We start from the raw sequence: 57179 nt of genomic DNA, 5'->3' as shown, positions 1-57179 counted from the left end.
CGGGCTGGGTGTGCTGGGCGGGCTGAGCGGGCCGTGCGGGCTGAGCAGGCGGGGTGCCGAGCGGGCTGGGTGTGTTGAGCAGGCGGGGTGCTGAGCAGGCTGGGTGTGCTGAGCAGGCCGGGCGGGCTGAGCAGGCCGGGGGTGCCGAGCGGGCTGGGCGTGCTGGGCGGGCTAAGCAGGCTGAGCAGGTCGGGGTGCCGAACGGGCCGGGGGTGCTGAGCGGGCCGGGATGTAGCGGGTGAGGGAATCGGGGAATGTGCCCTATGGCCCGGTGCAAGCTGTCGGAGGTGCGTCGGGTGCCTTCTCCGCGACCGGCCGTATGACCGGGCCTAGCGCCGGTCGAAGCCGGGACCAGGGGACTTCCACGCAGGGGTAGCCGTAGACGTAGAGGCCGGTGTCGATGTAGATCTGTATGCCGGTGCGGGTGGGAACCCAGTTGGCGAAGTTCTTTTCCGTTGGCAGTAGCGCGGCGGTGATGGTGGGACTGTCGGCTATCTGAGGATGGACCTGCTTGGTCGCTTCGGTTGCGGCCGCGGACAATTCGGCGATCCCGGCTTGCCGATCGGTGAACAGATCACCGATCAGGACGGGGGCGGCGGCGTGGCTGTCGGTGGTGATGGTGGCGAGGATCTTGAACGGATGGGCCTCGCCCTGGTAGCTGATCAGGCCGGAGATGACCTCGCTGATCGTGCTGTCGGTGACGGAGATCTTGCCGGTGGAGTGGACCGAATGCGGGCGGGGGTCGTCGCTGTGGCCGACCGCGTCCAGTTGCTCCTGGATATACGTCCGCACACCGCGATTGAAGACCTCGGCCACCCGCGGATCGCCGCCGGACAACTCCAGCGACGCCGCGACGTCGGAAGTGCCGACACCGTTGGGCACCTCCACCTTTCGGACCGTGTAGGTCGACCCCGCGGACTGCACCGTGGTCGGGTCCACGGGTTCAGCGCTGGTGGCCGGTGCCGTCGAAGCACCGCCGGTCGTTGCCGTCACAGCCCTCGAGCGCTGCTGCGCGGCGCTACTCGGGTCCGCTCCGTTCGAACTGTCGGCCCCGCACCCGCTGAGCGCCACGGCCAACGACAGCCCCAGCACCGCGCACGACACCGTCATCGATCGCTTGGTCACCAACCGCACCGGACCTCCTCCATGGCCTCGAACCGCCCACATCATCTCTGCCCACCTGGTCCCGTGGGAAGTAGGCGCGCGAGGTTCAGCGCGGTGTAGAGCCACAGGGGATCGGGTTGCGGGGCGAGGGGAGTCGAGCCGTGGAATGCTGGCTAGGTGACCTTGTTCGAGGTGTGGGCGCCGCGGGTGGAGCAGGTGCGAGTGGATGTGGATGGTGTCGTCCATCCGATGGGGCGGTCCGGGGGTGGTTGGTGGCAGGCCGAGGTGGCCGCTGCCGACGGGGCGCGCTACGGGTTTCTGCTCGACGACGATCCGCGGGTGCTGCCGGATCCGCAGTCGGCTCGGCAGCCGGACGGGGTGCACGAGCGGTCCGCGGTGCATCGCCTCGATCGCTCGGCGTGGACGGACTCCGGATGGACCGGGCGGCCGTTGGCCGGCGCGGTGTTCTACGAGTTGCACGTCGGCACCTTCACCCCGGACGGAACATTCGACTCGGCAATCGAGCGGCTCGACTATCTGGTCGACCTCGGCATCACCGTCGTAGAACTGATGCCGGTGAACGCCTTCGACGGCACACACAACTGGGGTTACGACGGGGTGCTCTGGTACGCGGTGCACGAACCTTACGGCGGGCCGGACGGATTGCAGCGGTTCGTCGACGCCTGTCACGCGCGCGGGTTGGCGGTCGCACTGGACGTCGTCTACAACCACCTCGGCCCCTCCGGGAACTATCTTCCGCGCTTCGCGCCCTATCTCACCGAGGGGCGCAACACCTGGGGACAGAGCCTGAACCTGGACGGTCCCGACTCCGACGAGGTGCGCCGGCACATCATCGGCAACGCCTTGCGCTGGCTGCGCGACTTCCACATCGACGCACTCCGGATCGACGCCGTGCACGCGCTGGTCGACCGCACCGCGAACCACCTGCTCGCCGAACTCGCCACCGAGACCACGCGTCTCGCCGCACACCTGCGCAGGCCGCTCACCCTCATCGCGGAGAGCGACCTCAACGACCCGAAGCTGATCACCCCGCGCGCCGCGGGCGGCTACGGATTGACCGGCCAATGGAACGACGACCTGCACCACGCGATCCACACCGCGGTCTCGGGTGAACGCCAGGGCTACTACGCCGATTTCGGCTCGCTGCGCTGCCTGGCCCACACCCTGACGCACGGATTCTTCCACGCCGCAACGTTTTCCAGCTTCCGCGGCCGCACCCACGGCCGCCCGATCGACACCGCGGTGATCCCGGCCAGCGCCCTGCTCGCCTACACCTGCAACCACGATCAGATCGGCAACCGCGCCATCGGCGACCGCCCCAGCGCCAATCTCACCGACGGCCAACTGGCGATCAAGGCCGCGCTGGTGCTGTGCTCGCCGTACACGCCGATGTTGTTCATGGGGGAGGAGTGGGGCGCGAACACGCCGTTCCTGTTCTTCACCTCGCACACCGACCCGGTGATCGCCGCCGCCACCGCGGACGGCCGCAAGGCCGAATTCGCCGAACACGGCTGGAGCACCGACCAGGTACCGAACCCACAGGACCCCCGGACGTTCCTGCGCTCGAAGCTGAACTGGTCCGAACTCGAAAAATCTCGCCACATCCGGCTACATTCCTGCTATCGAAAACTGCTCGCCCTGCGCCGCGACCGACCCGAACTCACCGACCCGTGGCTGACCCACATCTCGGTCGACTACGACGAGAACGCGCGCTGGATCGTCGTGCACCGCGGCGCGCTGAAGCTGGTGTGCAACCTGTCCGAAGACCAGGTCACCGTGCCGGTCACCGGCATTTCGCTGCTGTCCTGGGAGCCGCCGACCCTGGGTCCGTCGGCCACAACGCTTCCCGCGCATTCGTTCGCGATCCTCGCCGACTACTGAGGAAACCCCGGTTGCGAGGAAGTCACGAAAGAAAACTGTCCGAGACAGACTCATTGCCCGGTGTGACCGCCGCCATTACCGTAGAAAGATGAGCAACGACGCTTCCGGGGATCTAGCGCCGATCCCGACCGGGATGGGTGGCCGCGCCACCGCCGAATTCGCCCCGCTGGTGCGCGCTTTCGCCAGGACCTTCGGGCACCGCCGCGGCGCGGGCGGCGCACTCGCGGTGCATCTGCACGGTGAGCCACTGCTCGACATCTGGACCGGATCCGGCGGCAGCACGCCGTGGACGCAGGACACCGGGTCGATCATCTTCTCCGCGACGAAGGGCATCACCGCCACCGTCATCCACCGCCTCGCCGACCGTGGGCTGATCGATTACACCGCACCGGTCGCGGAGTACTGGCCGGAGTTCGCCGCCAACGGCAAGGCGAAAATCACCGTGCGCCAAGCGATGACGCACAGCGCCGGCCTGTCCGCCCTCGCGCCGCTGGCCACCGGGCTCGGCGACGTGCTCGACCACGAGCTGATGGAACAGCGCCTGGCCGCCGCGAAACCCGATCGCCTGCTGGGGGTTCCGGCCTATCACGCGCTCACCTTCGGCTGGCTGATGGCCGGCTTGGCCCGCGCGATCACCGGCCGCGGCATGGGCGAGTTGTTCCGGTCCGAGGTCGCCGACCCGCTCGGCATCGACGGCATCCACCTCGGCACCCCGCCGCCGGACGCACCGACCACCTACGCGCCACTGGCCGGCTCCCAGCTGAGCCTGATCGGAAAGCCGGTCAGCGCAATGATATTGGGCCGCAGCCACCGGATCCCCGGCGCGCTGGGCGCGGCCACCCGCTGCCTGTTCCTGCCCGGCCTGGAATCCATCCTGGCCGGTGAGCAGCCACCGATCCTGAACACCGAGCTCGGCGCGGGCAACGGTGTCTGCACCGCGCCCGCGCTCGCCACCATGTACGGCGCACTCGCCAACAACGGTATGGCCGACGGCCGTCAGTACCTGAGCCCGCGAACCATCAAGGCGATCAGGCGGATTCAGACCTACCGCCTCGACCATGCCCTGTTCTACACGCCCATGCTCTGGCGGCTCGGCTATCACTCGCTGCCGATGCCGGGCGCGCACGCCGGATTCGGCCACATCGGTCTCGGCGGTTCGTTCGGCTGGGCCGAACCGCGCCTCGGCCTTTCGGTCGGCTTCGTGCACAACCGGCTCTCGGCGGGCCAGATGTCCTACGACATGTCCGCGGCGTTCTGGATGCTGCCGATGCTGCTGAACTGCCTGCGCGCCACCCGGCGCATCCCGGTGGAGGAGACGCGCGAGGCGGCGGCATAGGTCAGGTCAGATAGCGGTAGGCCGGTGAGCCAGGTTCCAGTCGCTCGCACTGGATCGGTGAGGCGGCCATCCGTTCCAGCAACGCGCCCAAACCCTCCGGGGCGCCGAGCTCGATACCGACCAGCGCCGAACCGGTTTCGCGGTTGTTGCGCTTGACGTACTCGAACGTGGTGATGTCGTCGTCCGGCCCGAGCACCTCGTCCAGGAAGCGCCGCAGCGCGCCCGGCTCCTGCGGAAAGTCCACCAGGAAATAGTGTTTCAGGCCCCGGTGCACCAGCGAGCGTTCGATGATCTCGCCGTAGCGCGACACATCGTTGTTGCCGCCGGAGACCAGGCAGACCACCGTCGACCCCGGCTCCACCGCGAGCTCGCCGAGCGCCGTCACCGCCAGCGCGCCCGCGGGTTCGGCGATGATGCCCTCGTTCTGGTACAGGTCGAGCATGGTCGTGCAGATGGCGCCCTCGTCGACCTGCATCATCCGGAAAGAGCTTGTCCCGGTGGGGGATTCGGTGGTGGTCAGTAACGGCAGCGAGGCGTGCGAGACCACCCGGCCGCCGAATCCGGCGATCGCCGCGAACGGCACCACACCGATCCGGCGCACCGCCGCACCGTCGACGAACGGGTCGATCTCCGGCAGCGTCACCGGTCCACCGGCCACCAGCGCCGCGGTCATCGAGGCCGCACCGGCCGGCTCCACGCCGAGGATCGAGGTGTGCGGCGACCGGTCGCGCAGGTAGGTGCCGACCCCGGCCAGGCAACCGCCGCCACCCACCGGCACCACCACCAGATCGGGGGAGGTGCCGAGCTGCTCCAGGATTTCCGGCGCGATGGTGCCCTGCCCGGCCGCGGTGCGCACGTCGTCGAACGGCGGCACCATGGTCGCGCCGGTGCGTTCGACATCGTCGCTGGCGGCCGCGGCGGCGGCATCGTAGGTTTCGCCGACCGCGATCAGCTGCACGAATTCACCGCCGTGCACCCGGATCCGGTCGCGCTTCTGCTTGGGTGTGGTGGTCGGCACGTAGATGCGGCACTTGATGCCCATCGCGTGGCAGGCGAACGCGACGCCCTGCGCGTGGTTGCCCGCGCTGGCCGCGACCACGCCGGCGGCGCGTTCGCTCGCGGTCAGCTGCATCACCAGGTTGTAGGCGCCGCGCAGCTTGTAGGAGCGGACCGCGGACAGGTCCTCCCGCTTCAAGTAGACGTTCGCTCCGGTGAGCCGCGAGAGCCGCTCGCTGCGTTGCAGCGGAGTCGGCTCGATAATCTCGGCAATTCGCTTGGCGGCAGCGTCGATCTCGTCCGCGCTCAGCGCGGGACGAGAAGCGGACAGTGCGTCGATGACATCAAGCGGATTGGACACCCGAAATATGCTGCCACCCGCCGCGTCGGGCTGCTGCGGCGGGTGGCGGTGCTGCACAGAATCTGCTGTCGGTGCGTCGGATGATCCGGCGCGTGGGCTCAGTTCTGCGGAGTCAAGACGAAAACGGGAATCACCCGGTCCGTCTTCTTCGTGTATTCGTTGTAGTCCGGCCAGACCGCGGCGGCCCGGTCCCACCACAGCTGCCGCTCCTCGCCGGTGACCTCGCGGGCGGTGTAGTCCTTGTTCACCTCGCCGTCGCGGAGCTCGACGTGCGGCTCGGCTTTGATGTTGTAGTACCAGACCGGGTTCTTCGGTGCGCCGCCCAGCGAGGCGACCACCGCGTATTCGCCATCGTGCTCGACCCGCATCAGCGGTGTCTTGCGCAGTTTGCCGGACTTGGCGCCCTTGGTGGTGAGCAGGATGACCGGCTTCCCCTGCATCTCGGTGCCCTCGGTACCGCCGGAGTTCTCGTACTTCTCGGCCTGCTCGCGCGCCCAGTCGGATGTGCTCGGTTCGTACTCTCCTGTCAGTGGCATAACTGCGGAAACGTCACGGCGCGCGACTGTGTTCCCGGCGACACCAAAGTTCGGTAGACCGAACTTCGGTGTCCGTATATCCTTACTGGATGGCTGTTGTTCACCCGTCGGCCCGCTCCGCGACCATCGAGATCGCCGGGAGCGCGTGGCCGCTGTACAAGCTCGAGGCGCTGGCCGCCGCGCTGGTGACCTGCCTGATTCTCGCGCTGATCACCGGATCGCCGCAGGTGGCGGTGCTGATCGCCGCTGCTGTCGGCGCGGCTCGCTGGCTGGTCGGGGCGGCCGTCGCGCGTCGCTCGGCCGATCGCGGCGCCTAGTCCGGGTCGAGCGGGAGGTCCGCGAGTTCACCTCGCGACAGCACGCCCAGCTTCGGATAGGCCTTGTACAGATGGTGACCGACCGTGCGCGGACTGAGGAACAACTGCGCGGCGATGTCCCGATTGGACATGCCCTGCGCGGCCAATCGGACGATCTGTAGCTCCTGCGGAGTCAACGTCGCCAGCACGCCCTGAGCGGCGCGGGCGGCGGCGCCGACGCCGAGTGCCGCGAGTTCGGTGCGGGTTCGGTGTGCCCACGGCCCGGCGTCGAGCCGTTCGAAGGTTTCCAGTGCGGGTTGCAGCTGAGTTCGCGCGTCGGCCTTGCGGCGCGCGCGGCGCAGCCATTCGCCGTACAGCAGTTGGGTTCTCGCCCGTTCGAACGGCCGGCCGCCGAGCCGCAGCGCCGCGCGGTAGTGCTGGTCGGCGTTCGCGTCATCGATCAGGGCTCGGCCGCGCCAGGCCAGTGCCTCGACCCATTCCTGCTGCGCCACCTCGGCCCACTCGATCAGCCGGTCCAGCGCGTCGCCCGCGCGGGCCGGATCACCGAGACGGACCGCCGCCTCGATCAGTTCGGGCAGCGCCCGCCGCCCGGCTACGTGATGGCGTGCGGGTTCGGCGGTCAGCAGGGCCAACCGGGTCAACGCGCCGTCCACCTTGCCGAGTCCAAGCTCCAGCAGGCCGAGTGCGAGATGCGTCCACGGCGCGCCGGCCGCGGCCGCACCGCCGAACTCCTCGGCGAGCGCACGGCCGACCAGCTCCCGGCAGTCTTCCGCCCGGCCTTCCAGCGCAGCCAGATACGCGAGGTAGGCCGACAGCTGGCTGATCCACTGCCCGTGCCCGAGGTCGGTCGCGATCCGCAACCCCTCGGTCGCGGCGACTCGGCCTTCCCCCGGCCTGCCGAGGAACGCCTCGGCCTCGGCCCGGAAGAACAGCAGCGTCGGCAGCAGCGCGATCCGGCCCTGCTCCCGGCATTCGGCGATGAGCTCGCCGGCCAGCTCGGCGACCTGGTCGTCCTGCCCGACGACCAGCCCCATCCCGCACATCTGCACCAGGTCTCGCGGACTGTCCGCACCCGCGTCCCGGGCCGCGGTCGCCGCCGCGCGCAGGTCGACGGTGAACCGCCCGTCGGCCGCCGCGACCAGGTAGCGGGCGATGGGCGCGAGCGGTTCGCCGTCCGGCAGCGCGAGTGCCGCCAGCGAATCGACCACCTCCGCCAGTTCCGGGGCGCCGAGATACCAGGCCGTGTGCAGCGCCTGGGCGAGGATGCGCGCCGCCCGCGGCGGCTCGGACCCGCGCACCGCCGCGGCGGCGCCGAGCAGTCGGCGGTGCGCCGAAAGTGGCTTGCCCGCACCGAATTCCGCGACACCGCGGACGAGGTCCAGACGCGCCAGCACCAGCTGATCGGTCGTCTGGGTGGCGGCGCGTTCGGCGAGCTGTCCGGCTAGATCGGGCAACCCCGTCTCGCCCGCGGTCTCGGCCGCGAGCACCAGCCTGCGCACCCGGCCCGCGGCATCGGTGCTCAGTCCGGCCGCGCGCTCATAGGCCGCGACGGCACCGTGATAACCGCTGCGCCGGCGCGCCCGATCGGCGGTGTGCTCGAGCGCGGCGGCGGTGGTTTCCTCCGGACCCGTTGCCGCCGAGGCCAAGTGCCAGGCCCGCAGGTCGGCGTCCTCGTCCGCGGTCAGCGCCTCGGCGAGCGCGCGGTGGACGGTCAGGCGCTGAGTCAGCGGCGCACCCTGGTAGACCGCCGAGCGCAACAGCGGATGACGGAAGGTCAGCGTCCGGCCGTCGCTGTGCACGAGTCCGGCGTCCTCGGCCGGCGCCAGGTCGGGCAGCTGCGCGCCGAGCGCGGCGCCCGCCCGCAGCACCGTGGCGAGCTCGGCATTGCTCGCGGCCGCCGCGATCAGCAACAGCAGCCGGGTCGGCGCGGGCAGCCTGCTCACCTGACCGTGGAACGCGACCTGGAGCCGCTGCGTCAACGGCAACGGATTCGCCCCCGCGCCAGGCGATTCCGCCGCGAGCACCGCGGGCAGCTCGCGTAACGCCAGCGGATTTCCGCCCGCTTCACTGAGCAGTCGATAGCGCAGCACCGGCGATAGATCGGGGTCACGACTGTCCACCAGTGCGGCGGCCGCCTCCGGTGGCAGCCCGGTCACGATCAGCTCGGGCAGGCCCGGCGCGGGGAAGACGTCAGCGCCCTGGCGGGTCGCGAAGATCATCACCACCCCCTCCGCGTCCAGCCGGCGCGCCGCGAACAGCAGCGCCTCCGCGGTCGCGCGATCGAGCCAGTGCGCGTCATCGATGAGGCAGAGCAGCGGCCCGTCGGTCGCCTCCTCGGCCAGCAAGGACAACACCGCCAGACCGATCAGCAGCCGATCGCCCGGATCCGGTTGGGCCAGGCCGAAAGCGCCGCGCAGCGCGTCGCGCTGGCGATCGGGCAGGTTGTCCAGCAGCGCGATGCCGGGGCGCACCAGCAGATGCAGTCCGGCGAACGGCAATTCGGCCTCGGATTCGATGCCCGCGCTGCGCACCGTCGGAATGCCTTGAGCGGCTGCGTAATCCAGCAGCGCCGTCTTGCCTATCCCGGGTTCGCCGCGCAGTACCAGCGCGCTGCTGCGTCCGTCGCGTGCCGCAGCGAGAAGCCGATCGATGTGCGCTTGTTCGGCTTGTCGTCCCTGGAGCATGTGCCCACCGTATCGGGCAGCTGGACGGCCGATCAGCGGTCGGTGAGCGCGTGGCGGTTATGCCGTGTCGTACGCGGATGATATAGCGATCGGCTACTAAGGTCTGGGCTATGGGGTCGAATGTGAAAAGGGCTGTCCAGGCATTGGCGGGTGTCGCCGTGACCTGCGCGTCCGTTGCTGCCCTCGCGCCGACGGCGACCGCCGAGGTGATCAGCATGCCCCCGCACGAGAAGTCCTTCGTCCCGCCGGGGGAGGGTGGGAAGAAGTTCACCATCGGCAGCCGGGAGGAGTACATCTACCGGATCCCGCCGTTGAACATCATGGGGACCACCCGGGAGGCGCTGGTCAGTTCCATCGGCTACGGCCAGGTCGAGGGGGCCTCGGCGGGCAAGCTCCGGATCGGATACCACGTCGGCTGTGCGGTCACGATCGGCGCGGGCACCCTCGGCGCGACGCCCGACCTGGTTATCGGTCAGCAGCCCAGCGTCAACCCGAACCCGGTCGCCACCCTGAATCTTGCGCCGGGCGAGGTCGGCGAAGTGGCAATCGCGGAAAAGGACATGATCCCCGGCAAGCTGATCCAGCTCAGCTTCCGCGATTTCCATATCAAGGTGAATTCGTGCACCGGCCCGGTTACGCTCCGGCAATACGCGTACGTCGATTACAAATCCCCCGAGGTCGACGATTCCGGGGCCGTCTTCGGCGAGCCCACCTGGCTCTGAGCGGCCGAGATCCGCCGGGCTGAAACGCCCTACCTGATTGAAACAGGCGTAGTTCATTAACGCCGTTCACCGCGCGCTCGATGATTCGAGTAGTCGAGTACGCGGGTTTCATCAGGAATCCGGCGGGAGGATTTGGTCCATGAAACGCCTGGTCGTATGTTGTGACGGCACGTGGAAAGCGGAGTCGAGCACCACGGTCTCCAATATCATCAAAATCGCGCAGACCATCCGCTACGACGCGGCCGGTCCGCTGGGCGAGACGATCCCGCAGTGGGTCACCTACGTATCGGGCCCCGGCGCCCGCGGCTTCCTGTCCGATCGGCTGATGGGCGGCGCGTTCGGGCTCGGCCTGGAGGCGAACCTGTCCTCCGCGTACTGGCACCTGGCGCTGAATTGGCAGCCGGGCGACGAGATCTACATCTTCGGGTTCAGCCGCGGCGCGTTCACCGCGCGCAGCCTGGCCGGCCTGATCGACCGTATCGGGATCCTGACGCCCGAGGCCATGATCAACGGCAAGTACCCGGAGGCGCTGAAGATCCACCAGCAGGTGGCGCCCAAGAACGGGACGACTCCGCAGGAGTGGGTGGACTTCCGCAAGAACAACTGCCACCGGAACGCGCCGATCATCAACTTCCTCGGTGTGTTCGACACCGTCGGCGCGCTCGGCGTGCCGGGACTGACCTCGCTGCGCTACAAGTTCCACGACGTCAAGCTCGCTCCGAGCGTGCACTGCGCGCGGCAGGCGCTGGCCATCGACGAGCGGCGGCGCAACTTCGAGCCGTGCCTCTGGGAGGTGCCGGTCGAGCCGAATGTGAAGTACCGCAGGGGATTCCAGCGGGTCAAGCAGGTGTGGTTCGAGGGTGTGCACAGCGACATCGGCGGCGGCTACGCCGAATGCGGGCTCTCCGACATCACGCTGCGCTGGATGGTGCGCGAGGCGGAATCGGTCGGGCTCGCCTTCGACCGGGAGCGGCTCGAGGAGCTGTCCAAGACCTGCCGGGCCGTGGACCAGGATCGGCACATGCGGCCGCATCCGTCGCTCGGCCTCGGCTACCGGATCCTGAATGTGGTACGCACCCTGCGGCATCCGCGCAGTCCGCGGTTCTACCTCGACTCCTGGCGGCGCCTGGCCAACGGGCACGAGCAGGGCATCCGGCTGGCCTCGGTGGTCAACGAGAACGGCGAGTACTGCCCGCCGAACCTGCGCCGCTGGCGCGCCCGGTTCGGCGGGATGTTCCCGGAGGAGCTGCTGGAGAAGGTCAGCCCGGTCTCAACGCACCAGCAGTGCGACGGGCAGCCGGCCGAAGAGCTTCTCCAGCCGAGCCCGGCCCTGGAAGGTGTGGCCGGTTAACCGGTCCGTCCAGGTCCCCTGAGGCAGGTCGAGAGTCGTATCGCCCCAGCCTGTTTCGGCGAGGTCGACGCTGTGCCTGGTGGCCGCGACGATCACCTCGGGGGCCGCGCCCACGCGGCCCCTGGCATAGGACACCAGCCTGCTCGCCTGCTCGCCGATGGCGAACAGCGGCAGGTAGGTGCCGCCGACGAAGCAGTCGGGGCGTTCCCGGCGTAACCACAGCGCGTACGCGACGATCCACATCTTCGCCGCCCCGGTGGTGTCCAGTGCCGGTGTGCCGGTGAGGGATTGCAGCATGCCGGTGCGGACCGCGAAGTCCACCGGACGCCGGTTGTCCGGGTCGACGAGCGAGTCCTCCCACAGCTCGCAGCCCTGATAGATGTCCGGGATGCCGGGGCCGCAGAGCTGGAGCAGCTTCTGCGACAACGCATCCGACCACGCGTGCGGCGCCAGCTCGTGCACCAGGTCGCCGAGTTCGGAGCCGACCGGGCCGTCGATCACCGCGTCGATCCAGGTGTGCACCGCGGTCTCGAACTCGGCGTCGGGCTCCTCCCACGAGGATTTGGTGCCCGCCTCGCGCATCGACTTCTCCGCGAACTGGTGCAGCCGCTCGCGCAGGCCGGGCACCGAGGCGGCCGGACGGCCGTCGGCGGGCCAGACGCCGAACATGTTCTGCAACAAGAACAGTGTGGTCGCGCCGTCCGGACCCGGGGTCGACTCCTCCCACGACTCGACGCTCTGCGCCCAGGTGTCGGCGGCCTGGGAGAGCACGCCGATGCGGGCGCGCACGTCCTCGCCGCGCTTGGTGTCGTGCGTGGACAGCGTGGTCATGGTGGCCGGCCAGCGCTGCGCGCGTTCGCTGTTGGACAGGTGGAACTCGTTGAGCGAGTGGGCGAACCGGGCCGGATTCCCGCCGACCTCTTGCAGCGAGACCAGCCGGGCGGCCTGGTAGAACATGGTGTCCTCCACCGCCTTCGCGGTGACCGCGCCGCAGACCTGGCTGAACCGCACCGCCGCCTCGCCGTCCGTGGCGAGGGCGGCGACCAGCACCGCCAGCGGCGCGGTGAGTTCGCTGTTGCGCTTCTCCACCTCGGCGATGACCGCGGCGACCATGCCGGCCAGCGGCGCGTAGTCGGCCCGGTACACCGGCATGAACGCGAGCACCTCGATGGTGGCGTTGGTCATCGCCATGGTGTCGAAACTCTCGGCCCCGGCGTCCCGCTTGATCGCCGCGACGAGACGCCGGACCTCCGGCGCCAGAATGCTTTCCGCGACGGCACGCTTGATCCGGTGTTCGGTCTCGCCGATCCAGGACCGGTCGCTGCCGTGCCCGGCGATCTGCTTGGACAGCTCGGTCAGCGCCTGTTCGCCGTCCGGGTCGATGAGCACGCCGCCGAGATCGGCGAGGGCGTCGTAGCCGGTGGTGCCGTCGACCGGCAGGGTCGAGTCCAGGGGCTCCCGGTTGGCCAGGATCTTCTCCACCAGCAGCAGCCGGTTCGGGCCGATCAGCCTGCGCACCCGCGCGAGATAGGCGGCGGGATAGGACAATCCGTCCGGATGGTCGATGCGGACGCCGTCGATCAGGTCGTGCTCGCACCAGGCGGCGAGCTCGCGATGGGTAGCCTCGAAGACCTCTTTGTCCTCCTGGCGGACCGCGGCGAGGCTGCTCACGGCGAAGAACCGGCGGTAGGTGCACACACCCGCCTTCCAGCTCACCAGGCGGTAGTGCTGCTTGTCGTGGATGCGCAGCGCGTTGTCGCCGTCGGTGCCCTGGGCGATGGGGAAGCGCAGATCGTGCAGGGCCAGCATCGGTTCGGAGCCGGACCGGTCGACCGTCAGTGCGGCCGGGTCGTTCTCGCTCTGCAACACCGGCAGGGCCAGGCGACCGCCCGCGCCGTTGGCCGAGCTCCAGTCGATGTCGAAGTAGTGCGCGTACGCGGACTCCCGGCCGTTGCGCAGCACATCCCACCACCACTTGTTCTGCCGCGGATCGGCCACGCCGACATGGTTGGGCACCAGGTCGACGATCAAACCCATGCCGCGGCTGCGCACTTCGTCGGACAGCGCCTTCAGCCCGGCCGGTCCGCCGAGCGCGGCCGACACCGTGGTGGGGTCGGTGACGTCGTATCCGTGCGTCGAACCGTGTGCCGCGGTGAGGATCGGCGACAGGTAGAGGTGCGAAATGCCCAGCTGCTGTAGGTATTCCGCGATGGTTCGCGCATCGCTGAAGGTGAGTGTGTCCGGTCGCAGCTGGAGCCGGTAGGTGCTGCGGACCGTGGTCGGCCGGGCCGGGATGCGGCGCATCGAGAGCGGATCGGTCACGTAGGTCTCGGTGGGTTCCGGTGTGGGCATGGGCGTTCCGGTCATCCGGCGTGCCGCAGGACCAGCAGGCAACGGGATTCGATCGGCAGGGTGGCCGCTGCGGGGTAGCACGCCTCGGCCAGCCCGGTCGGTGTCGAGCAGTCCAGCGCGACCTCCCACTGCGTTCCGTAGTCGGAGTCGGGCAGGGTGAAGTCCATGGCCTCGTCGTGCGCGTTGAAGCACAGCAGGAACGAGTCGTCGGTGATCCGCTGACCGCGCGGGTCCGGTTCGTGGATGCCCTTGCCGTTCAGGAAGACCGTGAGCGACTTGCCGAACCCGCTGTCCCAGTCCGCGGTGGTCATCTCCGCGCCCTCCGGGGTGAGCCAGGCGATGTCGCGTGCGCGGTCCTTCGAGCGCACCGGCCTGCCGTCGAGGAAGCGGCGGCGCCGGAAGACGGGGTGTTCGGTGCGCAACGCGATCACGTTGCGGGTGAATTCGAGCAGGTCCGAATTCTTCTGCATCAGTGACCAATCCATCCAGGCCAGCGGGGAATCCTGGCAGTAGACGTTGTTGTTGCCGTGCTGGGTGCGGCCCATCTCGTCGCCGTGTGCGAGCATCGGCACGCCCTGGCTGAGCACCAGCGTGGCCAGCAGGTTGCGGCTCTGCCTGGCCCGCAGCGCGAGGATGTGCGGATCGTCGGTGTCGCCCTCGACCCCGCAGTTCCAGGACCGGTTCCAGCTCTCGCCGTCGCGGTTGTCCTCGCCGTTGGCCTCGTTGTGTTTCTCGTTGTAGGACACCAGATCCCGCAGGGTGAACCCGTCGTGCGCGGTGATGAAGTTGATGCTCGCGCTGGGCCTGCGGCCGGTGGCCTCGTACAGATCCGAGGAGCCGGTGAGCCGGGAAGCGAACTCGCCCAGCGTGGCCGGCTCGCCGCGCCAGTAGTCGCGCACCGTGTCGCGGTACTTGCCGTTCCACTCGGTCCACAGGCCGGGGAAATTGCCGACCTGGTATCCGCCCTCGCCGACGTCCCACGGTTCCGCGATCAGCTTGACCTGGCTGACCACCGGATCCTGTTGCACCAGATCGAAGAACGTGGACAGCCGGTCGACGTCGTGCAGCTCGCGGGCCAGCGTGGCGGCCAGGTCGAAGCGGAAGCCGTCGACGTGCATGTCCAGCACCCAGTAGCGCAGCGAGTCCATGATCAGCTGCAAGGTGTGCGGGTGCCGCACGTTCAGGCTGTTGCCGGTGCCGGTGTAATCCATGTAGTGCGAGGGGTCTTCGTCGAGCACACGGTAGTAGGCGGCGTTGTCGATGCCGCGGAAGCCGATGGTCGGCCCGAGATGGTTGCCCTCGGCGGTGTGGTTGTAGACCACGTCGAGGATCACCTCGATGTCCTCGGCGTGCAACGCGCGCACCATCGCCTTGAACTCGGTCACCGCCGAGTCGGCGCGTTTGATCGCGGCGTACTCGTTGTGCGGGGCGAGGTAACCGAAGCTGTTGTAGCCCCAGTAGTTTCGCAGGCCCTGATCGAGCAGCACGCTGTCGTGCAGGAACTGGTGCACCGGCATCAGCTCGATCGCGGTGACGCCCAAGCCTTTCAGGTGTTCGATGATCGCCGGGTGCGCGATGCCGGAATAGGTGCCGCGCAACTCTTCCGGGACGTCGGGGTGGGTGGCGGTCATGCCCTTGACGTGCGCCTCGTAGATCACCGTCTCGTGGTACGGGCGGTTCGGCGCGCGGTCGGTGCCCCAGTCGAAGTAGGGGTTGATCACCACGCCGGCCATGGTGTGGCCGAGCGAGTCCAAGCCGTGGGTGTATAGCGACGGGTCGTTGTCGAATTCGCCGTCGAACGCCTTGCCGTACGGGTCGAGCAGCAGTTTGCTCGGGTCGCAACGTAATCCGTGGTCCGGGTCGTAGGGACCGTGCACCCGGAAGCCGTAGCGCTGACCGGGTCCGACCGCGGGCAGGTAGGCATGCCACACGTACCCGTCGACCTCGTCCAGCGGTACCCGTGATTCGTTGCCGTCCCGGTCGATGAGGCACAACTCGACGGCGTCGGCAACCTCGGAGAACACCGAAAAGTTGGTGCCCGCCCCGTCGTAAGTCGCGCCGAGCGGGTAAGCGGTGCCGGGCCACACGCCGAGTGGTGTCGCGTCACCGGACGCTGCGTCGGGCTGAGCCATAGGAACGACATTAGCGGCAGCGGCCCATTACTCGGAGCGGGTGGTTGCGACCGAGTGGGTCAGCGAGGCTTGGTCAGGTGTCCAGGCAGCGCTTCGGATAGCCCGGCGGGACGGCCGGGCGGGCCGATCCGCCCAGTACGGCGCGTTGTGGACGAGCGGGGGGACCGGCCGGGTAGCCGTCCTGGTAATCGCACAGCAATGCCGGTGCGCGGGGAACCCGGACCGGGCGGTCTTGCCCGTCGGTTTGCGGTCGGACGTTGGCTATTCGGGCCGCACGAGTGAGCGGCGCCACGTCTGGCCGATCAAGTCGGCGCCCCAGCTGTGGTGCGGGCTCTCCTCGGCCAGTTCGAAACCGGCGCGCTGGTAGATGTGCCGCGCCGAGGTGAGGACGTCGTTGGTCCACAGCACCATCTCCCGATAGCCCGCGGCGGTGGCGAAGCGCAGGCACTCCTCGACCAGTGCGGCGCCGATGCCGAGGCCGCGCGCGGTGGGCTCGACCAGCAGCAGGCGCAGGCGGGCGGTGGTGTCGTTCTCGGCCACGCAGAAGACGCTGCCCACCGGTTCGCCGCCGGATTCGGCGATCCAGGCGCGCTCGCGCTTGTCGTCGTGGGACGCGAGGTAGTCGGCGACGATACGCACGATCAGCTCCTCATACGTTCCGTCCCAACCGTATTCGTCGGTGTAGAGCCGGGCGTGCCGTTCGATGACCCAGCCGTAGTCGCCTGCCTTCGGCTCCCTGAGCAGAAAGGGCGGCGCCGCCACCGCGTTGGCCGGGTGGTCCAGGATCTGCTGGATGGTCTGCATGGCGGTGACCAGGCGGCTGCGCACCGCCGGCGGCTTGGCGTTGAGCAGGTAGCCGATCTCGGCGTCGGAGCGTTGGTCGAGGACCGCGGCGATCTCCTTGCCGCGGACGGTGAGTCGCACCTCCTGCCGGCGACCGTCGCTGCTCGACCGGTTGCGCTGGACCAGGCCCGCGTGCTCGAAGCTGGCCAGGATGCGGCTCAGGTATCCGGCGTCGAGATCCAGTGTCTGGCGCAGGGTTACCACCTCGACGGTCCCGGAGTTGGCCAGTTCGAACAGGATTCGCGCCTCGGTCAGCGAATACTCGCTGTCCAGCAGGCCTTCGCGGAGCACGCCGATGACCCGGGTGTAGCGGCGGTTGAATTCCCGGACTGCGGCGATATCCGTAGCGGCGACGGTGGTCACGACGGCTCCATTCGTGCGGTGATCGTTGACTCAGTCAAAGAATAGCTCGGAACGCGTGCTGGCCGGCGGAAATTGGCGGGGAGATCTTTCGCGCGCAGCTCCGGTGGTAACTTGAACGGCGTTCAAGCCCGTCGTTGTTCGACCGCGAGGATTCCTGTGGCACTGACCCTTGACGAGATCGCCGCCATCGATGCGAAGCATGTCTGGCATCCCTATGGCGGATTTCCCGCGACGACCGAGCCGCTGGTCGTCGCCGAGGCCTCGGGCACGCGGCTGACGCTCGCCGACGGGCGCGAGGTCATCGACGGCATGAGTTCGTGGTGGGCCGCGATTCACGGCTATCGCCACCCGGTCCTGGACGCGGCGCTGGTGGCGCAGTCGCAGCGGATGAGCCACGTGATGTTCGGCGGGCTCACCCATGAACCCGCCGCGCGGTTGGCCGAACTGCTGGTCGAGCTGACTCCGGGCGGTCTGGACAAGGTGTTCCTGTGCGACTCCGGTTCGGTGTCGGTCGAGGTCGCGGTGAAGATGTGCCTGCAATATTGGCGCGCGCTCGGCCGGCCGGGAAAGCGGCGGCTGCTGACCTGGCGCGGTGGATATCACGGCGATACGTTCACGCCGATGAGCGTGTGTGATCCGACCGGCGGCATGCATTCGCTGTGGACCGATGTGCTGGTCGATCAGGTGTTCGCGCCGATGCCGCCGCGGGACTATCGCGCCGGGTACGTGGCCGAGCTGGAGCGCATGATCGGCGCCCATGCCGACGAACTCGCCGCGGTCATCGTGGAACCCGTCGTGCAGGGTGCGGGCGGGATGCGCTGGCACCACCCGCGGTACCTGACCGATCTGCGCAGGCTGTGCGACGAGCACGGGGTGCTGCTCGTCTTCGACGAGATCGCGACCGGATTCGGCCGCACCGGAACGTTTTTCGCGGCCGATCAGGTCGGGACCGCCCCGGATGTGATGTGTGTCGGCAAGGCGCTGACCGGTGGTTACCTCACCCTGGCCGCGACGTTGTGCACCGCGTCGATCGCCGAGACGATCAGCGCGGGGCACGGCGGTTTGATGCACGGGCCGACCTTCATGGGTAACCCGCTGGCCTGCGCGGTCGCCGTGGCCTCGCTCGAACTGCTGACGGCGGGGGATTGGCGGGGCGACGTGGCGCGCATCGAGTCCGGGCTCGAAGCGGGGCTGGCGCCGTTGCGTGGGCTGCCCGGCGTGGCCGAGGTGCGGGTGCTCGGCGCGATCGGCGTGATCGAACTCGACCGTCCGGTGGACATGCGCACCGCGACCGATGCCGCCGTCGGCGCCGGGGTGTGGTTGCGGCCGTTCCGGAATCTCGTCTACACCATGCCGCCGTTCATCAGCACCACCGAGGATGTCGCGGCGATCGCCGCCGGGATGCGCGCCGCGGTCGCCGCGCAGTCTCCCATTGCGGTGTAGCTCAGGCGATCCAGGGCGGCACGACCAGGGTGTCGCTGCCCGGCATGCCCGTCTTGGAGCCGGCCTGTGCCGCGACGATCGCGGTGAAGCCCTCGTCGGTTCGCGCCTGGCGCAACATGTTTGCCGGGAGAATGACCGTATCGCCCTCGGCGGCAGTGAGTTTCGTGCCGTCGAGGTCGATGTTCGCGCGGCCGGCGACGATGGTCCAGATCTGTTCGGTATCGATGAAAGCACTGGGCCCTCCTTGTCGGCCGGCACCTCGACCCGCCACAGCGCGAGCGCACTGCCGCCTTGCGTGGGGGAGGCGAGGGTGGTCATGAGGGACTGCCCCGAGTTCGGTTGACCGATGGGGGTTTCGGTGTGGCGGGTTTCGGTGTGTTGGACGACGGTCATGCCCGGTCACTCCGCCGCCGCTGCTGCTGCTGCCGCTCGGATTTCGTGTCGCCATCGACGAGGTGCACGCCGAGTTGGTCGAGCAGGGGCACGCCGAGTTGTGGCCGATGCACGGGTTCGTGTTCCAGGCTGTCGGGCGGGTCGGTAGACCGTACGGGTGCACCGCCGCCGACCTCGGCCGCGCTCTCGGGATCTCGAAACAGGCCGCAGGCAAGCGCATCGAGGCGCTCGAGCGGCTGGGGTATCTGCGGTAAGGGCGCGATCCGGGCGACGCGCGGCGCAAGGTCTACACATAGACCGATCGGGCCCTCGACATGCTGAATCGGTCCGCCGAGATCTTCGACCGGATTCATGCGCGCTGGGCGCGTCAGCTCGGCGCGGATCGGCTGGCGCAACTCGAGCGGGATCTGCGCACGGTGACGCCGGGTGAAGTGCTCCGTTTCGATACGCCGAACTGGTTCGGCGGGTGAGTTCGGTGCCGGGCCTGTGCACCTTGAACGGTGTTCAAGTATGCTCCGGAGCTGTGACTACCGATCCATTGAGTTGGCTGGACGAGCGTGCGTCGGCGCGGGTGGCCGCCGGTCTGCGCCGGGAACTCCGCCCCCGGGCGGCGCGGTCGCCGTCGATCGACCTCGCGTCCAACGACTATCTCGGGCTGGTCCGGCATCCCGAGGTGATCGATGGCGCGATCGAGGCGGTGCGCCGGTGGGGCGCCGGGGCGACCGGGTCCCGGCTCGTCACCGGAACCACCGCCGAGCATGCGCGGTTGGAGACCGAGCTCGCCGAATTCGTCGGTGCCGAAGCGGGTCTCGTGTTCGCCTCCGGGTATGCCGCGAACCTCGGTGTGGTCACGGCGTTGGCCGGGCGTGGGGCGCTGGTGGTCTCCGATGCGGGCAGTCACGCGTCACTTGTGGACGCGTGCAGGCTTTCCCGGGCTCGCGTGGAGGTCGCCGCGCACGGTGATGTCGACGCGGTCGACCGGCTGCTCGCCGCGCGGACCGAGGAGCGGGCGGTGGTGCTCACCGATTCGGTGTTCAGCGCCGACGGTGATCTCGCGCCGCTCGTCGAGCTGCACCGGGTGGTCCGGGCGCGCGGTGCGGTGCTGATCGTGGACGAGGCGCATGGGCTCGGGGTGCGGGGAGATGGCGGACGCGGATTGGTACACGAGGTCGGCCTGGCCGGGGAGCCTGATCTGGTGATCACCGCGACGTTGTCCAAATCCCTTGCCGCACAGGGCGGTGTGGTGCTGTCCGGCGAGCGGGTGCGCGCGCATCTGATCGATTCCGCGCGGACCTTCATCTTCGATACCGGGCTCGCGCCCGCTGCGGTCGGTGCTGCGCGAGCGGCGTTGCGGGTGCTGCGTCGCGAACCGGAGTTGGCCGGTCGGGTGCTGGCACGTGCCGCCGATATCGCGCGGATTGCCGCTGTGCCCGTGCCGGATTCGGCGGTGGTGTCCGTGGTGCTGGGCAAGGCGCAGGTGGCCTACGACGCGGCGCAGGCATGCCGGGCGCATGGTCTCGATGTCGGTTGCTTCCGTCCGCCGTCGGTGCCGGAGGGCACGTCCCGGCTCCGACTGACGGCGCGCGCCAACCTGACTCCGGGCGAACTCGACACCATCGCAACGGTTCTCGGTCAGGTGCTGGCGGAGGCTCGTGGGTTGAATGCGGTGCGCGCGTGAGTTGCGGCGGTGGCTCGGCGCGCCGGCGGCATGGGTATCGAGCGGGACCGGGCTCGGCCGATACTGTGCCGGGAGCGTGTGGAATGCGCAGTGCGGCTACGTCCCACGGATGTGCTGCGCGTAGGGATATGGACCGTGGAGTGGCGCCTGGTGCAAGGGCGACCTGCCCGGTGCGCACGGTTGGGGTGCGGGTGATCATCGATGACGTGGCGATCGTGGGCGATCGCAGGATGCAAGAGGTGGCGGTATGAGCGTTCTGTTGGTGACCGGAACATCCACGGAGGTCGGTAAGACCGTGGTTACGGCGGCTGTCGCCGCGCTGGCCCTGGCCGAGGGCAGGTCGGTGGCGGTGTGCAAACCGGGCCAAACCGGTGTCTCCCTGACCGAACCCGGCGATCTCGCCGAGATCGAGCGCCTCAGCGGCGTCACCCGCACCGTCGAGCTCGCCCGCTTCCCCGAACCGCTGGCCCCCGACACCGCAGCCCGGCGCGCGGGACTGCCCGAGCTGACGTTGGCCGAAACCCTGTCCGGGATAGCCGAACTCGCCGACGCGGACCTCACCCTGGTGGAGGGCGCGGGCGGCCTGCTGGTCCGGCTCGGCGACTTCACCCTCCTCGACCTCGCCCAAAAACTCGACGCCCCTGTACTTCTGGTGACCGCCGCCGGCCTCGGCACCCTGAACCACACCGAACTGACCACCCGCGCACTGCAATCAGCGCGGGTACGGTGCGCGGGCCTGGTGATCGGCTCCTGGCCCGCCGACCCCGACCTGGCCGCCGAATGCAACCGCGTCGACCTCCCCCGCGTCACCGGAGTAGACCTCGTCGGCGCCGTCCCCGCAGGTGCCGGCGCTTGGAACCGTGACCGCTTCACCGCGACCGCGCCCAACTGGTTCACGCCGACCTGGTCACCGTTCAGCTGACTGCACGGCCGGACCGCGTCCGCAGACCATCACCTACACGCTCATCGAGGCAGACGGCGGCACCGATGTCGATGCGGTGCACGAGAATCTGCCCGCCGGGGTCGCGCCCGAAGACAACGACCTCGGCTGGCGCATCTCGCTCAGCAAGCTCGCCGCCCTCGCGGAAAGCGGGTCCTGATGTCGCTGTCGAGCGTGGACTCTGCCCGTCGTGCGAACTCACTGACACGAGTTCGGAGACGCGTACCCTCTGTGTCGGGGTGACGTTTCGCTCGACTCGCATCAGACAGCGCGAAGTTGTTGCGCTGCTGACGATTCGGCTCGCGGCAGGTCGGTCAGCGGATGGTGTCGTCGGCCTTGGGCTGGATTGCCGAGGCGGGTACCAGGTTCCAGCGTTCTAGTTGCTTGCGGATCTGCTCGGCGGCGTCGATGTTGAGCGGGCCGCTGGTCCACATGGCGTAGGGGAGGTTGAGGAAGCGGCCCTCGGTGACGGCGCGGAGTTGGTTGATGCCGGGCTTGGCGCGCAGCGCGTCGACCTTCTGGGCGAAGGTCTGTGGCGGGTAGTCGACGAACATGATGGCGTCGGGGTCGGCGGCGGCGAGGCGCTCCCAGGAGACCCTGGTCCAGGTGTCGGGGACGTCGCTGAGCGCGTTGCGTCCCCCCGCGGCGTCCAGGATCGCCTGCGGCGCACCGAAACTGCCGCTGGACATGAGCGAGTCGGTGGCGCTGTCGAACAGGAAGATGGTCGGCTTACGCTCGGCCTGCGGTGCGCCTGCCAGCGCCGCGAGCCGCCGATCCAGATCGGCGGTGACCTCGGTGGCGCGGTCGGACCGGCCGGTGATGGCGCCGAGGTTGGTCAGGTCGTCGCGCAGCGCCGTCCACGGTTCGACGATCCCGCGCGGACGTTCACCATTGTGCTGGCGGCAGCTCTCGGTGAGCGTGTACGCGGCAATCCCCGCCTTGCTCAACGAATCCGGCGTCAGGTTCTTCGCCTCGTCATACCCGTAGCTCCACCCCGCGACCATCACATCGGGCCCCTGCGCCAGCACGGTCTCGCGCGAAGGATATTCCGGCGCAACCGATTTCAACTGATCGACCACTGGACCGTAATGCCTGCGCAACGTATCCGCGTCCCGCTGCACACTGGACACCGCGACCACCTGATCCTGCGCCCCGAGCGCCAGCGCCATCGAGATCAAGTTCCCGTCATTGACGAACAACCGCTTGGCCGGCGCCGGAAACCGCACGTCCACATCACAATTCCGAACAGTGATATCCCCTCCGGCCGCCTTCTCCGCACTACACCCGGCCACCGCCGCAGCCAGCGCAACCGCCACCAACACTCGCACAGTGTGCTTCATTCATTCGCCTCTCGAGAAAACCGACAAGTTCAGTACTGATCCGCAACAGGACACCGGCGCACCAAGCGAGTCCTACTCACTGACATCCCTCTGCCCCCACCCATCGCAAATGAGACCGCCGAATCGCGACTGCGGCCACCGTGAGGTCCCGTTTGCGAGCTGGGTGCGTGCCGGTTGGGACGTGGGTGCGTCGAATCGTGGTTGTGGCCGCTGTGGGGTCCCATTCGCGGGTGCGTGCGCGCAGGGCGGGACGGGGCGCCGGATTGCGAGTGGGCCGCTGTGTGGTCCCGTATTCGAGCGGAGTGCGCGCCGGTCGGGACATGGGTGCGCCGAATCGCGAGTGTGGCCGCTGTGAGGTCCCGTTTGTGAGCTGGGTGTGCGCCGGTTGGGACGTGGGTGCGCCGAATCGCGAGTGCGGCCGCTGTGGGGTCCCATTCGCGGGTGCGTGCGCGCAGGGTGGGACGGGGCGCCGGATGGCGTGCGGGCCGCTGTGCGGACCTGTATGCGAGTGGAGTGCGTTCGACGAGACTTGGCCGGGGTGGATTGGGAGGAAAGTTTGGGGTGAGGTGGGGAGCCGGCCGTGGTGGGAGTCATGGCGTGAGTTCGCGGGGAGTGATCAGCAGGTGCGGGTCGCCGGTTTCCGGGTGGGGGACGCGCAGCGCGCGGACGCCGAAGACCTCGTCGACCACCGTGGGGGCCAGTGCGTCGGCGGGTGGGGCGAGCGGGTGCGCGGTGCCGTTGTGTAGCACCAGGATTCGATCGCAGTAGCGGTCGGCCAACGCCAGATCGTGCAGTGCCATCACGACGGTGCGGTTCAGCGTGCGGGTCAAGGCGAGGAGTTCGAGGCGATGGGTGATGTCCAGGTGGTTGGTGGGTTCGTCCAGGAGCAGGATGGGGGTGTTCTGGACGAGGGCGCGGGCGAGCAGGACGCGTTGGCGTTCGCCGCCGGAGAGGCGGTGGACCGGGCGGTCGGCGAAGCCGGTCAGGTCGACGGCGGCCAAGGCATCCTGGATGACCTGTTGTTCGCGCGGGGAACCCGCGCCCCACGGCGGCAGGTATGGCGTGCGGCCCAGTGCGACGACCTCGCCCGCACGCAGGTCGGCGGGCGGGCGTTCGTCCTGTGCCACCATGGCGACGGTGCGTGCTCGACGGCGCGACGATATCTGGTGCAGGACTTGCCCGTCCGCGATCACTTCGCCGCGCACGGGTCGCCGCACTCCGGCCAGCGTCTGTAGCAACGTGGTTTTTCCGGTGCCGTTCGGGCCGACGATCCCGATCGTCTCGCCGGCCTGGATCGCGAAGGTCATATCGGTGATTACGGTCCGCCGACCGGCAGCGCACGCGAGCCCGCGCGCCTCCAATGTCCCGGCAGCACTTCGCGCTTCGACTGCCGCACCATTGCCGCGAGTCTCGCCGTGTGCCGTGTCCGACGTGCGATCGAGTGGTGCTCGATGATCGTTGCGAAGGTTCATGCTTCACCGAACCGATAGCGCCGACGCCCCATCAGGATCAGGAAGGCCGGCGCGCCGATCAACCCGGTCAGCACGCCGACCGGGATCTCGGTGGGGCGAACCAAGATTCGGGTAGCGGCGTCGGCGACGACGAGGAACAGCGCTCCGCACAGCGCGCAGGCGGGCAGCAGGGTGCGGTGGCGCGGCCCGACGAGCAGGCGGGCGGCATGCGGGACGACCAGACCGACGAAGCCGATACCCCCGGAGACCGCGACGAGCACCCCGACCAGCACCGCGAGCAGCAGGAACAATCCGATACGCAGTTGCTTGACCGGAACACCCAGTGACGCAGCGGTATCCGCGCCGACGGTCAACGCGTCCAGCCAGCCGTTCGCGGCGAGCAGCGCGACCCCGGCGATCACGACCACGCTGAGCGGCAACGCGATTCGCGTCCAGTCCGCCCCGGCGAGACTGCCGAGCAACCAGAACAGCACCGACTGGGCCGCGCCCGGATCGGGACGCCGGAAAATGAGATAGCTGCTCAACGCCGCGAACGCGGATCCGAGCACCGTCCCGGTGAGCACCAACCGCAACGGCGTCAACCCACCCTGCGCCACCGCGATGAGGAACACCAGGCCCGCCGCGACGAACGCCCCGATCAACGCCCCGCCGGACAGCGCCCACACCCCGGCGCCGGCGAACAACCCGGACGTAATGACCGCGGCCGCCCCTACCCCCGCCCCCGAAGACACCCCGAGCAGATAGGGATCGGCCAGCGGGTTCCGCACCAGCGTCTGCATCGCCGCCCCGGCCAGCGCCAGCCCCGCCCCGACGATCGCCGCGAGCACCGTGCGCGGCACCCGCAACTGCCACACGATGGTGTCGAGCCCGAAATCGGTAGGCGCCTGCCCGGTGACGCGCTGCCGAAGCACCTCCAGCACCGAGGAAACCGGCAGCGTCTCCGCCCCGAATCCGGTGGCAAGCACCATCGCGCCGATCAATAGCACCCCGAGCAGGGGAAAGATGAGCGCCGAACGCACACGGCTCATCAGTAGTGCTCCACAGGCAAGTCGCGGCCTCTCCAGAGTTGTCCTGGCAGGGGAGGTCTGACTCTCGCCGGTGAGGGCGATCACAGTGGCGCGACCGTTCCGGGATTGCACCGGATTCTCGCACCCGCCAGGGATGACGGACGAACTCTACCGGTCGGTCGGGTTAACCCTGTCGCCAGGGTTGTGCGCGCAATGGCGACCATCCACACCCTTACGTACGGTGGGGAAGATGTCGCCGTTCGATGACCGGCACCCGTCCACTGTCACGGACTGGGACGACGCGCGACGCAAAGCCCGGCTACGGGACACCAGCCTGTGGCACGAGTGGAAGACGTTGCGCCGGACCAGGTCGGCAGTGCTGCGGGTGGTCGTATTGCTTGCTGCCATACTCGTCGTCTTCGCCCAGTACCTGACCTTCGATGTCGAACCCGAGCAAGCGCGCCTGGCGCGCACCGACCCCGCGATCCTGCCCGTCGCCGCCCCTGCCGATCCCAAGAATTGGGACACCGTGGTGGTGGACATGGTCGGCCTCGGCGGCTTGGACGCCAGCTCGACCGCCGCCGCGCTGCCCTCGCTGCGCGGGATGGGCGTGGTGTGGGCGATCCGCTACGACAACGAAGGTATCGACACCAAGGTGATCGCCGACCTGATCGTGCGCGCCGCGGAGCTGTCCGGCCTGAAGAACGTGGTGCTGGTCGGGCACAGCATGGGCGGGGTGATCGCGCTGGAGGTCGCCAAACACATCCACCTGGACAGCGACCGCCGCTTGGTCGGCGTGATCCTGGACTGCACGCCGGTGGACCTGAACGCGGTCCGGCCGGAAAGCCGCGGCGCGGGTGAGGACATGGTGCGCTGGATGCGCTGGCTGCCCGGTGCGCGCGAGAGCCGGCTGCTGCGGCTCGCGGTGGAAACCTATGCGCGCCGGGATCGTTTCCTCTCCCACGGCGGCGGTGGGATACCGCCCGGCATCCGCTTCGCCGAGTTCGGTGAAGTTCTCCAGGAGGTGTTGCGGGAGAAGATCTTCTCCCGCAACGCGGCGAGCAACGGCCTGATCGAGGCGCAGTTCACCGCGATCGTGGCCGGCGGCGCGACGGGCGATCTGCGCGCGCTGGCCGCCCCGGCGGACGGAAAGCCGCGCCCCGCTATCGTTTTCATCCGGCCGCGCGATCCGGACCGGGATCGGGTGGTCGATGTCGAGTACTCGCATCGGGTGCTGATCGAGGAGTCCGGCGGTGTGGATGGCACGCTGTCGGTGGTGCTCGCGCGAAACACCGGGCACGCCAACCCGATGCAGCGGCCGATCGAATACAACACCTTCATCGATCAGCAGATCCTGCCGTTCATCCAGCGCTATCAGGCGCAGGTGCGGGAGACGGCGGTCGCGGCCGCGCCGCGCTGATACCGCACCGGGCACCGTGCCGAGCAGTTCGAACCAGGCTGAGACAAACGGTGTTCGGGCCGGTTTTGTCTTGTTTGAATCCGTCTATGTACCGACCACGCACGTTTCTGTTCGGCCGCCCTGGCCGCACCACCGCCGCATTGCTCGCCGTGGCAGCCGTTGCGACCCTCGGACTCACCGGCTGCGCGAACAGCGACAAGCCGGCCGGTCCCGTCGCGGCGGATACGCCACTGCCCGTTGAAGTTCCAGCTGGAACCACATTGGTCCTCGCGGACCAGTCCGAGCGCCTGCAACAGGTGCTCCGAATCTCCGGCGAGCTGGACAAGCTCCCGTTCAAGGCCGAGTTCGCCAATTTCGTCGGCGGCCCGGCCATTCTCGAGGCCTTCCGCGCCGAAGCCGCCGACGTGGCGTGGGTGGGCGACGTCCCGCCGATCCACGCGCTGATCGCCGGGCAGGACGTGCCGATCGTCGCGGCCTACCAGACCAGTCCCGCCGCGCTGAAACTCGCTGTCGCGCCGGGCAAATCGGTGAGCACGCTCGCGGATCTGAAGGGCAAGAAGATCGCCTACGCCGAGGGCACCGCCCAGCAGGCTGCGGTGCTGCGCGCGCTGGACAAGGCCGGGCTGAAAACCGGTGACGTGCAATTGGTCCGGTTGCAGCTGGCCGAGTTCCTCGATGCCGTGCGCACCGCGCAGGTCGATGTCGCCCCGCTGATCGAGCCGAATGTCACCCGGTTGCTGCGGACGCCGGGGGCCTCGCTGATCCCGGATTCACAGACCGAGGGCATCTACGGCGGACTCGGCTACCTGTACGCGCGCCGCGCGGTGACGCAGGATCCGGCCAAGGCGGCCGCGACCCGGGCGCTGGCCGCCGCCTTCGTGCGCGCAAACCAGTGGGTCAACACCCATCAGGACGAGTGGGCGCGCAAGTACTACGTGGACAACCAGAAGGTCAGCCCCGAGGACGCCAAGCGCATCGTCGACTCGCTCGGCCTGTTCACCTTCCCGCACCTGGACCAGCAGCTCGTCGCCCGCCAGCAGGCCACCATCGACGCCATCGACAAGGCCGGTGAGCTGCCGAAGAAGGTGCAGGCGGCCAAGGGCTTCGACCTGCGCTACGACGCCGCGATCACCGAGGCGGTCACCCAGAGCGGCGCCGCGTTCGCACCGAAGGAGCGCTGATGGCTACGGTGGATGCCGGGGTATGGCACCGGTTCGGCAGCCGCACCGCCCCGGCGCTGGCCAAGCGCCGGCCGGCCCGGCAGCGGCTCGGGCCGGGACGCCCGATTCCGTTCGGCGCCGCCGTCGGGCCGACGCTGCTGGTCCTCGCTTGGGTGATCGGATCCGCCTCCGGCACTGTGGATCCGGAGACCTTGCCCGCGCCGTGGACGGTCGCCTCGACCGCCGGTGAACTGATCTCCGACGGCAGGCTGCAATCGAACCTGCTCACCTCGGTGCAGCGGGCCGGCGTCGGGCTGGCCATCGGCGTGCTCGTCGGTTTGGTGCTCGCGCTCGTCGCCGGGCTCAGCCGGATTGGGGAAGCGTTGGTGGACGGGCCGATTCAGATCAAACGCGCGATTCCGACGCTCGCGCTGATCCCCCTGTTCATCGTGTGGTTCGGGATCGGCGAGGAGATGAAGCTGCTCGTCATCACGACGAGCGTGGCCATCCCGATCTATCTGAACACCCACGCTTACCTGCGCAGTGTCGACTCCAGGTATGTGGAACTCGCGCAGACCGTCGGTCTTTCGCGCTGGGGCTTCATCCGCCGGATCGCGCTGCCCGGCTCGCTGCCGGGCTTCTTCACCGGACTCCGCCTCGCGGTCACCATCGCCTGGCTGGCCCTGGTGGTGGTGGAACAGGTCAACGCGACCAGCGGCATCGGCTACCTGATGACGCAGGCCCGCACCTACGGGCAGATCGACGTGATCGTGGTCGGGCTCGTGATCTACGGGCTGCTCGGACTTTTCGGTGATCTCGCCGTGCGCGCGGTGGAAAGGAAGGCGCTGTCATGGCGACAGACATTGGGCGACTGAACGTCGTCCGGACGCGCGATCTGCGTCGCGGGTTCGGCGAGCGAGTCGTGTTGCAGGACATAGATCTCGACATCGCGCGCGGGGAATTCGTTGCCCTGCTCGGCCGCAGCGGCTCGGGTAAGAGCACGTTGCTGCGGGCGCTGGCGGAACTGGACTACGACGTGCCCGGGTCGGGTGAACTGACCGTGCCCGCCGAACGTGCCGTGGTGTTCCAGGATTCGCGGCTGCTGCCGTGGATCCGGGTGCTCGACAACGTGATCCTGGGCCTGAAGGGGAGCGGTGCCGCCGAGCGTGGTCGTGCCGCGCTGGCCGAGGTAGGCCTGGCCGGGCGGGAAAAGGCTTGGCCCAGGCAGCTTTCCGGGGGCGAGCAGCAGCGGGTCGCCTTGGCGCGTTCGCTGGTGCGGGAGCCGGAGCTGTTGCTGGCCGACGAGCCGTTCGGCGCGCTCGACGCGCTCACCCGGATCAAGATGCACGCGCTGCTGCAGGACCTGTGCGCCAAGCACCGGCCCGCCGTCCTGCTGGTCACCCACGACGTCGACGAGGCGGTGCTGCTCGCCGACCGCGTCCTCGTGCTCGACGAGGGACGCATCGCCGTCGACCAGCTCATCGATCTGGAACGTCCACGCAGGCACAGTGATCCGGGCTTTATCCGGCATCGGTCCCTGTTGCTCGCCAGCCTCGGCGTCGGTTCCACCGACCAGGCGGGCCATGAAGAAGAGAAGCAAGCCTCATGAGTACTCCGCGTCAGCTCAGCCTCAACGCGTTCATCTACCCGTCCGGTCATCACGAGGCGGCCTGGCGGCATCCCGAAAGTCAGCCGGAGCGCATCTACGACGTCGACTATTACCAGCAGATCGGCCGCACCGCCGAGGCCGCGAAACTCGACGCGGTGTTCTTCGCCGACGGGCCCGCGCTGCGCACCAATGTCAAGCACAACGCGGGGTCCGGACTGGAGCCGATCACGCTGCTGACCGCCATCGCCACGGCGACAACGCGTCTCGGGCTCATCGCGACCGCCTCGACCACCTACTACGAGCCATACAACCTGGCTCGGTTGTTCTCCACGCTGGATCACATCTCGCGGGGACGGGCCGGCTGGAACATCGTCACCACCGGAACCGATTTGGCCGCTGCCAACTTCGGCCTGGACAAGCATCCGGACCACGCCGAACGCTACGCGCGGGCACGGGAATTCGTGGACGCCGTGGTCGCGCTGTGGGACAGCTGGGAGGACGACGCGATCCTGCTGGACCAGGAGAGCGGGGTATACGCCGACCCCGAGAAGATCCATCCGATCGACTTCGTCGGCGAACATCTCAGGGTGCGTGGGCCTTTCAACGCGCCCCGCACGCCCCAGGGATACCCGGTGCTCGTGCAGGCGGGTGCGTCGAACGAAGGTCGCTCGTTCGCGGGCAAGTACGCCGAGGCGATCTTCACCGCGCATCAGCGGCTCGAGGACGCGCAGAAGTTCTATGCCGACATCAAAGCGCAGGCGCGGGGCTTCGGACGCGACCCGGAGCACGTCAAGATCCTGCCCGGGATCAGTCCGTTCATCGGCGATACCGAGGCGGCGGCCAAGCGGCTGGAGCGCGAGTTCAACGAGCTCACCGTGCCGGAATACGGTCTGACCCAACTGGAGAACATCGTCGGCAAGAGTTTGCGGCAGCTGCCGCTCGACGAGGCGGTTCCGGTCGATCTGTTCGACGACGCGGGCGATGTCACCGACAACGCCCGCAGCCGGTTGCAGGTCGTCGCGGGCATCGTGCAGCGGGAGCGGCCGACGGTGCGCGGGTTGCTGCACAAGCTGGCCGGTGCGCGCGGACACCGCGTGTTCGCCGGAACACCCGAGCAGGTCGCCGACACGATCGAGGAGTGGTTCCGCAACGGCGCCGCCGACGGTTTCAACGTGATGCCGCCGTATTACCCTGGCGGACTGGAAGTTTTCGCCGAGACCGTCGTCCCGATCCTGCAAGAGCGCGGCCTGTTCCGCACCGAATACACCAGCACAACCCTGCGTGACCACTTCGGCCTCCCGCGCCCGGCGGGCCGCACCGCGCGCCACCCGGCCTTGGCCCAGTGAGCCGGGGAGGGAATCGAAACCGACTGTCCCGCAGAATCACCGCCTGTTCCGTACTGATTACGCCCCCGCCATGCTGGGCCATCACCTCGCTTTGCCGCGCCTGGCGAGCAGAAGCAGACGTCACCGGGTACTGGCGCGTTGAGGCGGTGGTAGACCGAAAATGGCTGTCCAGCCGACGCACAGACTGTTCCGCACCGCTACACCAGGATCATGCTGAGCGATCGTTTTTGGGTGTCTCGTTCGGCGATCGAGATTCGTTGCCATCCGGCCTTGGCCTGGCGAGCCACGGAGACCGTCTCACGCGGCTACCAGCTGTTCGCTACTGCTCACGTCGGTGCCATGCTCGGCGATTACTTCGCCTTGCCCGGCCTGGCGAGCGGATCCGCGCGACACCTGGCCTCGGCGTAGTGGGGCGGTGGGAGACCGAAAGTGGCTGTCCCGCCGGAACGCGGACTGTTCCGCTCCACGTACACCTGGATCATGCGGAGCGACCGCTGTTGTGTGTCTCATTCGGTGGTCTGGTTCGGTCGCCATCCGTCCTTGGCCGGACGGGGAGCTGCGGCGTCGGAAGTGGGCGTCCCGCAGTAGGTCTCTGCTCGATGGCGGCGAGCTCCGGGATGGTTCATCGTTCGGCTGCTGCGCGGTGAGCGCGGAAGTCGTTACCCGGCAGTCGGTTCGGCTGCGGTCGCTGACCTGGACCGTGTTCGTGCCGATGGCGTTGTACGGCACCGGAGCCGGCGCGGCGTCGCCGATGTATGCGTTGCGGGCGCTGGATCTCGGGGCCTCGATCGGGCTGGCCGGATTGCTGGTCGCGCTGAGCGGGCTCGGCATGGTGGTGGCGGATCTGCCCGCGGGGCGGATCGTGGCCCGGATCGGTGAGCGGGGTGCGATCGCGGTCGGCTCGGTGCTTGGCGTAATCGGGGTGCTGTGTGCGGTTGCCGCGCCGAATGTTTGGTTGCTGGCGGTAGGTCTGCTGCTCAACGGTGCGGCTGCCGCGGTGTGGGGGCTGGCTCGTCAGTCCTACATCGTGGCGGTCGTGCCCGCGGCGGAGCGCGGCCGGGCGATGTCCACCCTTGCGGGCGCGCATCGGCTCGGGTACTTCTGCGGGCCCTTCCTGGGTGCCGCGCTGGTGCACGGCATGGGGCCGAGTGGCGCGTTGTGGTTGCAGCTGGTCACCACGGTGCTCTCCGGCGCCGCGATGGTCGCCATCCCCGCGCCGGAAGGTACGGATGCTGGCAGGAGCGGACATACCTTGCGCTCGGTGGTCGTCGAAAACAGAGCGGTGCTCGGCACTTTGGGTTCTGCGGCGTTGCTGATGGGCGCCGTCCGCGCGGCCCGGGTCTCGGTGCTCCCGCTGTGGGCGGCGCACATCGGGCTGAGCGCGTCGACCACGAGCCTGGTGTTCGGCATCGCGGGCGCGGTGGATGTGCTGATGTCCTATCCGGCGGGCCTCTGGTTGGACCGGCGCGGCAGCCGAGCCACCGGTATCCCGGCAATGCTGTTGTTCGCCATCGGATTCGGCGCGCTGCCGTTCACGTCATCGGTACTCGGCATGGGTGTGGTCGCCGTGCTACTCGGCCTCGCCAACGGCGTGAGCAACGGCCTGATCATGACCGTCGGCGCCGACGTGGCCCCCGACGGCCGCCGCGCCGAATTCCTCGGCGCCTGGCGCTTGACCCACGACATCGGCATGTTCGCCGGCCCGATCCTCGCCGGGGCCGTCAGCGCCATTGCCCTCCTGAGCATTTCGTCGCTAGCCCTCGCCGCCGCCGCAGCCGCCGGCGCGCTCGCCATCTACCGCTGGTTCCCCCGCCGAAACCCCCACCCCGAAGAAACCTGAACAGCCGCACACCTTCTGATTTCCCGCACCGGAAATCGCATGCAATTCCAGGTGCGGGAAATCAGAAACCGTGTGGGAAATCAGAAAGTGTGCGGCTCGTCGGGAGGTGTGCGGTGCGTCAGAAACCGTGCGGTGCGTCAGAAATTGTGCGGTGCGTCAGGAGGCGTGCGCGGGTCACGTACGTGGGCTGCAGCACGAGGTGCGTGGCGGTGTTGTTCAGCGGACTCGGGTGCCCAGGAGCTGGCGGACGCCGGCGATGAAGAGTTGCAGGCCGAAGTCGAAACGGGCGGTGGGGTCGGGGGATTCGTCGAGGGGGGTTTCGTCGGCGGGGAGGGCGCCGGCGGAGTCCATCTGCATCCTGGACTGTTCGTCGACGGTCTGGCCGAGGACGTAGTACAGCAGCGTGAACGAGGTCAGGTCGGCTTCGGGCCGGGGCATGCCTGCGCGGATCGCGGCGCTGGACATGCGCTCCCGGCCCTTGCTGGTGGTGAGCCTGGACGCGTAGGTGGCGGAAACCAGTTCGGCGCCGTCGCGGTAGGCGAGCAGGCAGTCGCGCAGGCGGTGCGCCAATTCGCTGAGCTGGCCGGACCATTCGGTGGCGGCGATCGGATCGTCCATGGGCAGCAGGATCTTGTCCGCGACCGCGCCGAGCAGGGCCTGCTTGTTGGGGAAGTGCCAGTAGAGCGCGCCGGGTTGCACCTGGAGTGAGCCGGCCAGCCTGCGCATGGTGAGGTCGGCGAGGCCGTACTGGTCGAGGATCGCGATGGCGCCGTCGACCACGTCCGCTCTGTGCAGTTGCACCCGAATTCCTTCCCGTCCGAGGGTGGCGCTGGTGGCCGCCTTCGTGGTTACGCAGGCTACCGGTTCGGGCGCTGCCGCTCGCACGCCGCGGTGTTCGCCGCACGCCCGGATGAGCCGTTGTGCGGCTGTGCACCCGGCTCCCAGTGTTTTGACTCACTGTCGTGTCTACCCTAGCCTGAACACCGTTCAAGTTGCCCGGCCACCTCGGCCGACCGAAGGGATTCGTGCAGTGACCCAGGCTTCCGTCGACACCTCCATTCTGTCCGTCGCCCGCGAGCAAGTCCTCGACCGCGGCGAAGGGCTCACCCAGGACCAGACCCTCGAGGTCCTCCGCCTGGGCGACGAGCACCTCGAAGAACTGCTGGCCTTGGCGCACGACGTGCGGATGAAGTGGTGCGGCCCCGAGGTCGAGGTCGAGGGCATCATCAGCCTCAAGACCGGCGGCTGCCCGGAGGACTGCCACTTCTGCTCGCAGTCGGGCCTGTTCCAGTCGCCGGTGCGCGCGGCCTGGCTCGACATTCCCAGCCTGGTCGAGGCCGCCAAGCAGACCGCGAAGACCGGCGCCACCGAGTTCTGCATCGTCGCCGCGGTGCGCGGCCCGGACGAGCGGCTGATGGCGCAGGTCGCGGCCGGCGTCGAGGCGATCCGCAACGAGGTCGACATCCAGGTCGCCTGCTCGCTCGGCATGCTCACCCAGGACCAGGTCGATCAGCTCGCCGCCATGGGCGTGCACCGCTACAACCACAACCTGGAGACCTCTCGCTCGCACTTCCCGAACGTGGTCACCACGCACACCTGGGAAGAGCGCTGGGACACGCTGCGCATGGTCCGCGCGGCGGGCATGGAGGTGTGCTGCGGCGGCATCCTCGGCATGGGCGAAAGCCTGGAGCAGCGTGCGGAATTCGCGGCGAACCTGGCCGAACTCGAGCCCGACGAGGTACCGCTGAACTTCCTCAACCCGCGTCCGGGCACCCCGTTCGGCGACCTCGAGGTGCTGCCCGCGGCCGACGCGCTGCGTGCGGTCGCCGCGTTCCGGCTCGCGTTGCCGCGCACCATCCTTCGCTTCGCCGGCGGTCGCGAGATCACCCTCGGCGACCTCGGCGCCAAGCAGGGCATCCTCGGCGGCATCAACGCCGTCATCGTCGGCAACTACCTGACCACGCTCGGCCGGCCCGCCGAGGCTGATCTCGATCTGCTCGGCGAGTTGAAGATGCCGATCAAGGCGCTCAACGAAACGTTGTGACCGGACCCATGAGTAAGGTCATGGGCATGGACGAGCGCTATAACCCGTTCACCGGCAAACGGATCGTGCCCGGCCTCGAGGACGCCGTGCCCGCGGCCGCCGCGCTCGGCTTGGAACCGCCGCGGTTTTGCGAGCAGTGCGGCCGCCGGATGATCGTGCAGGTGAGCCCCGACGGCTGGTGGGCCAAATGCTCCCGGCACGGCGTGATCGACGCGGCCAGTCTGGAACTGCGCTAGTGGGCGCGTCGAAGAGCGCGCTGCGGGCGGCGGTGGTCGTGGCCGTCGCGGTGATCGTGGTGAGCGCGCTCGGCGGCGTCGGGTGGGGTCTGCTCGCGCCGACCGAGCAGCTGTTCGTGGTCGAGCCGGGGCGCGGCGCGGTGTTGACCGGCGAGAGCGTGCACCAGTTCGACGCGGTGGCGATGTTCGTGTGCTTCGGCGCGGTGGCCGGGGTGCTGAGCGCGGTCGCCACGTGGCGGTGGCGCAGTCAGCGCGGACCGCTGTTGCAGCTCGGCCTGCTGGCCGGTTCGCTGATCGGCGCCGTGGTGATGGCGCGGCTGGGGGAGCAGGTCGCCGAGTGGTACCACCCGCGGCCGCACGATCCGCCGGTCGGGCAGATCGTGGAGCTACCGACCGAGGTGGGCACCTGGCTCGCGTTGATCGTGCAGCCGCTGCTCGCGTCGCTGCTGGTGCTGTTCTTCGCGGCGCTGAACTCGTCCGAGGACCTCGGCACCGGCACCGCCGTCGCGGCCGGAACCTACGATCCGGCAGGCGCGTTCGACCCGTACCGCGCCGCGTCGTACCCGGCGGGCGCCGGTCCGCTCCCTTACGGTAACTACGAACCGGCCGGCGAGGCCGGTTCCGGTTCGTTGCCGGAGACTCGTCCCCACCGCTGACGCGTTGTCCGAACCGTTGCCCGCGGGACGGCACAGACGTACCGGATCAGCCTAGAATTATGGGACACGCTGTGCGTTCAGAGAGGAACGAGTCGTGGCGTTCGTCGGTAGCGGGCTGGTGGTCGAGGAACTCGACGCCAAGTTCTGGCGGGTGGTCGAACCGCTCGTCTATCAAGGTGATTCCCAGCAATTCGTGATCCCCGCGGGGTTCCGGACCGACTTCGCCTCGGTGCCGCGTGCCTTCGTGTGGCTGGTGCCGCGCTACGGGGCCTACACCCGCGCGGCCATCCTGCACGACTACCTGCGCAGCTCAGGGGCGGTGGGTACCGCGGACGCGGACGGCCTCTTCCGGCGCTGCCTGCGCGAACTGGGTGTCACCGTGCCGCGCCGCTGGATGATGTGGGCGGCGGTCCGCTTGGCCAGCGGGCTGCGCGGAGCGACGCCCGGCGCGCTGATCACCTGGGTCCTGATCGCGGTGCCTTCCGTTGTGTTCCTGGCGATTCCGGCCATCGTGGTCCAGGTATTCCTGGTGCTGTTCTGGTTGGTGGAGTTGCTCTCCTGGGGCATCGCGCGCCTCTTCACCCGCACCATGACCCCGCCCCCACAGCCCCAAATGAAAACCGCCTGATCTGGTCTCGAGGTAGCGTTCCGTCAACGGCCTTGCTCGACAAGGAGATTCGGCCCGTGCCGCTGCCGACGGGCACGGCGGCGGGCTGTTGACGACGTGAGCGCCGGAACCGCTGAAATCCGCCCACGGGGATCGGCTCGGACCCTTGCGAAACTTTCGTTGGGCGCCGCGTGCCGAGGGGAACGGTGCAGGGTGCGGATAAATGGGTGGAGGGGGTGCTGGGGATGGGGGTAGTTTCGGCGGGTTGGTTCGGGCGATTGGCGGACGGGAGGTCTGGCGATGGGGGAGAGCAAGGCGGCGGATCTGCCGGTCGAGCAGGTGCGGGAGCGGGCTGATCTGGTGGCTTGGCGGCGGCGGGATGCGTTGCGGCGCAGTAGCGCCGCGCAGCCGGTGGCGAACAAGAAGCGGTATCGGCGGGGGAGTAAGCATCGGAACGCGAACGTCGATTCGTGAGTTCTGCGTGGCTCAGGTGGGCGGGCGCAGGGCGGCGAATTCGTCGGTGACGCGGATGCCGGAGTCGGTGTAGCGGTAGACAGCGGCCGGCCGGCCGCCGGCGCGACCGGGGGCGCGGGTCTTGCCGGTGGGGGTGATTACCTTGCGGCGGGAGAGGACTCGTTGCAGGTTCGTCGTGTCCACATCGTAACCGAGTGCGGCGCAGTAGATTTCGCGCAGCGTGGACATGGTGAAGTCGGCGGGGGCGAGCGCGAACGCGATGTTGGTGTACGAGAGTTTGGCGGCCAGGCGGGCGCGGGCGTGGTCGACGACGGTGCCGTGATCGAAGGACATGAGCGGCAGTGCGGAGAGCGGATGCCAGGCGGTGTCGTCGGGTAGCTGCGGGTCTGCGGTGAGCGGGACCAGGCCGAGATAAGCCGAGGCGATGCGGCGCGGGGCGGGAACGCGGTCGGGCGCGCTGAAGACCGACAGCTGCTCGAGATGGGCCAGCTCACGCACGTCGACCTTCTCCGCGAGCTGGCGGCGGGCCGAGGTGTCGAGGTCCTCGTCGTCGCGCAAACGGCCGCCGGGAAGCGACCAGGTGCCCTTCTGCGGGTCCAGCGCACGCTCCCACAGCAGCACCGCCAGTTCGGTCCGCTGCCCGGGTGGGCACCGACCGATTACCTCGTTTCCAGCATCGGCAGGGCTCGGACCTGCGGCGATGTTCGCGGGGAACCGGCGAACCTGGAACACCGCGGTGAGCGATTCGTGGATGGTGCTACTATGGGCCACGTTTTCGATTATAAGTCGAAAACCTGGTTTGGTGCGAATCGGCGGAGTAGCCACTCGCACGACGAAGGGAGCCATCATGGCGACGATGGGTGCGAAACTGGCGCCTCCGCTGATGGGGCAGGTGTTCGACGGGCCGTCGGGGTTCAGTGGTGTCGAAGCAACCCCCGAGTGGGCGCAGGAGATCAAGCGACTGGCCCGCGAACGAAACGCGACAATTCTCGCGCACAACTATCAGTTGCCGGAGATCCAGGACGTGGCCGATCACGTCGGCGACTCCCTGGCACTGTCCCGGATCGCGGCCGAGGCGCCGGAGGACACCATCGTGTTCTGCGGCGTGCACTTCATGGCCGAGACCGCGAAGATCCTCAGCCCCGCCAAGACCGTCCTGATCCCGGATCAGCGGGCGGGCTGCTCGCTCGCGGATTCCATCACCGCGGACGAATTGCGTTCCTGGAAGGCCGAATTCCCGAACGCGGTGGTGGTGTCGTATGTGAACACCACCGCGGACGTGAAGGCGCTCACCGACATCTGCTGCACCTCGTCCAACGCGGTCGACGTGGTCGCCTCGATCGACCCGGACCGCGAGGTGCTCTTTCTGCCGGACCAGTTCCTCGGCGCGCACGTCAAGCGGGTCACCGGCCGGGAGAACATGCACATCTGGGCCGGCGAATGCCACGTGCACGCGGGCATCAACGGTGACGAGCTGACCGAACAGGCCCGCACCCACCCGGACGCTGATCTGTTCGTGCACCCCGAATGCGGTTGCGCCACCTCGGCGTTGTACCTGGCGGGCGAGGGCGCGTTCCCGGCCGAGCGGGTGCACATCCTGTCCACCGGCGGCATGATCGACGCGGCCAAGCAGGTGCGCGAGCAGCGCGGTCAGGCGACCCAGGTGCTGGTCGCCACCGAGATCGGCATGCTGCACCAGTTGCGAAAGGCGGCCCCCGGCATCGATTTCCAGGCCGTGAACGACCGGGCCTCGTGCAAGTACATGAAGATGATCACCCCTGCCGCACTGCTGCGCTGCCTGGTCGAGGGCCGCGACGAGGTGCACGTCGACCTGGAAACCGCTGCGCGCGGCCGTAATTCGGTGCAGCGAATGATCGAGATCGGTACCCCGGGCGGTGGTGAATGACGCCGACCCCTGCCCTCGCGGCGGTGGTCGGACAGCTCGTCGGTGTGACGGACGCGGCGGTCGGCCCGGTGCGAGTCGGGGGTGCGCCGGAAGACCGATCGCGCCATGGAATGGATAGCGAGGCGCGGGCCATGACGCCAGTGTCGATCGACCGGGAGGCCGCGGCCGAACCGGTAACCGGCGACGGTGCCGGATCAGCCAGTCGGATCGGCGTGGCCAGGCGGTCATGCTGCGCACAGAGCGGCATCGAGGCATGACATCGGTGTCGATCGGCTGGGAAACCGAGGCCGATCTGGTGGTTGTCGGTGGTGGCGTGGCCGGGCTGACGGCGGCGCGCACCGCGTCGCTGCGCGGGTTGCGAGTGTTGACGCTCAGCAAGGGAGGCGCCACCGACACGTCCACCCAGTACGCCCAGGGCGGGATCGCTGTTGTCGCGCCGGAAGGTGATTCGGTCGAATCGCACGTGCACGACACGGTCGAGGCCGGCGCCGGATTGTGCGATGTGGACGCTGTGCGATCCATCGTCGAGGGCGGACAGGCCGCGGTCGCGGCGCTGACCGACCTCGGCGCGGTCTTCGATCTCGCTCGGGACGGGCAGATTTCGCGGACCCGCGAGGGCGGGCACAGCACCCGGCGAATCATCCACGCGGGTGGCGATGCCACCGGTGCGGAGGTGCAGCGGGCGTTGAACGCGGCCGGGTTACCGGTGCTGTTCGGCGCGGCGGTCTGCGAGATCCTCACCGGTCCCGGTGGTGTGCAGGGTGTTCTCGCGGTGTCGGACAAGGGATTCGGTGTCGTGCACGCGCCTACCGTGCTGTTGGCGACCGGTGGTCTCGGACAGCTCTACGCGCTCAGCACCAACCCGCCCGGTGCGACCGCCGACGGCGTCGCACTCGCGTTGTGGGCTGGTGCGGCGGTGGCCGATCTGGAGTTCGTGCAGTTCCATCCGACCGTGCTGTACACGCCGGGCGGGGTCGGGCGGCGTCCGCTGATCAGTGAGGCGGTGCGGGGCGAGGGCGGCATTCTCGTGGATTCCGAAGGGAATTCGGTGACCGACGGGGTTCATCCACAGGGCGATCTGGCGCCGCGGGATGTGGTATCACGGGCGATCGCGGCTCGGATGCGGGCGCTCGGCACCGACCATGTCTACCTGGACGCACGGACGATCGACGGGTTCCCGCAACGGTTTCCGACGATCACCGCTTCCTGCCGCGCCGCAGGCATCGATCCGCGGACCGACCTGATTCCGGTTGCCCCGGCGGCGCACTATCAATGCGGCGGCGTGGTGACCGACCCGCACGGTCGCACGGCGGTGCCTGGTCTCTATGCCGCGGGCGAGGTCGCGCGCACCGGCCTGCACGGCGCTAATCGGCTGGCGTCCAACAGCTTGCTCGAAGGTCTGGTCGTCGGCGAACGGGTCGGCGCGGCGGCTGCCGAACGTCTCGGCGAGCGAGTCCGGGTGACCGAAATTCCTGCCCGGGTAACCGAACGTGCGGATCGCGATGTGTTGCAACAATTGATGACCGACCACGCCTCGGTCGTGCGGGACCGCGCTGGGCTGGACGAGGCGATCAAGCGCATGAACGACGCTGTGACGCAACGCGAGACCGACGTCAGGTCGGAATCGGCCGAGCCGGGCCGCGATTCGTTGGCCGACGGTGCCGGGCGCCGCGCCGCCCGGGGACTGTCCGCGGCTGGAGAATTGTCGCCTGCGGACGGCTCGCCTGCGGCACCTCATTCGGCCGGTCCGCAGATCACCGGGCGCGTAGCGGCAATCGAGGACGCCGCACTCACCCTCGTGGCGCGGACGTTGCTGCTCGCCGCTTCCGCCCGCACCGAAAGTCGCGGCTGTCACACCCGTTCCGATCATCCAGAGCCCGATGACCGCCTCCGCCACAGCATGTCGCTGGTGCTGGACGGGGATGGTCGCCCGCGGCTCGACCGATAACCCGGCCGGTGTCAGCGAGTGGTCCATGGTGGCGGCGAACAGCGAGAAGCGCCCGCCCTGGTGTGCCACTCGACCCGGTCGCACGTACTAGTAGATAGAGGAGTGGTTGATGGCTCTGGACAGTGAATTGGACAGGGATGAGGTGGTTGCCCTCATCCGCACCGCGCTCGACGAGGACCTGCGCTACGGCCCGGACATCACGACCGCCGCCACGGTGCCCGCCGACGCGGTGGCGAAGGCGTCGGTGGTGCCGCGACAGCCGGGGACGGTGGCCGGGCTCGATGTCGGACTGCTGGTGCTGGACGAGGTGATCGGCGCGGGGAACTACGAGGTCACCGAGCGCGTCGCGGACGGAACCCGGGTCGTTCCTGGACAATCCGTGCTCACCGTGGCCGCCCCCACCCGCGGCCTGCTCACCGCCGAACGCACCATGCTCAACCTGGTTTGCCACCTCTCCGGCATCGCCACCGCCACCGCCGCCTGGGTCGACGCGGTCGCGGGCACGGACTGCAAGATCCGGGACAGCCGCAAGACGCTGCCCGGTCTGCGCGCGTTGCAGAAGTACGCGGTCCGGGTCGGCGGTGGGGTCAACCACCGGATGGGTCTCGGCGACGCCGCGCTGATCAAGGACAACCATGTGGCCGCCGCGGGTTCGGTGGTCGAGGCGCTGCGGGCCGTCCGCGCGCTGGCCCGGGACATCGCCTGCGAGGTCGAGGTGGACAGTCTCGAACAACTCGACGCCGTGCTCGCGGAAAACGTAGAACTCGTCCTGCTCGACAACTTCCCGCTGTGGCAGACCCAATCGGCGGTGCAACGCCGCAACGCGGTGGCGCCGCAGACGAAACTGGAATCCTCCGGCGGACTCAGCCTCGAGGTGGCCGCCGAATACGCGGGCACCGGCGTCGACTATTTCGCCGTCGGCGCGTTGACCCACTCGGTGCGCGTGCTGGACCTGGGCTTGGACATGTAGCGGAACGATCTCCGCTGCCGATCAACGAGTGTGTTGTCTCGTCTTGATCGCATTACCGTTGTTACGCAATACATTCGCGCAAACCCGTGCCACGATGCCGTAATGAACAGCGGGTGTCGCCTGCTTGCCTCGGTGCTGTCGATCGTGACAATTCTTGCGGTGTCGTGGGCCGGTGCGCCGCCGGCTCGGGCCGAGCCGGACTGCGGCGGAAGTGTGGCGGTCCGGCCGATCGCTGTCGGCGTCGACGGGGAGCAGTCGAACGGCTGGGCTTATGAGCCGTACCAGTGCGTTCCCGGTGACTTGCCGCCGGCGCGACTGATCCTCGCGGTGCACGGGTTCAACGAGAAGTCGTCCGACTATCCGGACGTGATGTCCGCGATCGCGCGGCGCAGCGGAGCGGCCCTGTTGACCCTCGATCAGCGTGGCGGGGACAGTGAATGGAAGACCGGGGAGTGGAATCCCTGGGCCGGCTGGCACGACGTGGTCGCTACCGCGCAGTGGTACAAGGGTGAGCACCCGTCGGTCGGTAAGACCGTGCTGTGGGGGTGGAGCCAAGGCGGCATGACCAGCGGGCTGGCGTTGGCGTACGGGCCGACCGGGTTGTTCGACTACTGGGTCGACACCGCGGGTCCGTCGAACACCGTCGACTACTGGAATGCCGGCAACACGCTGGGACTGCCGCAGGTCTCGCAGATCGAGCGCGACGCCGGTAATTGCACGCCGGCGGTCTGCCCGCAGGCATACGCGGACCGATCCACCGTGGCGCTCGCGGCGAAGCTGAGCGCGCAGCGGGTGTTCTTGGTGCACGGCACCGCGGATCCGATTGTCCCATACCAGCATTCGCTCGATTTGAAGAACGCGCTCGCGGCGGCGGGCGAGCCGTACTCGATGTACACGGTGGTGACGGGACGCGGCCCGGACGGGGCTGTGCTGCCCGGCACGCACTGGATCGGACCGGTCTGGTTCCAGGGAGCCTGCGTGGTCGAGCGGCTGCTCACCGATCTCGAGCCGGTGGACGGGCCTGCCCGCGAGTACGTCACCGATGTGCTCGCCGGAGTGGACACCGCGCCCGCCCCGCCGCCAGGTGCGACCTGCGCCGCTTGAGTCTGCGCGCACCCGATTTCCGTGTGCGCCGGCTCCGTGTGATCCGCCGCCCCGCGTCTGTTCCACGCGGTGGAGCGGTCGTCGCCCGATGGATGGGCTGCCTGGCACCGAATTGGCCGAATCGACAGGGAACCGGTGCTGGTCGGCTCTCGCTTGGGTTCAAGGGGTGGATGCAACAGCGTCTTCTGAGTGAGGAGTTGTTGCTATGTCGGTCGTTGCCCGATGGATGCGCTGCCCGGCGCCGAAATGGTCGAAAGGGAACTGGTGCTGGTCGGCTCTCGGTCGTTGCCTGCACTGGTTCCTTGTGATCATTTGTCCAGGTGCCGTTAAGCGGAACGTGCTCGATTCAGGCCGAATTCTCGGGGGGAGTGATGTGGCCTACTTCGGGTGGGCGCTGCGGACTTGGATTGTTAGCCGAGTGTTTGCCGTTGCTGGGTACTATGCGGCGATGATTGGTGGCCGGCGTGCGGTTGCGTGGTTGTTGGTGAGCGTGACCGTGGTGGTTGCGTCGGGGCTGGTTGCGCCGTCGGTGTCGGCTGAACCGGGATGTGCCGGGGACGTGGCGGTGCGGACGGTCGCGACGACTGTCGATGGTGAGCAGGCGACCGGGCGGGTTTATGAGCCGTATCGGTGTAGTCCTGGTGATTTGGCGCCGCGCAGTCTGATCGTCGCGGTACACGGTTATAGCGAGACGGCCGCTTCCTACCCCGACGTCATGGCCGGGATGGCCAGGCGCACCGGGGGCGCGCTGCTGACGCTGGATCAGCGGGCCGAGGGCAGTGTGTGGAAACCTGGCGAGTTCAATCCGTGGGCAGGGTGGCAGGACACGGTGGCGCTCACCCAGCAGTACAAGGGCGGGCATCCCTCGGTCGGCAAGACCGTTTTGTGGGGTTGGAGCCAAGGCGGTCTGACGGCGGGGCTGGCGTTGGCGTACGGGCCCGCAGGGTTGTTCGACTACTGGGTCGATGCCTTCGCCCCGACGAATATCGTCGACTACTGGAACCTCACCAGCGTGTTCTTCCCGGCGCAGCGGGCGCAGATCGAGCACGACGCGGGCGGCTGCACACCGCGGCAATGTCCGCAGGCCTATGCGGACCGTTCGCTGGTCGCCATCGCGCCGAAGTTGAACGCCGAACGCACCTTCCTGATCCATGGACTCTTCGATTTCGATGTGCCGTACCAACATTCGGTCGATCTGAAGAACGCGTTGGCAGCGGCGGGCAAGCCGTACTCGATGTACACGGTGATCACCGAGCGGGGCCCGGACGGTAGTATCCAACCCGGCCTGCATGACGTCGGGCCCACCTGGCAGCAGGGCATCTGCATCGTCGAGCGGGTGGCCGAGGGGCTGGAACCGGTGGACGGTGCGGCTCGGGACTATGTCATCGACGTGCTGGCCGGCGTCGACACCGCGCCGCCGCCACCGCCGGGCGCGAGCTGCACGGGGTGATCAGGTGGTGTTCGCGTTGCGATGAGGTGCGGAACACCGCCGGGCGCGAGTTGCCCGGCGTGATCAGGCGGTAAGTTCCCGTTGCAGCGGAGTGCGGAAGCGGGGGATGGCGCGCACGTCGCCGAACCACTCGGCGGTCCGCGCGGCCTCGGCCTCGATCAGCGCGAGGGCATCGGCGCCCACGTCTTCCAGTAGGCGATAGACGATTTCGCCGTCACTGCGCTGCGCCCAGCCGCCGACGATGCGGCCGTTCCACCAAATCGTCGGTCCGATATTGCCGTTGGTGTCGAACAGGGCCGGTGCGTGCGGGCCCAGGTACCAGTCGCGGGACTGCCAGCCCATCGGGGTCGGATCCAGGCAGGGCAGCAGCGCGGCCCAAGGCTCCGGTGCGGCAACGGGTTCCACGTCATCGGCGAGCAGCAGGCCGGTGACCCCGTCCAAATCGACCTCGACCACGTCGAGATCGGTGAGCGCCTTGCGAACCTCGCCGAGACCCCAACCCGTCCACCACTTGAGGTCGGTGATCGGGGCCGGGCCGAAGGCGTGCAACCATTGCCGGAGCAGTTCGGTGCGCGCCTGTTCGGCCGGCATCAACGGAACCCCTTGGGGCAGCCAGGATTCGATGGGCTCCCAGGTGTATTGGCTACTGGCCCAGCTGCCGTTCGGGCGACCGCGCACGATCCGGCCTTCGCAGCCGAGGGTCACCAGCACCCAGGTGGTGATGTTGGTCGGGCGCGAATACGACTTCCCCGGAGCGGGATCCACCTGCGTGCGCAGCCGGGGCACGTCCTTGCTCAGCTGTGCTCCGGTGGCGGCGCCCCTGGCCAGCAGCGCGTCGTGCGTTTCGGTCTCGACGTCGTCCAGCCAGCTCGCCACGTCGCCCTCGACCGCCCCCGATTGCTCGATGAACTTGCGGTAGGCGCGACGCTGCTTGTGCGCCAGCGCATCCGCGCACGACGCCTGCAAAACCGGGACCAGGTCGAGCGGTGCGATGAACATGGTGCGCCGCATCGCGAGCATGCGCAGCAGCGTCCGGTCGGCATAGAGCGACTGCTCGACGTCTGCCGGGGTGAGGGTGTTGCTGCGGGATCCGACGGACAGGAACACCGTCGCCGGATCGGTCGCGTGCAGCACCACCATCGACCGGACGATCTCGGCCACCTGATCGGACCGGTTCGCCGCCGCGAGTCGATGCCGCACCGCCAGGCGGGCCCGTCGTTCGGCCACATCAATCGAACGCATCAGCGAATCCTAGCGTTCGGCGGCGCGGATCAGAGACCGAAGTCCTGCGGGTTCAGGCGCAGGGTCTGGCAGGCCTCGCGGACGGCGGCGATCTCGGTCTGGTCGAAGTTTCCGTCCGCGTTGCCGATCATGATGCCGATCCGGATCACCGCGTCGGCCTCGGTCGGCTTGCCCGCGGCCTTGCCGATCTGCTGGAGCACATGGGCGCGGCCGAAGGCGGGGTCGCTGGTCAGGCGGTTGCAGTTGTCCTCGAACAGGGCGCGCAGGTCGTCGATCGGGAAGTTCTGCAACACCTGATCGGCGGCGATGAGGTTGGCCACCTTCATCCGTTCGGCCGGGTCGATGCTGCCGTCGGCGGCCGCGACCAGGGCGCAGATGCCCATGCTCGCGTCGCGGAAGGAACCGCCGCGCAGGTCGTTCTTCTTGGCCAGCAGTTGTGCCTGCCATTTCGGCGCGTTGTCCATCAGCTTGCTGATCAAGGTCGCGTTGGACAGCAGGCGGTTCAAGAAGGCCATGACCGACTCCCCGGTGCAGGGTCCGGGCAGGCGGACCCGTGCCGCACCCGAACTCGGAATGAATATCGGGACCGTAGCAGACCTGCGCCGATCAGTCTCGGCCGCAAGGGAACCGGCGTCAGTGCACCGGTTCCCAGGCTCGGACGAGATCGAGCAGGCCGGGGAAGCGGGCCTCCAGGTCGTCGATGCGGACCTTGCTGCGGCGCTCCAGGCCGTAGCGCTGCTGCCGGGTGACGCCGGCCTCGCGCAGCACCCGGAAGTGGTGGGTGAGCGTCGATTTCGGACGGTTGATGTCGAACCAGCCGCAGGAGCGGTCGGTGTCGGGGGATTCGGTGAGCAGCTTCTGGATCATGGTGAGCCGCAATGGATCGCTGAGCGCGGCGAGTACGTGGTCGAGGCGTAGGTCGGCACGGTCCGGCTCGGGCAGCCGGGTGTCGGGGACTTCGGTAGCCGATGGCATCGCGGGACTCCTGAGGGTGTGGGTGCCCTGTACGGGTTTTATCGTACTTGATGCTAAGTTCGATTCTATTCGTATCAGTACGAGAAAAGTCGAACTAGTGGAGGTTGGGATGGCGACGCTCGCTGCGCACCGGGTGCACCGGGACGGGCTCGTGTGGCTGGCGGCATGGCCGGTCATGGCGGTGTTCGTGCTGTCGAACGCGGCGACGCCGCTGTATGTGGTGTGGCAGCGCGAGCTCGGGTTCTCCGCGGGCACGCTGACGGCGATCTTCGCCAGCTACATCGTCGGGCTGCTGGGCGCGCTGCTGGTCGCGGGTGTGGTGTCGGATCGGGTGGGGCGCAAGCCGGTGCTGCTGCCCGCGATCGCGCTGGCGGTGGTGGCGTGCGTGCTGTTCGCCACCGCGAGTTCGGTTGCGGTGCTTGCGGTTGCGCGGTTGCTGACGGGTATCGCGGTGGGTGCGGCGGTGTCCGCGGGGATGGCGGCGGTGACCGATGTGGGTGGGCCGGAGCGCAAACGGCTTGCGGCGCTGGCTGCTTCGTCGGCGATGGTGCTGGGTGCGGGGCTCGGGCCGTTGTTGTCCGGTGTGCTGTCGGAGACCGTGCCCGGTCCGACGGTGACCACCTTCGTGGTCGAAATCGTGCTGCTCGTTTCGGCTTTCGTGGTGGTTACCCGACTGGATCTGCCGAAGGGGGCCGGCGAGCGCGGCCCGTGGATTCGGATTCCCGCGGTGGCGCCGGGCGGGCGGACGGCGGTGCTGCTCGGCATCGCGGTGTTCGCTCCGGGGATCACCTCCACCTCGTTCGTGCTGTCGCTGGGCCCGTCGCTGCTCGCGCACCTGCTCGGCGCCACCAACCGGGTGATCGCGGGCGGTCTGGCGTTCGCGATGTTCCTGGGCGCCACCGGCATTCAGTTCGCCGCACGCCGCCTACGGGTGCGCACGATCCTGCTCGGAGGCGCGATCGCAACGACGGCGAGCATGCTGACCCTGATACTGTCCCTGCGGCTTTCCTCCCTCGTCCTCTTCGCCACCGCCGCTGTACTCGCCGGAATCGGCCAGGGCCTAGGCCAATTCGGCGGCCTCACCGCAATCAGCGCCACCGTCCCCGCCGCCCGCCTCGCCGAAGCCAACGCCGCCCAGAACGTCGGCGGCTACCTCCCCGCCGCCGTCCTACCATTGAGCGCTGGATTCCTCAGCGACGCAATCGGTCTGACCGCCGGCGCAACCACCTTCGCCATCGTGGTGATCGCCACCGCCACCGCCGGCGCCGTCCTAGTCCTCCGCCGCTCGTCAGCCACATGATCACCGCCATTGCCGCTGTCGCCTTGGCCGGCGCCGAAATACGGCTGGCCCAGGCAAATGTCCGGCAGTCGAACCACAATCGACCGTCGCTGATCACCCGTCCGATTGTCCGAAGCGTTTGTGACGCAACCACAGCCAGATGGCCACGCTGGAACTCGACGCCGCGTGCTCGACGTGCGCCTAAAGCCGGGTACGGCAGGCGACGTGCTCAGCACTACTTCAGTGAAAACCGGGGTAGGTCTTCAGTTTTCCTCGTCAGGTCGCGTTGGGACATGCCGGGGGTCTGCCTGGTGAGTCAGGTGCGCCTGCTCCCCGAGATGATCGATAGTGCTGAGCGCGTCGGGTGGGGTCCCCGACTTACTTACGCAGTTGGTATGGGCAATGCGGGAGTTCCGGCGTGGTCATCGGGTTGTGGTCCGGTTCAAAGAGGCTGGGGAAACGACGGGGTCGAGTGGTTGGTTCGTTGCCCGCGGTGGGTCATGGTCTGCTGCTGGTCGAGTCGAGTCAGGCCACTTCGCGCCGAGGTGGCGATGGGTCGTGTTCGCCATCGAGTCGAGTCAAAAGGTCGCTGTTCAAGATCATCTAACGACCTTTTGACTCGACTCGATCCGCGTGGCGGGTGCCGGCCCTGCGGGATGCAGGTATTCGTACGTAGCTGCATAGCTGTTGATTTCTCGCACATGGAATGGCGTGCGATTCCGTGTGCGCGAAATCAGGAGGTGTGCGGCTGCGGGTTGTCGGTGGGGGCGTGCCATTATTCGAGGATGAGGCGCGGGTATGTACTGGTGGCAGTGGGTGCGCTGTTGGTTGCGCTGGTGGGTGTTGGTGCACCTTCGGGGTCGGCTGGGCCGGGATGTGGGGTGGGGGTGCGGGCGGTGACGTTGACCGTCGATGGGGAGGACGCTACTGGGCGGGTGTATGAGCCGAGTTTGTGCGGGGAGAGTGTGGTCGAGCCGACGGATCTGGTTGTCGCGGTGCACGGGTATGACGGGTCGTCGAGTGACTTCGAGGGGTATCTGACGTCGATTTCGCGGCGGACGGGGGCGCCGGTGCTGTCGATGGATCTGCGGTCGGCGAGCAGTGTGTGGCGGACGGGGGAGTGGAATTTGTGGGCGGGGTGGCGGGACATCGTCGCGGCGACTCAGTGGTACAAGGGCGAGCATCGTTCGGTTGCGCGGACGGTGTTGTGGGGGTGGAGTCAGGGCGGGATCATGAGCGGGCTGGCGGCGGCGCACGGACCCGCCGGGTTGTTCGACTACTGGGTCGACAATTACGGTCCGGCAGACGATTTCACGATGTGGTTGGGGTCGGCGACGATCGATCCCGCGCTGCCGGCGCAGGTCGAACGGGACGCGGGCGGGTGTACACCCGTCGTCTGCCCGCAGAACTATGCCGAGCGCTCGCCCGCGCTGCTGGCCGGTCGGATGAGTGTGCGGCGCGCCTTCCTGATCCACGGCACCGGTGACACCGTGGTCCCGTATCCGGCCACGCTGGAGATGCGCGCCGGGTTGCTCGCTGCAGGCAAACCCACCTCGATGTACACCATCGTCACCGGCCGCGATCTCTACGGCACCGTGGTCCCCGGCGATCACAGCATCGGACCCGCCTACTTCGAGGGCGGCTGTGTGGTCGAGCGGCTGCTGCTCGGCACCGAACCCACGGCCGGCCCGGACCGCGACTACCTGGTCGACGTCGCGCACGGCATCGCCACCGCACCGCCCGCTCCACCGGACGCCAAGTGCGCCGCCTGAGCAGGGCTGTGGAATACCTGGCTAGCGAATCAGGGGATGTTGTCGCTGGCCGGGCGTCTAGCAATGGCGAAGGACCGCCGCATTGCCGGTCGGTATCTCGATTTACCCGCCGATAGTTCTGCCGGGAACAGGATCGCGACCGCCTGGGGTTGACATCGACGACATCGACGACGAAGTGAGGGTGAGATGAGCAAGCCGACGGATCCGGCGTATCACTGGAACGGCGCGGAATTGGACCTGGACGGGTATCTGGCGCGCATCGGGTTCGACGGTGAGCGGGCGGCGACGGTGGCGACGCTGCGCGAGCTGGTGCGCGCGCACACCACTTCGATTCCGTTCGAGAACCTGGAGATCCTGCTCGGCCGCCCGATCCTGCTCGACCTGGAGTCGTTGCAGGACAAGCTGATTCGGCAGCGCCGCGGCGGCTACTGCTACGAGCATGTCGGCGTGTTCGCGGCCGCGTTGGAACGCCTCGGGTTCGGCGTCACCGGGCTGAGTGCTCGGGTCACCATGGGCGCGGACGAGGGCGTGCGCCCCGCGACACACGCATTGCTGCGCGTGACCACCGATGACGACGACCGAGTCTGGCTGTGCGATGTCGGTTTTGGCTCCGGACCGCTTGAGCCATTCGAACTATCCACGGAGACAGCCGATTTCACGGCGGGCGAGTGGAAGTTCCGGCTGGAATACACGCGTGGCGAGCTGAACAGCGACCTGTGGGTGCTGCACCAGTTCGGCAAGGACGGCTGGATCAGCCGCTACACCTTCGCGACCACCCCGCAGTACCGCATCGACTTCGCGGTCGGCAACCACTTCGTCTCCACCTCGCCGCGTTCGCCGTTCACCACCCGCCCGTACGTGCAGCACTTCGCCCCGGACGTCCACCTGACCGTCGACGGCACCACGCTGATCACCGAACGCCCGGACGGCACCAGCGAAACCCGCCTCATCGAACCGAGCGAATTGCCGAAGATCCTGTCCGAGGAGTTCGCCGTCGACCTCACCGAAACCGACGCCGCCGCCCTGGTCACGGGCTCTTGGCGGACCGCTTGAGCCACCCGGCCCCGGCCTGGCCTCGCCCACTCCGCCGGGGCCGGCGGATACAGTCGGCGGGGTGCGTACCCACCGGAATTACCTCGTCCTGTTCGCCGCACCCGCGCTCGTGCTCGCCGCCTGCTCGTCCGGTCCGGACCAGCCGGACACGGTCGCGGGCCAGTTCGCCGACGCGCTGAACCGCGACGATGTCGCGGCCGCGGCCAAGCTGACCGACGATCCGGCCAAGGCCGCGGACACGCTCGGCAAGCTCTACGACGGCCTCGGCAAGGAGGTGCGTTTCGACGTCCGCTCGGTCGACAAGAACACCTTCACGCTGGCCGCCACCTGGAAGCTCGGCAAGGACGGCAAGGCCGAGTGGACCTACACGACCACCGGCACCGCGAACGACAGCGACGGCTGGAAGGTCAAGTGGAACCCGGACACGGTCGCACCCGGCTTGGCCGCGGGCCCGCTGAGTTACAGCGCGGTCTACCCGCAACCGTCCCGCATCCTCGATTCCACCGGCGGCGAGTTGATGACCCAGCAGGTGGTCACGCTGGTCAACGTGAGCCCCGGCGCCGACCTGGCCGCGCTCGCCGGTCTGCTCGGCCCGATCTCGCCCGGTATCACCGCGCAGTCGTTGCAGTCGGATCTGGCTGCGGCGCAAGGTAAACCGGTCACCGCGATCAGCCTGCGCGACGCCGATCTCGCGCCGATTCAGGCGCAGCTGTCCGGCTTGCCCGGCGTCACGCTCGCGCCGCAGACCCGGCTGCTCACCAACGACAAGTCGCTCGCCTCACCCACCCTGTCCGGCCTGGCCGAACTGTGGCAGAAGAACGCCGACGACAACGCGGGCTGGGCGGTGCGCGCGCAGACCGCCGACGGCACCCAGCGCGTCGGCGGCGCGGATCCGAAGCCGACCGCCGACATCGCGACCACGCTGAACATCGACCTGCAACAGGCCGCCGAGGCGGCGCTGACGCCGATCTCCCAACCCGCGGCGATCGTCGCGTTGCAGCCGTCCACCGGCAATGTCGTCGCGGTCGCGCAGAACAGCGCCGCCGACGCGCAGGGCCCGATCGCGCTCACCGGCCTCTACCCGCCCGGTTCGACGTTCAAGACGGTGACCGTCTCGGCCGCGCTGCAAGCGGGCACGGTCACCCCGGACACGGTGCTGCCCTGCCCGGGCGTGGCGAACATCGAGGGCCGCAAGATCCCCAACGACAACAATTTCGACCTCGGACAAGTCCCGCTACATACCGCGTTCGCGCGTTCGTGCAACACCACGATGGGCGAGCTCGGGGTGAAACTGCCCGCCGACGCGCTGACGAACGCGGCCGCCCAACTCGGTCTCGGCATCGACTACGTCACACCCGGGCTGACCACCGTCACCGGCAAGGTGCCGCCCGCGGACACCCCGGCGCTGCGGGTCGAATCCGCGATCGGGCAGGGGCAGGTGACCGCGACGCCGTTCGGTATGGCGCTGGTCGCCGCGTCGATCGCGCGCGGCTCGGTGCCCGCCCCGGCGATCGTCAAGGGTAAGCCGGGCACCCCGGACAAGACTCCGGCCCCGCTGCCCGCGACCGTCGCCGACCAGGTCAAGACCATGATGCGGGAAACCGTCACCGCCGGAACCGCGACCCAGCTGCGCGATATCCCCGGCCTGCTCGGCAAGACCGGCACCGCCGAATTCATCGACGACAAGCACGCGCACGGCTGGTTCGTCGGCATCGCCGATGACCTGGCCTTTGCCGTATTCGTCAACGACGCCAACAGCTCTGGGCCCGCGGTGGACGCGGCCGGGCGGATGCTGCGAGCGGCGCATTAGTTCCGGCGCGCCGATGTGGGCGGAGAATATGCCCGTGCTGGCGCGGACCGAAGTCGCGCGGCCAGCTACACTCGTCCCCGGACCGCGTCTGTAAGCAATATGCGGGATGTCACGATTTCGAGAAGGTTCGGAGTAGGCGCCATCGATACCGGTCAGTTGATCGCGGAGCATTACCGCCTGGTCGAGCGGATTGGTAGCGGCGGCACAGGCGTTGTTTGGCGTGCCATCGACGAGCGTCTGCAACGCTCGGTGGCCGTCAAGCAGATCCACATCAAGCCGAGCCTCCCCGAGGCCGAGCGTGATGTGGTGCGCCAGCGTGCCATTCGCGAGGCCCGCAACGCCGCGCGCTTCCAGCATCCGAACGCCATCGTGGTGTTCGACATCACCGAGCATCAGGGCGATCCCTGCCTGGTGATGGAGTACCTCAAATCCAACAGCCTGGCCGGCGTGCTGTCCGCGCAGGGTCCGCTGCCGTTGACCCAGGTCGCGCGGATCGGTGAACAGGTCGCCTCGGCGCTGATCGCCGCGCACGACGCGGGCATCGTGCACCGGGATGTGAAGCCGGGCAACATCCTGCTCGACGACCACGGCACGGTGAAGATCACCGACTTCGGCATCTCCCGCGCCGCCGGTGACGTCACGCTCACCGAGACCGGCCTGATCTGCGGCACCGCCGCCTATCTCGCGCCGGAGATGGCGCGCGGCGCGGACCCGACGCCGGCCTCGGACGTATTCGCCTTGGGCGCAACTCTTTTCCACGCGCTGGAGGGCGAGCCGCCGTACGGCGCGAACGCCAACCCGCTCGCGGTGCTGTACGCCGCGGCCAACGGTCAGGTCAGCGAACCGCGAAACGCCGGTCCCGCAACGGATTTCCTGCTCGATCTGCTCAGCCCGGAACCGCAGGACCGGCCCACCATGCGCGCCGCCCTCGACCACCTGGCCGCGTTCGCCGACTCCGGCCCCGCGCCGGTGGCCGCCGGATTCGTACCCGCCAGTGAGGCTTTCGTGCGCCGCCGCAACGGCGCGCCGGAATCGGCGACGCGTGCGCTGCGCCCGTCGGCGGTCTCCGCGCCGGCGCATCAGCCGGCCGAACGGCAGCCGCGCCAGCAGCAGGCCGCACCGCGTCCGCAGCACCCGCCGCGCCGCCCGGCCCAGCCGAACACGGCCACTCATCCGCGTACGCAGGCCCAGCCGCGCCCGGTGCCGCGCAAGTCCGGCGGCAAGAGCAAGGCCATCATCATCGGCGCCGCGATCGGTGCGGTGGTGGCGGTGGCCGCGATCCTGGTCGGCGCGTTGAGCCAGAAGGACTCGAATTCGCCGACGGTGAACGCGGGCCCGCCGGCGACGAGCGCGGCCAGCGGCGGACCGAGTACGACTCCGCAGACGGGAACGCCCGGGAAGACCGCCAGTGATGGCAAGGTCGCCGAGGGCCCTGCCGCCGCGTTGGTGAAGCGGTTCTACGACGATGCCAGCGGATCCTGGTCCATCCTGACGCCGGCGGCGCAGAAGGTCTATGGCACCGAAACCGGGTTCCGGCAGTACTGGGACGCGCACACGGTCGAGAACTTCACCAGCATCAAGAAGTACGGCGACAGCGGCTCGGACGGATCGATGGACATCAAGCTGGACAGCCTGATCATCGACGGCCAGGACAAGCCACTGGTCCTGCGGGTGATCAGCTCCGGCGGGAAGCTGCTCATCGACAGCGACACGCGCTTCCCGAACCTGTCCTGACCTCCGCGGAATCCAGCGCCTGCCGATCGCCCGTCACGATAGACGGGCTGGTCGGCGTCGGTGCCGCGCTCTGTCCGGTGAGACGCAGAGCTCAGCTGGGCAGACCGTGCGGATAACGGCTGGCGTCGGCCGGATAGGCTGGTAGCTGCAACTTTCCTGTTGCGGAATCGGCTGAGGACAAGGATCGACACCACATGACTACCCGCATCGAGCTCGCCCGCGTTGATCTGCGCGGTCGCACTCCCTCCGTTGCCGAGCTGCGCGCCGCGCTGCCGCGCGGGGGAGTCGACGTGGACTCGGTGCTGCATCATGTGCGGCCGGTGGTCGAGGCGATCCGGGATCGTGGCGTCGAGGCGGCCCAGGAGTACAGCGAGCGGTTCGACGGGATCAGCCCGGCGACGGTGCGGGTACCCGCGGCCGAGCTGGAAAAGGCGCTCGACGAGCTGGATCCCACGGTGCGCGCGGCGCTGGAGGAGTCCATCGCCAGGGCCAGAAAGGTGCACGCCGATCAGCGGCGCACCGACAAGACCACCGAGGTGGTGCCCGGCGGCACGGTGACCGAGCGGTGGGTGCCGGTGGAGCGGGTCGGGTTGTACGTGCCCGGCGGCAACGCCGTCTACCCGTCCAGCGTGGTGATGAACGTGGTGCCCGCGCAGACCGCGGGCGTGGGCTCGCTGGTGGTGGCCTCGCCGCCGCAGGCGCAGTTCGGTGGCCTGCCGCACCCGACCATCCTGGCTGCCGCGCAGTTGCTCGGCGTCGACGAGGTGTGGGCGGTCGGCGGGGCGCAGGGCGTCGCGCTGCTGTCCTACGGCGGCGCCGACACCGACGGCGCCGCACTGGAGCCGGTCGATCTGATCACCGGACCCGGCAACATCTACGTGACCGCGGCCAAGCGGCTGTGCCGTGGGCTGATCGGCATCGACGCCGAGGCCGGCCCGACCGAGATCGCGATCCTGGCCGACGCGACCGCCGAGCCGGTGCACGTCGCGGCCGATCTGATCAGCCAGGCCGAGCACGACGTGCTCGCGGCCAGCGTGCTGGTCACCGACAGCCCGGAGCTGGCCGACGCGGTGGACGCGGCGCTGACCCGGCAGCTGACCGTGGTGAAGCACGCCGAGCGGGTGACCGAGGCGCTGCACGGCAGGCAATCCGGCACGGTGCTGGTCGACGACATCGAGCAGGGCCTGCGGGTGGTGAACGCCTACGCGGCCGAACACCTCGAGATCCAGACCGCCGAGGCCGCCGCGGTGGCGGCCCGAGTGCGCAGTGCCGGTGCGATTTTCGTCGGCGCGTACGCGCCGGTGAGCCTCGGCGACTACTGCGCGGGCTCCAACCACGTGCTGCCGACGGCCGGATGCGCCCGGCACTCTTCGGGTTTGAGCGTGCAGACGTTCCTGCGCGGCATCCACGTCGTCGACTACACCGAGGCGGCGTTGAAGGATGTCGCCGGTCACGTGGTCGCGTTGGCCAACGCCGAGGACCTGCCCGCGCACGGCCAGGCCGTGCAGGCGCGTTTCGAGGCGCTGTCATGACCCGCCAGGCCACCGTGCCGGGCGCGGACATCAGCCTGGACGACCTACCGCTGCGGGACAACCTGCGCGGCAAGAAGCCTTACGGCGCACCGCAATTGACCGTGCCGGTGCAGCTGAACACCAACGAGAACCCGCACCCGCCGAGCCGGGCGCTGATCGACGACGTCGCCGAGTCCATTCGGATCGCCGCCGCCGACCTGCACCGCTACCCGGACCGGGACGCGGTGGCATTGCGCGGCGACCTGGCCGAATACCTCACCGGGCAAACGGGTGTCGCGGTGGACACCGGCAACGTCTGGGCGGCAAACGGTTCCAACGAGATCCTGCAACAGCTGTTGCAGGCGTTCGGCGGACCGGGCCGCAGCGCACTGGGTTTCGTGCCGTCGTACTCGATGCACCCGATCATCTCCGAGGGCATCGACACCGAATGGATCGAGGCCAAGCGCAACGCGGACTTCGCCCTCGACATCGACTACGCGGTGGCCGCCATCGCGGAGCGCTCGCCGAACGTGGTCTTCGTGACCAGCCCGAACAACCCGACCGGGCACAGCATTCCGCAGGACGATCTCGCGCGGATCCTGGAGGCGGCGCCGGGCATCGTGGTGGTCGACGAGGCGTACGGGGAGTTCTCCGCGCAGCCCAGCGCCCTCGCGCTGATCGACCGGTTCCCCGCGAAATTGGTGGTGACCAGGACCATGAGCAAGGCGTTCGCCTTCGCCGGTGGGCGCCTCGGGTACCTGGTCGCCGCGCCCGCGGTGATCGACGCGATGCTGCTGGTGCGGTTGCCGTATCACCTGTCGGTGGTCACCCAGGCGGCCGCGCGGGCGGCGCTGCGGCACGCCGACGAAACCCTCGCCAGCGTGGCGGAGCTTGCCGCGCAACGTGATCGGGTCGCGACGGCGCTGGCCGAGATCGGCTTCGAGGTGATCCCGAGCGACGCGAACTTCTTGCTGTTCGGCCGGTTCACCGACGCATCAGCGAGCTGGCAGCGGTATCTTGATCATGGCGTGCTGATCCGCGATGTCGGCATCCCCGGCTACCTGCGCACCACCATCGGGCTGGCCGCGGAGAACGACGAACTCCTGAAGGTCAGCCGCGTTCTGGTGCACACCGACGTGACGCCCCGATGAATCCGCCTGTGGAGGAACCAATCATGAACCGAATCGCGCGGGTCGAGCGTGTCACCAAAGAGTCCAGCATCGTGGTCGAGCTGGACCTGGACGGCTCCGGCAAGACCGAAATCGCCACGGGCGTACCGTTCTACGACCACATGCTGACCGCGCTGGGCGCGCACGCCAGCTTCGACCTGACCGTGCGGGCCGAGGGCGATACCGAGATCGAGGCCCACCACACGGTGGAGGACACCGCGATCGTGTTCGGCCAGGCGCTGGGAAAGGCGTTGGGGGACAAGGCAGGCATCCGCCGGTTCGGTGACGCCTACATTCCGATGGACGAGACGTTGGCGCACGCCGCGGTGGACGTCTCCGGCCGGCCGTACTGTGTGCACACCGGCGAACCGGAACACCTGCTGCACGCGGTGATCCCCGGCTCCGGCCCCGGCGCACCGTATTCCACCGTGCTCAACCGCCACGTCTTCGAGTCGATCGCGTTGAACGCGCGCATCGCGCTGCACGTGCGCGTGCTGTACGGCCGCGACCAGCACCACGTCACCGAGGCCGAATTCAAGGCGGTGGCAAGGGCTTTGCGTGCCGCGGTCGAACTCGACCCGCGGGTGCACGG

General features: G+C 68.7%; 52 protein-coding genes and 1 riboswitch (1 of these 53 running past the window's edge). Of the genes, 36 read left to right on the top strand and 16 right to left on the bottom strand.

Annotated features, from left to right (window positions below; translation table 11 throughout):
• Window positions 1-261 precede the first annotated feature (261 nt).
• On the bottom strand, window positions 262-1134 hold the full coding sequence (locus tag ACFYO1_RS25180; RefSeq protein WP_387235679.1) for a hypothetical protein: 873 nt from the start codon (window positions 1132-1134) through the stop codon (window positions 262-264).
• Between the two features lie 147 nt (window positions 1135-1281).
• Between ACFYO1_RS25180 and treZ the strand changes: the two genes are divergently transcribed.
• Window positions 1282-3006 (top strand): malto-oligosyltrehalose trehalohydrolase, encoded by a 1725-nt coding sequence (gene treZ / locus ACFYO1_RS25175; protein ID WP_387235677.1) that lies wholly within the window; start codon window positions 1282-1284, stop codon window positions 3004-3006.
• Window positions 3007-3094: 88 nt separating this feature from the next.
• The gene (locus ACFYO1_RS25170; protein WP_387235673.1) at window positions 3095-4342 is read left to right on the top strand and encodes a serine hydrolase domain-containing protein; all 1248 of its coding nucleotides are present in this window, start codon (window positions 3095-3097) and stop codon (window positions 4340-4342) included.
• A 1-nt stretch (window position 4343) separates the two neighbouring features.
• Here the strand turns inward: ACFYO1_RS25170 and ilvA are convergent, their stop codons facing one another.
• A complete protein-coding gene (gene ilvA, locus ACFYO1_RS25165; RefSeq protein ID WP_387235670.1) occupies window positions 4344-5699 on the bottom strand; it encodes a threonine ammonia-lyase IlvA in 1356 nt (451 codons plus the stop codon).
• A gap of 98 nt (window positions 5700-5797) precedes the next feature.
• The gene (locus ACFYO1_RS25160; protein WP_387235667.1) at window positions 5798-6235 is read right to left on the bottom strand and encodes a nitroreductase family deazaflavin-dependent oxidoreductase; all 438 of its coding nucleotides are present in this window, start codon (window positions 6233-6235) and stop codon (window positions 5798-5800) included.
• A gap of 89 nt (window positions 6236-6324) precedes the next feature.
• Here ACFYO1_RS25160 and ACFYO1_RS25155 point away from each other — a divergent pair, with 89 nt between their 5' ends.
• Window positions 6325-6552, top strand: a complete 228-nt coding sequence (locus ACFYO1_RS25155) for a hypothetical protein (RefSeq protein ID WP_387235664.1) — start codon at window positions 6325-6327, stop codon at window positions 6550-6552.
• On the opposite strand, the gene ACFYO1_RS25150 is transcribed toward ACFYO1_RS25155, so the two are convergent.
• Window positions 6549-9236, bottom strand: coding sequence for an AAA family ATPase (locus ACFYO1_RS25150; protein WP_387235661.1), 2688 nt, complete (start codon window positions 9234-9236; stop codon window positions 6549-6551). The genes ACFYO1_RS25155 and ACFYO1_RS25150 overlap by 4 nt on opposite strands.
• A gap of 122 nt (window positions 9237-9358) precedes the next feature.
• Here ACFYO1_RS25150 and ACFYO1_RS25145 point away from each other — a divergent pair, with 122 nt between their 5' ends.
• A complete protein-coding gene (locus ACFYO1_RS25145) occupies window positions 9359-9958 on the top strand; it encodes an MspA family porin (protein WP_387235658.1) in 600 nt (199 codons plus the stop codon).
• Between the two features lie 139 nt (window positions 9959-10097).
• The gene (locus ACFYO1_RS25140) at window positions 10098-11309 is read left to right on the top strand and encodes a DUF2235 domain-containing protein (RefSeq protein WP_387235655.1); all 1212 of its coding nucleotides are present in this window, start codon (window positions 10098-10100) and stop codon (window positions 11307-11309) included.
• Here ACFYO1_RS25140 and treY read toward each other — a convergent pair.
• The 3 genes from treY to ACFYO1_RS25125 form a co-directional block, all read right to left on the bottom strand.
• Window positions 11229-13613, bottom strand: a complete 2385-nt coding sequence (gene treY, locus ACFYO1_RS25135) for a malto-oligosyltrehalose synthase (RefSeq protein ID WP_387238541.1) — start codon at window positions 13611-13613, stop codon at window positions 11229-11231. The two genes, ACFYO1_RS25140 and treY, sit on opposite strands and share 81 nt — an antisense overlap.
• Window positions 13614-13672: 59 nt before the next feature.
• A complete protein-coding gene (glgX, locus tag ACFYO1_RS25130; protein WP_387235652.1) occupies window positions 13673-15793 on the bottom strand; it encodes a glycogen debranching protein GlgX in 2121 nt (706 codons plus the stop codon).
• A 261-nt stretch (window positions 15794-16054) separates the two neighbouring features.
• Complete coding sequence (locus ACFYO1_RS25125) at window positions 16055-16999, bottom strand: GNAT family N-acetyltransferase (RefSeq protein ID WP_387235649.1); 945 nt, start codon at window positions 16997-16999, stop codon at window positions 16055-16057.
• A gap of 156 nt (window positions 17000-17155) precedes the next feature.
• Here ACFYO1_RS25125 and ACFYO1_RS25120 point away from each other — a divergent pair, with 156 nt between their 5' ends.
• A complete protein-coding gene (locus tag ACFYO1_RS25120) occupies window positions 17156-18442 on the top strand; it encodes an adenosylmethionine--8-amino-7-oxononanoate transaminase (RefSeq protein WP_387235646.1) in 1287 nt (428 codons plus the stop codon).
• Between the two features lies 1 nt (window position 18443).
• On the opposite strand, the gene ACFYO1_RS25115 is transcribed toward ACFYO1_RS25120, so the two are convergent.
• Window positions 18444-18713, bottom strand: coding sequence for a cupin domain-containing protein (locus ACFYO1_RS25115; RefSeq protein WP_387235644.1), 270 nt, complete (start codon window positions 18711-18713; stop codon window positions 18444-18446).
• Between the two features lie 184 nt (window positions 18714-18897).
• Here ACFYO1_RS25115 and ACFYO1_RS25110 point away from each other — a divergent pair, with 184 nt between their 5' ends.
• The 5 genes from ACFYO1_RS25110 (at window position 18898) to ACFYO1_RS25090 (ending at window position 21613) form a co-directional block, all read left to right on the top strand.
• Window positions 18898-19089, top strand: coding sequence for a MarR family transcriptional regulator (locus ACFYO1_RS25110; RefSeq protein WP_387235641.1), 192 nt, complete (start codon window positions 18898-18900; stop codon window positions 19087-19089).
• 60 nt (window positions 19090-19149) lie between these two features.
• On the top strand, window positions 19150-19305 hold the full coding sequence (locus tag ACFYO1_RS25105; RefSeq protein WP_387235639.1) for a hypothetical protein: 156 nt from the start codon (window positions 19150-19152) through the stop codon (window positions 19303-19305).
• A 53-nt stretch (window positions 19306-19358) separates the two neighbouring features.
• Window positions 19359-20513, top strand: a complete 1155-nt coding sequence (locus tag ACFYO1_RS25100) for an 8-amino-7-oxononanoate synthase (protein ID WP_387235636.1) — start codon at window positions 19359-19361, stop codon at window positions 20511-20513.
• A gap of 247 nt (window positions 20514-20760) precedes the next feature.
• Complete coding sequence (gene bioD, locus ACFYO1_RS25095; protein ID WP_387235633.1) at window positions 20761-21435, top strand: dethiobiotin synthase; 675 nt, start codon at window positions 20761-20763, stop codon at window positions 21433-21435.
• The gene (locus tag ACFYO1_RS25090; RefSeq protein ID WP_387235628.1) at window positions 21356-21613 is read left to right on the top strand and encodes an SRPBCC domain-containing protein; all 258 of its coding nucleotides are present in this window, start codon (window positions 21356-21358) and stop codon (window positions 21611-21613) included. The genes bioD and ACFYO1_RS25090 overlap by 80 nt, the downstream gene beginning before the upstream one ends.
• Window positions 21614-21767: 154 nt before the next feature.
• On the opposite strand, the gene ACFYO1_RS25085 is transcribed toward ACFYO1_RS25090, so the two are convergent.
• From ACFYO1_RS25085 to ACFYO1_RS25075, 3 genes are all read right to left on the bottom strand, one after another.
• On the bottom strand, window positions 21768-22793 hold the full coding sequence (locus tag ACFYO1_RS25085; RefSeq protein WP_387235625.1) for an ABC transporter substrate-binding protein: 1026 nt from the start codon (window positions 22791-22793) through the stop codon (window positions 21768-21770).
• A gap of 590 nt (window positions 22794-23383) precedes the next feature.
• Window positions 23384-24100, bottom strand: a complete 717-nt coding sequence (locus ACFYO1_RS25080; RefSeq protein WP_387235622.1) for an ABC transporter ATP-binding protein — start codon at window positions 24098-24100, stop codon at window positions 23384-23386.
• A 161-nt stretch (window positions 24101-24261) separates the two neighbouring features.
• Complete coding sequence (locus ACFYO1_RS25075) at window positions 24262-25293, bottom strand: FecCD family ABC transporter permease (RefSeq protein WP_387235619.1); 1032 nt, start codon at window positions 25291-25293, stop codon at window positions 24262-24264.
• 30 nt (window positions 25294-25323) lie between these two features.
• Window positions 25324-25460, bottom strand: a riboswitch (cobalamin riboswitch).
• A gap of 62 nt (window positions 25461-25522) precedes the next feature.
• Here ACFYO1_RS25075 and ACFYO1_RS25070 point away from each other — a divergent pair.
• The 7 genes from ACFYO1_RS25070 to ACFYO1_RS25040 all read left to right on the top strand — a co-directional run bounded on the left by ACFYO1_RS25070 (window position 25523) and on the right by ACFYO1_RS25040 (window position 32647).
• The gene (locus ACFYO1_RS25070) at window positions 25523-26692 is read left to right on the top strand and encodes an alpha/beta fold hydrolase (RefSeq protein WP_387235616.1); all 1170 of its coding nucleotides are present in this window, start codon (window positions 25523-25525) and stop codon (window positions 26690-26692) included.
• Window positions 26693-26778: 86 nt separating this feature from the next.
• On the top strand, window positions 26779-27873 hold the full coding sequence (locus tag ACFYO1_RS25065) for an ABC transporter substrate-binding protein (RefSeq protein WP_387235612.1): 1095 nt from the start codon (window positions 26779-26781) through the stop codon (window positions 27871-27873).
• Window positions 27873-28727: an ABC transporter permease gene (locus ACFYO1_RS25060; protein ID WP_387235609.1), complete on the top strand. Its 855-nt coding sequence runs from the start codon at window positions 27873-27875 to the stop codon at window positions 28725-28727. The genes ACFYO1_RS25065 and ACFYO1_RS25060 overlap by 1 nt, the downstream gene beginning before the upstream one ends.
• Window positions 28703-29461 (top strand): ABC transporter ATP-binding protein, encoded by a 759-nt coding sequence (locus ACFYO1_RS25055; protein WP_387235606.1) that lies wholly within the window; start codon window positions 28703-28705, stop codon window positions 29459-29461. The genes ACFYO1_RS25060 and ACFYO1_RS25055 overlap by 25 nt, the downstream gene beginning before the upstream one ends.
• Entirely contained in the window at window positions 29458-30807 is a 1350-nt protein-coding gene (locus ACFYO1_RS25050; protein ID WP_387235603.1) for an LLM class flavin-dependent oxidoreductase, read from the top strand. Before ACFYO1_RS25055 ends, ACFYO1_RS25050 begins: the two co-directional genes overlap by 4 nt.
• 231 nt (window positions 30808-31038) lie before the next feature.
• On the top strand, window positions 31039-31215 hold the full coding sequence (locus tag ACFYO1_RS25045) for a hypothetical protein (RefSeq protein WP_387235600.1): 177 nt from the start codon (window positions 31039-31041) through the stop codon (window positions 31213-31215).
• A 235-nt stretch (window positions 31216-31450) separates the two neighbouring features.
• Entirely contained in the window at window positions 31451-32647 is a 1197-nt protein-coding gene (locus ACFYO1_RS25040) for an MFS transporter (RefSeq protein ID WP_387235598.1), read from the top strand.
• A gap of 216 nt (window positions 32648-32863) precedes the next feature.
• Here ACFYO1_RS25040 and ACFYO1_RS25035 read toward each other — a convergent pair whose 3' ends face one another.
• Window positions 32864-33448: a TetR/AcrR family transcriptional regulator C-terminal domain-containing protein gene (locus ACFYO1_RS25035; protein WP_387235595.1), complete on the bottom strand. Its 585-nt coding sequence runs from the start codon at window positions 33446-33448 to the stop codon at window positions 32864-32866.
• Window positions 33449-33677: 229 nt separating this feature from the next.
• On the opposite strand from ACFYO1_RS25035, the gene bioB reads away from it, so the two are divergent.
• From bioB to ACFYO1_RS25010, 5 genes are all read left to right on the top strand, one after another.
• Window positions 33678-34691, top strand: a complete 1014-nt coding sequence (bioB, locus tag ACFYO1_RS25030) for a biotin synthase BioB (RefSeq protein WP_387235592.1) — start codon at window positions 33678-33680, stop codon at window positions 34689-34691.
• Window positions 34692-34717: 26 nt separating this feature from the next.
• Window positions 34718-34927, top strand: a complete 210-nt coding sequence (locus ACFYO1_RS25025) for a hypothetical protein (protein WP_150406698.1) — start codon at window positions 34718-34720, stop codon at window positions 34925-34927.
• A complete protein-coding gene (locus ACFYO1_RS25020; RefSeq protein WP_387235588.1) occupies window positions 34927-35583 on the top strand; it encodes a DUF2567 domain-containing protein in 657 nt (218 codons plus the stop codon). Before ACFYO1_RS25025 ends, ACFYO1_RS25020 begins: the two co-directional genes overlap by 1 nt.
• 94 nt (window positions 35584-35677) lie before the next feature.
• Window positions 35678-36211, top strand: coding sequence for a DUF1353 domain-containing protein (locus ACFYO1_RS25015; RefSeq protein WP_387235585.1), 534 nt, complete (start codon window positions 35678-35680; stop codon window positions 36209-36211).
• A 279-nt stretch (window positions 36212-36490) separates the two neighbouring features.
• Window positions 36491-36664: a hypothetical protein gene (locus ACFYO1_RS25010; protein ID WP_387235582.1), complete on the top strand. Its 174-nt coding sequence runs from the start codon at window positions 36491-36493 to the stop codon at window positions 36662-36664.
• A gap of 12 nt (window positions 36665-36676) precedes the next feature.
• On the opposite strand, the gene ACFYO1_RS25005 is transcribed toward ACFYO1_RS25010, so the two are convergent.
• Window positions 36677-37435 carry an NUDIX domain-containing protein gene (locus ACFYO1_RS25005; protein WP_387235579.1) on the bottom strand — a complete coding sequence of 253 codons (759 nt, stop codon included), beginning with the start codon at window positions 37433-37435 and terminating at the stop codon, window positions 36677-36679.
• Window positions 37436-37511: 76 nt separating this feature from the next.
• On the opposite strand from ACFYO1_RS25005, the gene nadA reads away from it, so the two are divergent.
• From nadA to ACFYO1_RS24980, 5 genes are all read left to right on the top strand, one after another.
• Window positions 37512-38570 (top strand): quinolinate synthase NadA, encoded by a 1059-nt coding sequence (nadA, locus tag ACFYO1_RS25000; RefSeq protein WP_387235576.1) that lies wholly within the window; start codon window positions 37512-37514, stop codon window positions 38568-38570.
• 253 nt (window positions 38571-38823) lie between these two features.
• Window positions 38824-40518 carry an L-aspartate oxidase gene (locus tag ACFYO1_RS24995; protein WP_387235573.1) on the top strand — a complete coding sequence of 565 codons (1695 nt, stop codon included), beginning with the start codon at window positions 38824-38826 and terminating at the stop codon, window positions 40516-40518.
• A 109-nt stretch (window positions 40519-40627) separates the two neighbouring features.
• Window positions 40628-41488: a carboxylating nicotinate-nucleotide diphosphorylase gene (gene nadC, locus ACFYO1_RS24990; protein WP_387235571.1), complete on the top strand. Its 861-nt coding sequence runs from the start codon at window positions 40628-40630 to the stop codon at window positions 41486-41488.
• Between the two features lie 102 nt (window positions 41489-41590).
• The gene (locus tag ACFYO1_RS24985; protein ID WP_387235568.1) at window positions 41591-42592 is read left to right on the top strand and encodes an alpha/beta hydrolase family protein; all 1002 of its coding nucleotides are present in this window, start codon (window positions 41591-41593) and stop codon (window positions 42590-42592) included.
• 205 nt (window positions 42593-42797) lie between these two features.
• On the top strand, window positions 42798-44042 hold the full coding sequence (locus ACFYO1_RS24980; RefSeq protein ID WP_387235566.1) for an alpha/beta hydrolase family protein: 1245 nt from the start codon (window positions 42798-42800) through the stop codon (window positions 44040-44042).
• Window positions 44043-44105: 63 nt separating this feature from the next.
• On the opposite strand, the gene ACFYO1_RS24975 is transcribed toward ACFYO1_RS24980, so the two are convergent.
• The 3 genes from ACFYO1_RS24975 to ACFYO1_RS24965 form a co-directional block, all read right to left on the bottom strand.
• Window positions 44106-45284 (bottom strand): winged helix DNA-binding domain-containing protein, encoded by a 1179-nt coding sequence (locus ACFYO1_RS24975; RefSeq protein WP_387235562.1) that lies wholly within the window; start codon window positions 45282-45284, stop codon window positions 44106-44108.
• 29 nt (window positions 45285-45313) lie between these two features.
• Window positions 45314-45748, bottom strand: a complete 435-nt coding sequence (locus ACFYO1_RS24970; RefSeq protein ID WP_387238538.1) for a tellurite resistance TerB family protein — start codon at window positions 45746-45748, stop codon at window positions 45314-45316.
• A gap of 169 nt (window positions 45749-45917) precedes the next feature.
• Window positions 45918-46259 (bottom strand): ArsR/SmtB family transcription factor, encoded by a 342-nt coding sequence (locus ACFYO1_RS24965; RefSeq protein ID WP_387235560.1) that lies wholly within the window; start codon window positions 46257-46259, stop codon window positions 45918-45920.
• Window positions 46260-46368: 109 nt separating this feature from the next.
• Between ACFYO1_RS24965 and ACFYO1_RS24960 the strand changes: the two genes are divergently transcribed.
• The 8 genes from ACFYO1_RS24960 to hisB all read left to right on the top strand — a co-directional run.
• Window positions 46369-47559 (top strand): MFS transporter, encoded by a 1191-nt coding sequence (locus ACFYO1_RS24960; RefSeq protein WP_387235557.1) that lies wholly within the window; start codon window positions 46369-46371, stop codon window positions 47557-47559.
• A gap of 875 nt (window positions 47560-48434) precedes the next feature.
• Window positions 48435-49310, top strand: a complete 876-nt coding sequence (locus ACFYO1_RS24955; protein ID WP_387235554.1) for an alpha/beta hydrolase family protein — start codon at window positions 48435-48437, stop codon at window positions 49308-49310.
• Between the two features lie 186 nt (window positions 49311-49496).
• On the top strand, window positions 49497-50363 hold the full coding sequence (locus ACFYO1_RS24950; protein ID WP_387235551.1) for an arylamine N-acetyltransferase: 867 nt from the start codon (window positions 49497-49499) through the stop codon (window positions 50361-50363).
• A gap of 61 nt (window positions 50364-50424) precedes the next feature.
• On the top strand, window positions 50425-52173 hold the full coding sequence (locus tag ACFYO1_RS24945; protein WP_387235548.1) for a penicillin-binding transpeptidase domain-containing protein: 1749 nt from the start codon (window positions 50425-50427) through the stop codon (window positions 52171-52173).
• Between the two features lie 99 nt (window positions 52174-52272).
• Entirely contained in the window at window positions 52273-53907 is a 1635-nt protein-coding gene (locus ACFYO1_RS24940) for a protein kinase (RefSeq protein ID WP_387235544.1), read from the top strand.
• A 194-nt stretch (window positions 53908-54101) separates the two neighbouring features.
• Entirely contained in the window at window positions 54102-55439 is a 1338-nt protein-coding gene (gene hisD / locus ACFYO1_RS24935) for a histidinol dehydrogenase (protein WP_387235540.1), read from the top strand.
• The gene (locus ACFYO1_RS24930) at window positions 55436-56569 is read left to right on the top strand and encodes a histidinol-phosphate transaminase (RefSeq protein ID WP_387235537.1); all 1134 of its coding nucleotides are present in this window, start codon (window positions 55436-55438) and stop codon (window positions 56567-56569) included. Before hisD ends, ACFYO1_RS24930 begins: the two co-directional genes overlap by 4 nt.
• A 20-nt stretch (window positions 56570-56589) precedes the next feature.
• Window positions 56590-57179: the 5' portion of an imidazoleglycerol-phosphate dehydratase HisB gene (gene hisB, locus ACFYO1_RS24925; RefSeq protein ID WP_150406701.1), read on the top strand. 28 nt of this gene lie beyond the right edge of the window; 590 of the gene's 618 nt are visible here — the first part of the coding sequence; its start codon is at window positions 56590-56592; the stop codon falls past the right edge of the window.

Origin of the sequence: Nocardia sp. NPDC006044 (assembly GCF_042871115.1) — a bacterium.
Taxonomy (GTDB): Bacteria; Actinomycetota; Actinomycetes; order Mycobacteriales; family Mycobacteriaceae; genus Nocardia.
The sequence above is the reverse complement of the archived record's forward strand: the minus strand, read 5'-3'. Positions and strand labels throughout refer to the sequence as shown.

Coding starts and splice junctions, on each gene's coding strand:
- treY (WP_387238541.1), bottom strand. CDS start 13,613: ATGCGCCGCATCCCGGCCCGGCCGACCACGGTCCGCAGCACCTACCGG.
- hisD (WP_387235540.1), top strand. CDS start 54,102: ATGACTACCCGCATCGAGCTCGCCCGCGTTGATCTGCGCGGTCGCACT.
- ACFYO1_RS25010 (WP_387235582.1), top strand. CDS start 36,491: ATGGGGGAGAGCAAGGCGGCGGATCTGCCGGTCGAGCAGGTGCGGGAG.
- ACFYO1_RS25025 (WP_150406698.1), top strand. CDS start 34,718: ATGGACGAGCGCTATAACCCGTTCACCGGCAAACGGATCGTGCCCGGC.
- ACFYO1_RS25070 (WP_387235616.1), top strand. CDS start 25,523: ATGTCGCCGTTCGATGACCGGCACCCGTCCACTGTCACGGACTGGGAC.
- ACFYO1_RS25050 (WP_387235603.1), top strand. CDS start 29,458: ATGAGTACTCCGCGTCAGCTCAGCCTCAACGCGTTCATCTACCCGTCC.
- ACFYO1_RS24970 (WP_387238538.1), bottom strand. CDS start 45,748: ATGGACAACGCGCCGAAATGGCAGGCACAACTGCTGGCCAAGAAGAAC.
- ACFYO1_RS24940 (WP_387235544.1), top strand. CDS start 52,273: ATGCGGGATGTCACGATTTCGAGAAGGTTCGGAGTAGGCGCCATCGAT.
- ACFYO1_RS25065 (WP_387235612.1), top strand. CDS start 26,779: ATGTACCGACCACGCACGTTTCTGTTCGGCCGCCCTGGCCGCACCACC.
- ACFYO1_RS24930 (WP_387235537.1), top strand. CDS start 55,436: ATGACCCGCCAGGCCACCGTGCCGGGCGCGGACATCAGCCTGGACGAC.
- bioD (WP_387235633.1), top strand. CDS start 20,761: ATGAGCGTTCTGTTGGTGACCGGAACATCCACGGAGGTCGGTAAGACC.
- ACFYO1_RS24975 (WP_387235562.1), bottom strand. CDS start 45,284: ATGCGTTCGATTGATGTGGCCGAACGACGGGCCCGCCTGGCGGTGCGG.
- nadA (WP_387235576.1), top strand. CDS start 37,512: ATGGCGACGATGGGTGCGAAACTGGCGCCTCCGCTGATGGGGCAGGTG.
- ACFYO1_RS24960 (WP_387235557.1), top strand. CDS start 46,369: ATGGCGACGCTCGCTGCGCACCGGGTGCACCGGGACGGGCTCGTGTGG.
- ACFYO1_RS25140 (WP_387235655.1), top strand. CDS start 10,098: ATGAAACGCCTGGTCGTATGTTGTGACGGCACGTGGAAAGCGGAGTCG.
- ACFYO1_RS24985 (WP_387235568.1), top strand. CDS start 41,591: ATGAACAGCGGGTGTCGCCTGCTTGCCTCGGTGCTGTCGATCGTGACA.
- ACFYO1_RS25060 (WP_387235609.1), top strand. CDS start 27,873: ATGGCTACGGTGGATGCCGGGGTATGGCACCGGTTCGGCAGCCGCACC.
- ACFYO1_RS24950 (WP_387235551.1), top strand. CDS start 49,497: ATGAGCAAGCCGACGGATCCGGCGTATCACTGGAACGGCGCGGAATTG.
- ACFYO1_RS24980 (WP_387235566.1), top strand. CDS start 42,798: ATGTCGGTCGTTGCCCGATGGATGCGCTGCCCGGCGCCGAAATGGTCG.
- ACFYO1_RS25150 (WP_387235661.1), bottom strand. CDS start 9,236: ATGCTCCAGGGACGACAAGCCGAACAAGCGCACATCGATCGGCTTCTC.
- ACFYO1_RS25055 (WP_387235606.1), top strand. CDS start 28,703: ATGGCGACAGACATTGGGCGACTGAACGTCGTCCGGACGCGCGATCTG.
- ACFYO1_RS25085 (WP_387235625.1), bottom strand. CDS start 22,793: ATGAAGCACACTGTGCGAGTGTTGGTGGCGGTTGCGCTGGCTGCGGCG.
- ACFYO1_RS24995 (WP_387235573.1), top strand. CDS start 38,824: ATGACATCGGTGTCGATCGGCTGGGAAACCGAGGCCGATCTGGTGGTT.
- ACFYO1_RS25080 (WP_387235622.1), bottom strand. CDS start 24,100: ATGACCTTCGCGATCCAGGCCGGCGAGACGATCGGGATCGTCGGCCCG.
- ACFYO1_RS25160 (WP_387235667.1), bottom strand. CDS start 6,235: ATGCCACTGACAGGAGAGTACGAACCGAGCACATCCGACTGGGCGCGC.
- ACFYO1_RS25105 (WP_387235639.1), top strand. CDS start 19,150: ATGCTGAATCGGTCCGCCGAGATCTTCGACCGGATTCATGCGCGCTGG.
- ACFYO1_RS25170 (WP_387235673.1), top strand. CDS start 3,095: ATGAGCAACGACGCTTCCGGGGATCTAGCGCCGATCCCGACCGGGATG.
- ACFYO1_RS24965 (WP_387235560.1), bottom strand. CDS start 46,259: ATGCCATCGGCTACCGAAGTCCCCGACACCCGGCTGCCCGAGCCGGAC.
- glgX (WP_387235652.1), bottom strand. CDS start 15,793: ATGGCTCAGCCCGACGCAGCGTCCGGTGACGCGACACCACTCGGCGTG.
- ACFYO1_RS25155 (WP_387235664.1), top strand. CDS start 6,325: ATGGCTGTTGTTCACCCGTCGGCCCGCTCCGCGACCATCGAGATCGCC.
- ACFYO1_RS25075 (WP_387235619.1), bottom strand. CDS start 25,293: ATGAGCCGTGTGCGTTCGGCGCTCATCTTTCCCCTGCTCGGGGTGCTA.
- nadC (WP_387235571.1), top strand. CDS start 40,628: ATGGCTCTGGACAGTGAATTGGACAGGGATGAGGTGGTTGCCCTCATC.